General features: G+C 54.6%; 51 protein-coding genes, 1 tRNA gene and 1 other annotated feature (1 of these 53 running past the window's edge). Of the genes, 16 read left to right on the forward strand and 36 right to left on the reverse strand.

The window, feature by feature from the left end; genetic code table 11:
• Window positions 1-487: 487 nt before the first annotated feature.
• The 5 genes from MJ257_RS13825 to MJ257_RS13845 all read right to left on the reverse strand — a co-directional run bounded on the left by MJ257_RS13825 (window position 488) and on the right by MJ257_RS13845 (window position 6,368).
• Window positions 488-1,693: an anti-sigma factor family protein gene (locus MJ257_RS13825; RefSeq protein ID WP_240269790.1), complete on the reverse strand. Its 1,206-nt coding sequence runs from the start codon at window positions 1,691-1,693 to the stop codon at window positions 488-490.
• Between the two features lie 14 nt (window positions 1,694-1,707).
• Window positions 1,708-2,256 carry an RNA polymerase sigma factor gene (locus MJ257_RS13830; RefSeq protein WP_193416401.1) on the reverse strand — a complete coding sequence of 183 codons (549 nt, stop codon included), beginning with the start codon at window positions 2,254-2,256 and terminating at the stop codon, window positions 1,708-1,710.
• 206 nt (window positions 2,257-2,462) lie between these two features.
• Window positions 2,463-5,135, reverse strand: coding sequence for a ComEC/Rec2 family competence protein (locus MJ257_RS13835; RefSeq protein ID WP_240269791.1), 2,673 nt, complete (start codon window positions 5,133-5,135; stop codon window positions 2,463-2,465).
• 106 nt (window positions 5,136-5,241) lie between these two features.
• Window positions 5,242-5,760 carry a deoxycytidylate deaminase gene (locus tag MJ257_RS13840; RefSeq protein ID WP_240269792.1) on the reverse strand — a complete coding sequence of 173 codons (519 nt, stop codon included), beginning with the start codon at window positions 5,758-5,760 and terminating at the stop codon, window positions 5,242-5,244.
• 41 nt (window positions 5,761-5,801) lie between these two features.
• Window positions 5,802-6,368 (reverse strand): ComEA family DNA-binding protein, encoded by a 567-nt coding sequence (locus MJ257_RS13845; protein WP_240269837.1) that lies wholly within the window; start codon window positions 6,366-6,368, stop codon window positions 5,802-5,804.
• Between the two features lie 240 nt (window positions 6,369-6,608).
• Between MJ257_RS13845 and comER the strand changes: the two genes are divergently transcribed.
• Window positions 6,609-7,544, forward strand: coding sequence for a late competence protein ComER (comER, locus tag MJ257_RS13850; RefSeq protein WP_240269793.1), 936 nt, complete (start codon window positions 6,609-6,611; stop codon window positions 7,542-7,544).
• A 30-nt stretch (window positions 7,545-7,574) separates the two neighbouring features.
• Here the strand turns inward: comER and leuS are convergent, their stop codons facing one another.
• The gene (leuS, locus tag MJ257_RS13855) at window positions 7,575-10,016 is read right to left on the reverse strand and encodes a leucine--tRNA ligase (RefSeq protein WP_240269794.1); all 2,442 of its coding nucleotides are present in this window, start codon (window positions 10,014-10,016) and stop codon (window positions 7,575-7,577) included.
• 91 nt (window positions 10,017-10,107) lie between these two features.
• Window positions 10,108-10,324 (reverse strand) — a binding site (T-box leader).
• 164 nt (window positions 10,325-10,488) lie between these two features.
• On the opposite strand from leuS, the gene MJ257_RS13860 reads away from it, so the two are divergent.
• Window positions 10,489-10,562 (forward strand) — tRNA-Pro (locus tag MJ257_RS13860).
• 31 nt (window positions 10,563-10,593) lie between these two features.
• Here MJ257_RS13860 and MJ257_RS13865 read toward each other — a convergent pair.
• A complete protein-coding gene (locus tag MJ257_RS13865; protein ID WP_240269795.1) occupies window positions 10,594-11,031 on the reverse strand; it encodes a MerR family transcriptional regulator in 438 nt (145 codons plus the stop codon).
• 94 nt (window positions 11,032-11,125) lie between these two features.
• Here MJ257_RS13865 and MJ257_RS13870 point away from each other — a divergent pair, with 94 nt between their 5' ends.
• Window positions 11,126-11,971 carry an SDR family oxidoreductase gene (locus MJ257_RS13870; protein ID WP_240269796.1) on the forward strand — a complete coding sequence of 282 codons (846 nt, stop codon included), beginning with the start codon at window positions 11,126-11,128 and terminating at the stop codon, window positions 11,969-11,971.
• Between the two features lie 55 nt (window positions 11,972-12,026).
• Here MJ257_RS13870 and MJ257_RS13875 read toward each other — a convergent pair whose 3' ends face one another.
• The 3 genes from MJ257_RS13875 to MJ257_RS13885 form a co-directional block, all read right to left on the reverse strand.
• Window positions 12,027-12,818, reverse strand: coding sequence for an SDR family NAD(P)-dependent oxidoreductase (locus tag MJ257_RS13875; RefSeq protein WP_240269797.1), 792 nt, complete (start codon window positions 12,816-12,818; stop codon window positions 12,027-12,029).
• Window positions 12,819-12,969: 151 nt separating this feature from the next.
• Entirely contained in the window at window positions 12,970-13,977 is a 1,008-nt protein-coding gene (locus MJ257_RS13880) for an AraC family transcriptional regulator (RefSeq protein WP_240269798.1), read from the reverse strand.
• Between the two features lie 98 nt (window positions 13,978-14,075).
• The gene (locus MJ257_RS13885) at window positions 14,076-14,999 is read right to left on the reverse strand and encodes an FUSC family protein (protein WP_240269799.1); all 924 of its coding nucleotides are present in this window, start codon (window positions 14,997-14,999) and stop codon (window positions 14,076-14,078) included.
• 354 nt (window positions 15,000-15,353) lie between these two features.
• Here MJ257_RS13885 and MJ257_RS13890 point away from each other — a divergent pair, with 354 nt between their 5' ends.
• On the forward strand, window positions 15,354-15,728 hold the full coding sequence (locus tag MJ257_RS13890; protein ID WP_240269800.1) for a CBO0543 family protein: 375 nt from the start codon (window positions 15,354-15,356) through the stop codon (window positions 15,726-15,728).
• Window positions 15,729-15,747: 19 nt separating this feature from the next.
• Here MJ257_RS13890 and MJ257_RS13895 read toward each other — a convergent pair whose 3' ends face one another.
• From MJ257_RS13895 to MJ257_RS13910, 4 genes are all read right to left on the reverse strand, one after another.
• A complete protein-coding gene (locus MJ257_RS13895; protein WP_240269801.1) occupies window positions 15,748-16,914 on the reverse strand; it encodes an Acg family FMN-binding oxidoreductase in 1,167 nt (388 codons plus the stop codon).
• Window positions 16,915-16,943: 29 nt separating this feature from the next.
• Complete coding sequence (locus tag MJ257_RS13900) at window positions 16,944-17,612, reverse strand: TetR/AcrR family transcriptional regulator (RefSeq protein ID WP_240269802.1); 669 nt, start codon at window positions 17,610-17,612, stop codon at window positions 16,944-16,946.
• Between the two features lie 170 nt (window positions 17,613-17,782).
• Complete coding sequence (locus tag MJ257_RS13905) at window positions 17,783-18,571, reverse strand: helix-turn-helix transcriptional regulator (protein WP_240269803.1); 789 nt, start codon at window positions 18,569-18,571, stop codon at window positions 17,783-17,785.
• Between the two features lie 223 nt (window positions 18,572-18,794).
• Window positions 18,795-19,838: a YkvI family membrane protein gene (locus MJ257_RS13910; protein WP_155605639.1), complete on the reverse strand. Its 1,044-nt coding sequence runs from the start codon at window positions 19,836-19,838 to the stop codon at window positions 18,795-18,797.
• Between the two features lie 153 nt (window positions 19,839-19,991).
• Here MJ257_RS13910 and MJ257_RS13915 point away from each other — a divergent pair, with 153 nt between their 5' ends.
• The 4 genes from MJ257_RS13915 to MJ257_RS13930 all read left to right on the forward strand — a co-directional run bounded on the left by MJ257_RS13915 (window position 19,992) and on the right by MJ257_RS13930 (window position 24,398).
• A complete protein-coding gene (locus MJ257_RS13915; RefSeq protein WP_240269804.1) occupies window positions 19,992-20,819 on the forward strand; it encodes an AraC family transcriptional regulator in 828 nt (275 codons plus the stop codon).
• A gap of 137 nt (window positions 20,820-20,956) precedes the next feature.
• On the forward strand, window positions 20,957-22,117 hold the full coding sequence (locus MJ257_RS13920; RefSeq protein WP_240269805.1) for a Gfo/Idh/MocA family protein: 1,161 nt from the start codon (window positions 20,957-20,959) through the stop codon (window positions 22,115-22,117).
• A gap of 446 nt (window positions 22,118-22,563) precedes the next feature.
• Window positions 22,564-23,295: a ThuA domain-containing protein gene (locus tag MJ257_RS13925; protein ID WP_240269806.1), complete on the forward strand. Its 732-nt coding sequence runs from the start codon at window positions 22,564-22,566 to the stop codon at window positions 23,293-23,295.
• The gene (locus tag MJ257_RS13930; RefSeq protein WP_240269807.1) at window positions 23,295-24,398 is read left to right on the forward strand and encodes a Gfo/Idh/MocA family protein; all 1,104 of its coding nucleotides are present in this window, start codon (window positions 23,295-23,297) and stop codon (window positions 24,396-24,398) included. Before MJ257_RS13925 ends, MJ257_RS13930 begins: the two co-directional genes overlap by 1 nt.
• 156 nt (window positions 24,399-24,554) lie before the next feature.
• On the opposite strand, the gene MJ257_RS13935 is transcribed toward MJ257_RS13930, so the two are convergent.
• A complete protein-coding gene (locus tag MJ257_RS13935; RefSeq protein ID WP_240269808.1) occupies window positions 24,555-27,695 on the reverse strand; it encodes an ATP-binding protein in 3,141 nt (1,046 codons plus the stop codon).
• A 205-nt stretch (window positions 27,696-27,900) separates the two neighbouring features.
• Between MJ257_RS13935 and MJ257_RS13940 the strand changes: the two genes are divergently transcribed.
• A complete protein-coding gene (locus MJ257_RS13940) occupies window positions 27,901-28,131 on the forward strand; it encodes a hypothetical protein (RefSeq protein ID WP_240269809.1) in 231 nt (76 codons plus the stop codon).
• Between the two features lie 53 nt (window positions 28,132-28,184).
• On the opposite strand, the gene MJ257_RS13945 is transcribed toward MJ257_RS13940, so the two are convergent.
• The 3 genes from MJ257_RS13945 to MJ257_RS13955 are packed head-to-tail and all read right to left on the reverse strand — an operon-like array spanning window position 28,185 to window position 31,366.
• A complete protein-coding gene (locus tag MJ257_RS13945; RefSeq protein WP_240269810.1) occupies window positions 28,185-28,967 on the reverse strand; it encodes an SDR family NAD(P)-dependent oxidoreductase in 783 nt (260 codons plus the stop codon).
• A gap of 50 nt (window positions 28,968-29,017) precedes the next feature.
• Window positions 29,018-29,686, reverse strand: coding sequence for a bifunctional 2-keto-4-hydroxyglutarate aldolase/2-keto-3-deoxy-6-phosphogluconate aldolase (locus MJ257_RS13950; protein ID WP_240269811.1), 669 nt, complete (start codon window positions 29,684-29,686; stop codon window positions 29,018-29,020).
• Window positions 29,687-29,725: 39 nt separating this feature from the next.
• The gene (locus MJ257_RS13955) at window positions 29,726-31,366 is read right to left on the reverse strand and encodes a hypothetical protein (RefSeq protein WP_240269812.1); all 1,641 of its coding nucleotides are present in this window, start codon (window positions 31,364-31,366) and stop codon (window positions 29,726-29,728) included.
• A gap of 222 nt (window positions 31,367-31,588) precedes the next feature.
• Between MJ257_RS13955 and kduI the strand changes: the two genes are divergently transcribed.
• The 6 genes from kduI to MJ257_RS13985 all read left to right on the forward strand — a co-directional run bounded on the left by kduI (window position 31,589) and on the right by MJ257_RS13985 (window position 36,238).
• Window positions 31,589-32,422 carry a 5-dehydro-4-deoxy-D-glucuronate isomerase gene (gene kduI / locus MJ257_RS13960; protein WP_240269813.1) on the forward strand — a complete coding sequence of 278 codons (834 nt, stop codon included), beginning with the start codon at window positions 31,589-31,591 and terminating at the stop codon, window positions 32,420-32,422.
• Between the two features lie 18 nt (window positions 32,423-32,440).
• Window positions 32,441-33,202, forward strand: coding sequence for a DeoR/GlpR family DNA-binding transcription regulator (locus tag MJ257_RS13965; RefSeq protein ID WP_240269814.1), 762 nt, complete (start codon window positions 32,441-32,443; stop codon window positions 33,200-33,202).
• 37 nt (window positions 33,203-33,239) lie between these two features.
• Window positions 33,240-33,992 (forward strand): 2-dehydro-3-deoxy-D-gluconate 5-dehydrogenase KduD, encoded by a 753-nt coding sequence (gene kduD, locus MJ257_RS13970; RefSeq protein WP_240269815.1) that lies wholly within the window; start codon window positions 33,240-33,242, stop codon window positions 33,990-33,992.
• 238 nt (window positions 33,993-34,230) lie between these two features.
• Entirely contained in the window at window positions 34,231-34,818 is a 588-nt protein-coding gene (locus MJ257_RS13975) for a bifunctional transcriptional activator/DNA repair enzyme AdaA (protein ID WP_240269816.1), read from the forward strand.
• Between the two features lie 47 nt (window positions 34,819-34,865).
• Window positions 34,866-35,405: a methylated-DNA--[protein]-cysteine S-methyltransferase gene (locus MJ257_RS13980; protein ID WP_240269817.1), complete on the forward strand. Its 540-nt coding sequence runs from the start codon at window positions 34,866-34,868 to the stop codon at window positions 35,403-35,405.
• Window positions 35,399-36,238, forward strand: a complete 840-nt coding sequence (locus MJ257_RS13985) for an SPL family radical SAM protein (protein ID WP_240269818.1) — start codon at window positions 35,399-35,401, stop codon at window positions 36,236-36,238. The genes MJ257_RS13980 and MJ257_RS13985 overlap by 7 nt, the downstream gene beginning before the upstream one ends.
• Window positions 36,239-36,365: 127 nt before the next feature.
• Here MJ257_RS13985 and MJ257_RS13990 read toward each other — a convergent pair whose 3' ends face one another.
• The 6 genes from MJ257_RS13990 to MJ257_RS14015 form a co-directional block, all read right to left on the reverse strand.
• Window positions 36,366-37,322 (reverse strand): sugar kinase, encoded by a 957-nt coding sequence (locus tag MJ257_RS13990; protein WP_240269819.1) that lies wholly within the window; start codon window positions 37,320-37,322, stop codon window positions 36,366-36,368.
• A gap of 58 nt (window positions 37,323-37,380) precedes the next feature.
• On the reverse strand, window positions 37,381-38,754 hold the full coding sequence (locus MJ257_RS13995; protein ID WP_240269820.1) for a DUF4062 domain-containing protein: 1,374 nt from the start codon (window positions 38,752-38,754) through the stop codon (window positions 37,381-37,383).
• A 270-nt stretch (window positions 38,755-39,024) separates the two neighbouring features.
• Window positions 39,025-40,422, reverse strand: a complete 1,398-nt coding sequence (locus tag MJ257_RS14000; protein WP_240269821.1) for a helix-turn-helix domain-containing protein — start codon at window positions 40,420-40,422, stop codon at window positions 39,025-39,027.
• Between the two features lie 113 nt (window positions 40,423-40,535).
• Window positions 40,536-42,245: a ribonuclease J1 gene (rnjA, locus tag MJ257_RS14005; RefSeq protein ID WP_270406515.1), complete on the reverse strand. Its 1,710-nt coding sequence runs from the start codon at window positions 42,243-42,245 to the stop codon at window positions 40,536-40,538.
• Between the two features lie 514 nt (window positions 42,246-42,759).
• Complete coding sequence (locus MJ257_RS14010; RefSeq protein WP_240269822.1) at window positions 42,760-44,124, reverse strand: helix-turn-helix domain-containing protein; 1,365 nt, start codon at window positions 44,122-44,124, stop codon at window positions 42,760-42,762.
• 536 nt (window positions 44,125-44,660) lie between these two features.
• Window positions 44,661-46,052, reverse strand: coding sequence for a tetratricopeptide repeat protein (locus MJ257_RS14015; protein ID WP_240269823.1), 1,392 nt, complete (start codon window positions 46,050-46,052; stop codon window positions 44,661-44,663).
• Between the two features lie 237 nt (window positions 46,053-46,289).
• Here MJ257_RS14015 and MJ257_RS14020 point away from each other — a divergent pair, with 237 nt between their 5' ends.
• Window positions 46,290-46,619, forward strand: coding sequence for a helix-turn-helix domain-containing protein (locus MJ257_RS14020; protein WP_240269824.1), 330 nt, complete (start codon window positions 46,290-46,292; stop codon window positions 46,617-46,619).
• 49 nt (window positions 46,620-46,668) lie between these two features.
• Here MJ257_RS14020 and MJ257_RS14025 read toward each other — a convergent pair whose 3' ends face one another.
• From MJ257_RS14025 to MJ257_RS14080, 12 genes are all read right to left on the reverse strand, one after another.
• Window positions 46,669-47,319 carry an SGNH/GDSL hydrolase family protein gene (locus tag MJ257_RS14025; RefSeq protein WP_240269825.1) on the reverse strand — a complete coding sequence of 217 codons (651 nt, stop codon included), beginning with the start codon at window positions 47,317-47,319 and terminating at the stop codon, window positions 46,669-46,671.
• A 110-nt stretch (window positions 47,320-47,429) separates the two neighbouring features.
• Window positions 47,430-48,203, reverse strand: a complete 774-nt coding sequence (locus tag MJ257_RS14030; RefSeq protein ID WP_240269826.1) for a class I SAM-dependent DNA methyltransferase — start codon at window positions 48,201-48,203, stop codon at window positions 47,430-47,432.
• Window positions 48,204-48,249: 46 nt separating this feature from the next.
• Window positions 48,250-49,167, reverse strand: coding sequence for a CvfB family protein (locus MJ257_RS14035; protein WP_240269827.1), 918 nt, complete (start codon window positions 49,165-49,167; stop codon window positions 48,250-48,252).
• Window positions 49,164-49,511, reverse strand: a complete 348-nt coding sequence (gene rsfS / locus MJ257_RS14040; protein ID WP_178022006.1) for a ribosome silencing factor — start codon at window positions 49,509-49,511, stop codon at window positions 49,164-49,166. Before rsfS ends, MJ257_RS14035 begins: the two co-directional genes overlap by 4 nt.
• Window positions 49,512-50,099: a bis(5'-nucleosyl)-tetraphosphatase (symmetrical) YqeK gene (gene yqeK / locus MJ257_RS14045; protein ID WP_240269828.1), complete on the reverse strand. Its 588-nt coding sequence runs from the start codon at window positions 50,097-50,099 to the stop codon at window positions 49,512-49,514.
• The gene (locus MJ257_RS14050) at window positions 50,083-50,676 is read right to left on the reverse strand and encodes a nicotinate-nucleotide adenylyltransferase (RefSeq protein WP_240269829.1); all 594 of its coding nucleotides are present in this window, start codon (window positions 50,674-50,676) and stop codon (window positions 50,083-50,085) included. The genes yqeK and MJ257_RS14050 overlap by 17 nt, the downstream gene beginning before the upstream one ends.
• 463 nt (window positions 50,677-51,139) lie before the next feature.
• Window positions 51,140-51,430 carry a ribosome assembly RNA-binding protein YhbY gene (gene yhbY, locus MJ257_RS14055; RefSeq protein ID WP_178023436.1) on the reverse strand — a complete coding sequence of 97 codons (291 nt, stop codon included), beginning with the start codon at window positions 51,428-51,430 and terminating at the stop codon, window positions 51,140-51,142.
• Between the two features lie 44 nt (window positions 51,431-51,474).
• Complete coding sequence (gene aroE, locus MJ257_RS14060; RefSeq protein ID WP_240269830.1) at window positions 51,475-52,374, reverse strand: shikimate dehydrogenase; 900 nt, start codon at window positions 52,372-52,374, stop codon at window positions 51,475-51,477.
• Between the two features lie 264 nt (window positions 52,375-52,638).
• Window positions 52,639-53,766 carry a ribosome biogenesis GTPase YqeH gene (yqeH, locus tag MJ257_RS14065; RefSeq protein ID WP_240269831.1) on the reverse strand — a complete coding sequence of 376 codons (1,128 nt, stop codon included), beginning with the start codon at window positions 53,764-53,766 and terminating at the stop codon, window positions 52,639-52,641.
• Window positions 53,763-54,290, reverse strand: a complete 528-nt coding sequence (locus tag MJ257_RS14070; protein ID WP_240269832.1) for a YqeG family HAD IIIA-type phosphatase — start codon at window positions 54,288-54,290, stop codon at window positions 53,763-53,765. The genes yqeH and MJ257_RS14070 overlap by 4 nt, the downstream gene beginning before the upstream one ends.
• A 181-nt stretch (window positions 54,291-54,471) precedes the next feature.
• Window positions 54,472-56,730, reverse strand: a complete 2,259-nt coding sequence (locus MJ257_RS14075; RefSeq protein ID WP_240269833.1) for a DUF4129 domain-containing transglutaminase family protein — start codon at window positions 56,728-56,730, stop codon at window positions 54,472-54,474.
• Window positions 56,727-57,671: the 3' portion of a DUF58 domain-containing protein gene (locus tag MJ257_RS14080; RefSeq protein ID WP_240269834.1), read on the reverse strand. It continues 330 nt past the right edge of the window; only the last 945 of its 1,275 coding nucleotides appear in the window; its start codon lies beyond the right edge, outside the window — the gene reads right to left on this strand; its stop codon occupies window positions 56,727-56,729. Before MJ257_RS14080 ends, MJ257_RS14075 begins: the two co-directional genes overlap by 4 nt.

Raw genomic sequence — 57,671 nt, forward strand, 5'->3', positions numbered from 1 at the left:
CTGATAGTGAGCGGGCCGCAGCGGGTTGAAGCGGGTTGAAGCGGGCCGCAGCGGGTTGGGAGCACCGAGAAGGTTGGATGAAGCTTAGGGGCTGAGAAGCGGAGCGTAGCCGGAGGCTACGTGAGCCTCTGAAATGTTTCCGCAGGAAACATGCTTCGGAAGCTATCTTCTCAGACCTGGCGGAATTCAAGATTCGACGCCGAACCCTCTCCCCGAAGCCGCTTCGTGATCCAAAGCCGACTTTTTAAACTACCTAAATAAATGCAACAGAGGGACCTCTGCCTCTTGGCGAAAGATCCCTCTGTCCCGGAACATCTATATAAACGCGGGCCGAAAAGCTCTAGAAACTCTCCCGCCAGCGGTCATACGACGATCAGGGGTCCAAACCGCTATCTCTACTATACATATAACCTATTCCATATCTCCTGAAAAGGTGCCTGCCGCATGTTCAAAAAAACGCCCAATTTCGTCCGTCCGTGATTCGCGGTTAGGGCTGCGTTCCTTTTGCGGCGTCTTCGGCTGCCTTCTCGGCATCGATCGTACGAACCGCAGGGGTCCCATCGATTTCTGTCTGGTACGTAAATACATGGCCTTCCTCCGACCAAGCGCCATCGACCCAATTTCCGTCGATCGTCTGATCGCTCACCTGCTTCCGATCCTGGGCCTCGAGAAGGTATACGTACAGATGTCCATCCTTCAACTCGGCTTCAAACTTCCCGTCCGGCGAAGTCCAGGTGTTAAAGCTAGCGATGCCAAACTTCTCCCTTGGTTCATCAAGGGTCATTTGCCGGTTCACGATCTCGTCCTCCGGAACGTCCGGAACTTTCGTATCGGCCGCAGGGTCCGAATTTCCCGCCCCCGGCGAGGCCGAGTCCTGAACGGGAGCGCCACCGCCACCGCCGCCGTTCGCCGGTACCGAATGGTTACTGCTCGGAGCGTTCTTCCCGGTATCCTGCCCGTTTGGAGCCTTGGCGCCTCCCTCCGCGTTCCCCGGATTCGCCGCAGGAGTACCGGCATCCGGCGAACCTCCGGCATCGATCCGATCCGCAACGCCGCCGGAATTCAAACCTTCGGCCGGGGTACCTTCTTCTTTTGGCGTTGGAGCTTCCTGATCACCTGCTTCAAGTCCCCCCGCGTTGCCGCCATCCATGAACAACTGAGCGTTCCCCGCCGCATCGCCAGCCGAATCCGCGGCCGAGGAATCCTCGCTCACCGAATCCGACAACGCGGAGTTCATCGCGATTTCGGCATCCGATACGGTGCGCGGTTCATATTGATAAATGAACACGCCCAGAATCAAAGCCGCCGCCACGCCAAGCGACCCGTACCGGTAAATCCGGCTCCGGCGAACCCCTGAATCCGCATCCTGGCGACGCGTACTGCGGCGGCTCGGCAGCGTACTGCCATCACCGGAACCCGTATCGACATGCACCGCCGTCATCGGCAGAACCGTCTCCTCGGCTGCACTGCCTCCTTCAAGGCGAGCTCGGTCGATCTCATCAAGCTGCGGAAGGATCGCGTCCACGAGGCTGTAGTTCGGAACCACCTTCGGCAGTTCCTCCAACTGCGCAGACAGCTTGTTCAATAACGCAAACGTTTCGGCGCATTCCTCGCAACTACGAATATGCTCAAAGAGAAGAAAACTTTCCTCTTCGTTTAAGTCATGGTCTAGATAACGATGCATCCATTCCACCGCCTCCGGGCACTTCATCCTGATACACCACCCTTCTGATAATCTTGGAGTAAATGCTGAAGCTGCTGCCTAGCCCTGAATAAATAGGATTTCACCGTATTCAGCGGCAAATTCAAGCTGTCAGCGATTTCGTTATACGAAAAATCCTGCAAATACCTCAGCACAACCACCGACCGGTGATGTTCCGGCAATTGTTCGATCGCGCTGCGGATATCCTCGGCCAAATAGCCCGACATGACTTCCCGTTCTACGCTATCATTCCCCTGAAACACCATTTCGTGTTCCTCGATCGATACGGTCGGCTTATTCCTGCGAAATTTGTCGATACAAATGTTGGTCACGATCCGTTGGACCCAGGTTTTGAACTGTGCTTTTTCCTCATAGGAATCGATTTTGGTATAAATGCGAATGAGGGCTTCTTGAGCAGCGTCATGCGCATCCTGCTCATTGTTCAAAATATAATAGGCCGTCCGGTACACGTGTTGTTCAATTTCTCGCAATAGGGTGATTAGAGCGTCGCGATCGCCCGTTTGAGCGGCTCTGATGAGTCCCTGCTCTACCACTAAGGCTCCCCCTTCCTTGCATCCTTACAGACGCTAGCGTCCGACAAGATGTTGCAATGTTGTTACTATTTTTTAAAAATAATTTGGAGTCCATCATCCGGATAAAAAATCCAAGCTTTTCTCGTACGGAATCCTTTCAATCTCACCTAAGAATACCAAAAAAAACAGGCCCCGTCATCCTGCCGAAAACAGGTAAGGGCCTATTTTTACGGGGTTCCAGGCAGCTTGGATCTCACCTCGATCCTCCCTCCGCGCACTCGCATCTGGACTTCGCCTTGCTTGTCGGTTCGATAGATTCGAACGTTTTGCCCGTTCAACCGATCCACGACCGTGGGGTGCGGGTGTCCGTAAGTATTCGAAACCCCAACCGAGATCAGTGCTGCAGCCGGTTGCCAATAAACCAGCCATGCCGCGGAGGTAGAAGTCTTGCTCCCGTGGTGGGCGACTTTCATGACGTCGATCGAAGCTTTCCGCCGCCCCGGCGTGACGGAAGCGGCTGTCTTTTCCAGCCCAAGCATCTCCCGCTCCGCTTCCTCATCCATATCTCCCGTGAATAAAAAGGAAGCTCCGGCCAGGTCCAAACGAAATACGATGGAGCGGTGGTTTTGTTCTTTCACAAAAGGGATCCGGCCAAGCTTCTCCGTTTCCGTTAACGGGTAAAGCACCTCAAGGCGCGTAGCCCCGTCCGGTCGGAGCTCCATGCCGCGGCTCGCCGGATACACCGGAATTCGCCGGGTAAGCGCCGTTTCCATCAATTTCTTCATGGTCTTCGATTCCGCCAGGCTGCCGTTGATCAACAATGCTTCTACGGGAAACGAATCGAGCACCGCCTGCAAGCCGCCGACGTGATCCTGGTCCCCATGCGTTAAAATCACCGCGTCCAACCGGTGAATTCCCCGCTTCTTGAGCAGCGGAACGACCGTCTTGGCCCCGACCTCGAAAGGTTCGCGCCGTTCCCGCCAGGCGTCCTTCGCTTTGCGGAACGATACCGTCCCCCCGCCGTCCACCAGCAGATGCTTGCCGGAAGGCGTCGTGATCAAGGCGCAGTCGCCTTGGCCGACGTCGATGAACTCGATGTAGCCCGTACCTTTGCTGTAAACCGGCTGATAACCGGAGATGAGCAGCCACACCAGACCCGCGGCCACGGTCAAGCGCAGGAGGTCACCGCGCCTAGCCCATGCCCCCCGGCCGAGATCAGCGGCGAGCGCCCGATAGGATTTCAACCCCCGTATCCCGGCAGAACGCGGTCTGCGTTCTCTTTTGGAAAAGAAACCCGCATCTTTCAAGGGCTCCAGAGGAACCGTGTCATCATCCTTCCACGCCCCAGCCCCAGCCATCGCTTCAGCCGCGAGGCGTTCGCGCCTTTTCCCCCAAAAGAGCAGCAGGTAGCATCCGACATAAAAAGCCGCCACCCAAAGCAGCGAAGGCGATTTCCAATACGTCATGAAGCCGCTGCGCGCGCTCAGCCAGCTTGTGGCTTCGAACGTCGCTATATTCAGCCAACGTACCGGGAGGGCCAGCCATGAACCAACCCGGACCGACAGCAAACTAATTACCAGCGCTCCCGTTCCTAACGGAAGCGCCAGCATTCCGATCACCGGGACAAGCAATAGATTGGCCGGGATGGACAAAAGCGAAAACTGGTTGAAATAAACGGCCGTTAATGGAAAAGACACCAACTGGGCTGCCAGCGTGATCGCCGCGGCGCTCCCCGTTTTTCCCGGCAACCCGCGGAGGTACGGTGCCAGCAGCGGCACGAACATGATCAGCCCCGCCGTCACGGCAAAGGACAGCTGGAAGCTAACGTTCAGCAAATAGTACGGGTCCCAGATCAACATCAGCATCGCGGCGGCCGCCAATACGTTAAGGCTGTCCTTCAGCAGCCCGCGCCTGAGCAAATACAGCCCCAGCATCGTCATCAGACCGGACCGAATGACCGACGGGGAAAAACCGGTGAGCAGCATATACCCCGGAACGAAGAAGAACGCCACAGTGATCGCGGTCTCCCGGGTCACCCGGCAAATACGAAGCAATCCCAGAACGAGCGCCACGTTAATCGCCACATGGCTGCCGGAAATGGCTAAAATATGCGTGAGTCCAAGCTGCGTGAACTCCAAGTATTTATCCGGGTCCAGCTCATCCTGCAGACCGATCAGCAGCCCCTTCATATAACCGGCTTGCCAGCCCGGAAACAACCGCTCGATACGCTCACCGAGGCGGTCGCGCAGCGCATCGATATATCCCATGGCGGCGGCGGCCCCGAGGGTGGATTGTCCCATCTGCAGCGAGGATGCGCCCGGCACCTTGACCAACCAATGAATCCGCTGCAGATGTAAATACCGGCGGTAATCAAACGCGCCAAAATTGCGTGCGGGCTGCGGCGACTCCAGCGTCCCGCCAAGCGTAACCCGAAGTCCGCGCCGCCAGGTTGCCGCCGTACGCTGTTCGCTTGGAGACGCCAGCCGCAGCTGGACGGCTACCTTTTCTCCGCCGGGAATCTCCTGCATGGCGGGTGCTCTCCCCCCTGCAGGATTCAGCGATATGCGGTTCGCCTTGAGCGTAAAATCGGCCCGATCGCCATCCACCTTCACCGCCGACACGATCGTTCCCTCCAGACGGACGGCCTGGCCGTCCGCAGGCAACCCGATCCGGCTATGATTCCCCGCTTCGTTATAGAGCCAATAGCCCCCTCCAAGCGAAAAAGCCAACCATACCAAAATCAAACTCCGCCAAGACTGGCGTCGGATGAGAATGATAGCCGGGCAAACCAGCGACAAACCCAGCCAAAATAACCAAAACCGCCAGCCGGCATACCCTGCCGCCAAACCGCTGCCGGCCATCCAGCCGCAAGCGATTGCGATTAACGGTCTCCGGTTCATCGGAATCCCCTCCCTCCTTGGTGCGCTTAAGAAAAAAAAGCACCCCATCCGCCCTAAAGGCGAATGGGGTGCTTCCTCATTCGATGATTGATATCAATGGATGCGGTTATTCTTCTACTTGCGTGATCGTTTCCTGCGGCGGTTGATAGCCTTCCAGACGGCGGAAGGCGATTCCTTTTTGCGCCATCATGGCCGTCACTTTGCCGGTATCCTTCGGATATGACCGATGGAACACGATCTCCGTAATACCGCTGTTGGCTAGCATGTTCGCACAAGTCCAGCATGGCTCGTCCGTGACGTAAACGCTGGACCCTTCCCGGTCGATCCGGTCCGTGAACAACAGCAGGTTTTGCTCGGCATGAATGGTGCGGACGCAGCGCTGCTTCTTCACCATTTTTTCTTGGCCGTCCTCGATTACGAGCTCATACTCTTCCGCGATCATACAGCCGGCCTCCGAGCAGTCCGGAACGCCCGAAGGGGCTCCGTTATAGGCGGTGCCCAGCAGCTTCTTGCCCTGAACCAGCACGGCGCCGACATGACGGCGGTTGCAGCGCGACCGCGTCGATACCATATAAGCGATATCCATGAAATACGTATCCCAGTCTTTGCGTTTGTCCGGATTCATCCCATCATCACCCTCGCAAGTCATCTTTCGATCACACCGGCCTACAGCCCGATGTAAGGCTTCATCTTCTCCAGCATTTTATCCCCGATCCCTTTCACCTGGGTCAATTCGTCGATGGAGGCAAACGTGCCATGCGTTTTGCGGTATTCGAGGATCGCCTGCGCTTTCTTCTCGCCGATTCCCGGGATCTCCTGCAGCTCGGCCAACCCGGCCCGATTGATGCTGATCCTTCCGGTATCGGTGGAGCTGGCGGACTCGCCGATCCCGTCCGTTGAGTTCACGGTTCCGCCAGCCCCGGCGGCCGCGGCACCTGGCCCCGCGTCTCCTCCGGCTGTCGATGCCGTCGTTCCCGGGCTGCCGCCGGCCTCCCCAACCGAGCCGTTCCCGGCCTCATTCTCGCTAGGCTGGCCCACCGCAGCCTCCTGCTGCGTAACGCTATCGCTGCCGCCGCTCGCGGCAACGGGAGCCTTGCTTCCTGCTCCCGCGCTCTCTTGGCCCAACGCCGTACTCACTTCGGCGTTGACCGGCGTCCAGCCTTCGATCCCGGCAGGCGGGCGACCGCCCGTCGCCAACAGCATCAACCCGGCGCCGATCACAGCCGAAACCATTGCCGTCAAAACGAGTTCCCTCCGCATTTTTAACTCCACACCCCTATTAAACATCTTAAAGGAATCCGACGGTAGTCATGAAGTTCCAATCAAGCTGCATACATATTTATACAGGTGAAGTAGAAACGGCAGAAGTAGGTTCGCGTTGCATCAAACTAACCGTTTATTAAGCGTGAACGAATGCAATCCACCTTACGGTTTTAACAAGACAGTGCGTTAAGCACGGAAAGGGGAAGCCGGATGAAAGTCGCCTTCATCGGAACCGGATCCATGGGAAGCCTGCTCATCGACGCATTTTTGCGTTCCGGCGCGCTGCTCCCGCATAACATTTGTGCCAGCAACCGCTCTCCCTACAAGACCAAATGGCTGGTTCAGCGCCATCCCGGACTGCAGGCTTACGGCAGCAACGCCGAAGCTGTACAGGGAAGCAAAATCGTCTTCTTGTGCATCAGACCCCTGGATTACCCCGAAGTGATCGCGGAAATCCGGGACGTGCTCGACGATAAGCAGATCGTCGTGTCGATTACCAGCCCCGTTCAGGTCGAAACTTTAGAAGCGGCCATTCCTTCGAAAGTCGCCAAAATCATTCCCAGCATCACGCATTCCGTTCACAGCGGCGCTTCGCTCTGCATGTACGGCAAGCGGATTCGCCCCGAAGACCGGCTGCTGCTGGAGCAGCTGATGTCCTCGATCAGCAAGCCGGTCACCCTCAAAGAGAGCGAAACCCGAATCGCATCTGATCTGTCAAGCTGCGGTCCGGCTTTCGTTGCATATATGCTGCAGCTTTGGGCCGAGTCGGCCGCCGAGCTAACGGGAATCGGTTATGCCGAGGCGATTGAGCTTGGCTCGGAAATGCTGCTTGGCACCGGCAAACTGTTAACCGAAGGCAGCCTGAGCCCGGAGGAACTGATCGAGCGGGTTGCCGTTCCCGGCGGAGTTACCGCCGAAGGCATCGCCGTGCTCGAATCCGGTCTGCGCGGGGTATTTGCCCGCCTGATCGAAACGACGCACCGCAAATACGATGAAGATATCGGAAAGGTGCATGCGCGGTTTCACCCGAGGCTTCCGGACTCCTCACCGCCGTCAGCGGATCACGCAACGCCGTGTCCGGAAAGCGAAGGCCCCCTTGCCGGCATCAAACCGCCGGACGGATCGGGGGCGTCTTCCATCTCCTGACCGCATTGCGAACTTCGCGGGTGGAAAGTTTTATCCGACGACGATATTCACCAGCTTGCCCGGTACGGCAATTACTTTACGAATCGTTTTCCCGGCCACAGCCTGCTGCACATTTGGCAGGCTTAAGCTATGTTCCTGCATCGCCGCCTGATCCAAGTCCTTGGAAATTTTCGTACGGTCGACGATTTTCCCGTTCACCTGCACGACGATTTCCACCTCGGCTTCTACTGTCCAAGCCTCGTCATACGCCGGCCACGGTTCATACGTAATCGTACCGGCATGGCCAAGGCGTTCCCACAGCTCTTCTGCCAAATGCGGCGCCAGCGGGGACAGCAGCTGCACGAATTGCTCGGCTGCCGCTTTCGGTACGGCTTCCGTTTTGTAAGCCTCGTTGACGAAGATCATCAACTGGCTGATCGCCGTGTTAAAGCGCAGGTTTTCAAAATCTTCCGTAACTTTCTTGATCGTTTTATGCCAGGTGCGTTTAAATTCGTCGCTGCCGCCTTCCGCCGTAATCTTCGGATTCAGGCTGCCGTCTTCGGCAACGAACAAGCGCCATACGCGGGACAGGAAGCGGTGAATGCCTTCCACGCCGCTAGCGTTCCATGGTTTGGTCGCTTCCAGCGGTCCCATGAACATTTCATAGACGCGCAGCGTGTCCGCGCCGTATTCGTTTACGATCTCGTCCGGATTGATGACGTTGCCGCGGGATTTACTCATTTTCTCGTTGTTGGTGCCGAGAATCATCCCTTGGTTTACCAGCTTATGGAACGGTTCCTTGGTGGATACCACGCCGAGATCGTACAGCACTTTGTGCCAGAAGCGGGCGTAAAGCAGGTGAAGCACCGCATGCTCGGCCCCGCCGATGTACAGGTCGACCGGCAGCCATTCCTGCTGCTTCTCTTTCGAGCACAGTTCCTTGTCGTTATGCGGATCGATATAACGCAGGTAATACCAGCAGCTGCCGGCCCACTGCGGCATCGTATTCGTTTCGCGGCGCGCCGGCTTGCCCGTTTCCGGATCTACCGTGTTCACCCAGTCGGTTACGTTCGCCAGCGGCGACTCCCCGGTACCCGACGGTTTGATCGCGTCGACGTCCGGCAGGACAAGCGGCAACTGATCTTCCGGTACCGGCTTCATCGTGCCGTCTTCCAGATGCAGAATCGGGATCGGTTCCCCCCAATACCGTTGGCGGCTGAACAACCAGTCGCGCAAGCGGTAAGTGACTTTGCCGCGGCCTTTGCCGTTCTCCTCCAACCAGGAGATCATTTTCTTGATCCCTTCTTCTTTGCCCAATCCGTCCAAGAATCCGGAGTTCACATGCACTCCGTCGCCCGTATAAGCTTCTTTCGACAGATCGCCGCCTTCAACCACCTCGACGATCGGCAGATCAAACTGCTTCGCGAATTCGTAGTCGCGTTCATCATGCCCCGGTACGGCCATGATCGCGCCGGTTCCGTAACCCGCCAGCACGTAGTCGGCAATCCAGATCGGCAGCTTCGCGCCATTCACCGGATTGATCGCGTACGCGCCGGTGAACACCCCGGTTTTCTCCTTGGCCAGGTCGGTCCGCTCCAGATCGCTTTTGCGAGCAGCCTGATCTTGGTAGGCTTGAACCGCCTCGCGCTGAGCATCGGTCGTGATCGCCTTGACCAGTTCATGCTCCGGCGCAAGCACCGCATAGGTCGCCCCGAACAGCGTATCCGGGCGCGTCGTGAAGACGGTCAGCGAGGTGTCCTGGCCTTCGATGTCGAACACGACCTCGGCCCCTTCGGATTTCCCGATCCAGTTGCGCTGCATATCCTTGATGCTTTCCGACCAGTCCAGCTCCTCGAGGTCTTCCAACAGCCGTTCGGCGTATTCGGTAATCTTCAGCACCCATTGGCGCATCGGTTTGCGGATGACCGGATGGCCGCCGCGCTCGCTCTTGCCGTCGATGACCTCTTCGTTGGCCAACACCGTTCCCAGCGCCGGGCACCAGTTGACCGGAACTTCGGCCACATACGCCAGCCCTTTTTTATACAACTGGATAAAAATCCATTGCGTCCATTTGTAGTAATCCGGATCGGTCGTGCTGATCTCGCGGTCCCAGTCGTAGGAGAAACCCAGCGACTTGATTTGACGCCGGAAGTTGTTGATATTCTTGACCGTAATGTCGCGCGGATGTTCGCCCGTGTCGAGCGCATGCTGCTCTGCCGGCAATCCGAAGGCGTCCCAGCCCATCGGATGCAGCACGTTGTAACCGCGCATCCGTTTAAAGCGGGAGACGATATCCGTGGCCGTATAACCTTCCGGATGGCCTACGTGAAGGCCCGCCCCCGATGGATAAGGGAACATGTCGAGCGCATAAAACTTCGGTTTGCCCGACTCCTCCCGCGTTTTGAATGTGTGATGCTCATCCCAGTAAGCCTGCCATTTCGGTTCGATGGCCTGGGCCCGATAAACGTCATGGGGCACGTTGTGGTCCGCCATAATTCAAAATCCTCCTTGAACAACCAAATATTTTCTAGATCCATAAACAACCTTGTAAATAAAAAAACCTCCCGACCCGTAGCGTATGATCGCTAGGGACGAGAGGAAATTTCCCGTGGTACCACCCTAGTTAGCGTCGGACATGCTTTGTCCTAGCTCCCTTTGCACCCTTAACGCGGGCAAAACGATGATGATTTGCGCATCATAACTCCAAGGCGAGTTCATCTGCATTCCCCAACCGGCTTGCACCCTACGCCGGCTCTCTGGATGGCGGAATCCAAATTACTATTCCTCTTCAAAGTTCCACAATATAGAATTGGATTATCAATCATTATATAAATAATGCCACGGATCGTCAATGCCGGTTCGCGCTCCCTGCGTTCGCAAATTTTTCACCGACGAACCCCTTTACAGTTTCACTCAAAAGTGTATAATGTATTAATGTTTCCCCCAAATTTAATATTACTGATGACGAGACGTGGCTCAGCTTGGTAGAGCGCTTGCTTCGGGAGCAAGAGGTCGCAGGTTCAAATCCTGTCGTCTCGATATTTGGTAACACCAAAAACCCTTGATTGGATCAAGGGTTTTTTATTTTGTCTACACCACCGGAAGTACCGGCTTGCCAGCCTTTGAGCATCTCTTGGGCTTTTTGCGGATCAACCATGAGCAAAGCCCTATACTCCAGCATCTTGTTAAGAGTGTCCAGCATCTGGTCGTATTCTTCCTTTTTGCTTTCGATCTCCCTTATCTTGCCGCGAATCCAATCTATAATCTGCTCGTTCGTGCGCGCATTGGCGTCGTGGTCTTGCAGCACGTTCTTCAGTTCGGCCAGCGAACAGCCGATGGACTGAAACTTCTTGATCAGCTTCAACCGCTCGACGGCCTCTTCCGAATAGTTGCGGTAATTGTTGCTTTCCCGTCGGACATGTCGCTCATCCAGCAAGCCTTCCTTTTCATAATAGCGGATCGTATGGATCGTCAATCCCATCTTGTCGGCCAGTTCCTGAATTTTCATCCTCATTTCTCCTTTGGGCCGCTTGCCCTAGAGTTCACTTCATAGTTTATGCTTAACTTGTTTAAGCAGTCAACTTGTGAAGGAGGAACTCATGATGCATGTGTTTGTAACAGGAGCCACAGGGTATATCGGCTCCGCGGTCGTACAGGAACTGATCAGCGCGGGACATACTGTGACGGGTCTTTGCCGAACTGAAAAGAAAGCCGCGGGATTACAGGCGGCGGGCGCCGAAGCGCTTTACGGCACGCTGGATGATCTCGATACGCTGCGCGGCGCCGCCGCGGCTGCGGACGGCGTGATTCACCTGGCGTTCACCAACGATTTCTCCGACTTTGAAGGCGCGTTGGCTCTGGATTTGCGTGCCGTCGAAGTCATGGGCGCCGCGCTCGAAGGATCCGGGAAGCCGTTCATAACCACGGCTCACGCCAATGGGCATGCCGTGGATCAAGCGGTGCTCGCCATGACAGAGCGGAGCATTCGGGCATCCATCGTCTCGCTTGCTCCGTCCGTACACGGCGAAGGGGATCGGGGATTTGTGCCCATGATGATCAACATCGCCCGGGCAAAGGGCTTTGCCGCCTACATCGGCGACGGCACGAATCGTTGGCCGGCGGTTCATCGCCTGGATGCGGCGGTTCTGTACCGCCTTGCGCTGGAGTCCGCCCCGGCGGGTTCACGGCTGCTTGGCGCCGGCGACGAAGGCATTCCGCTCCGTGAGATCGCCGAGGCGATCGGACGGCAACTGAACGTGCCTGCGGTCAGCATAACCTCCGAAGAAGCTGCTGCCCATTTCGGTTTTCTTGGCGCCATTGCGGCATATGACATCACAAGCTTATACAACACGGCGCAAGCGGGTCCGGCAACCCGCGAGCTTCTTGGCTGGAAACCGGTGCAACCCGGATTGATCGCCGATCTCGAAGCAGGACACTATTTTGCATAAAATAAGGGGACGGCCCCAAAGCCTTTAAGGGCTCTGGGGACATCCCCTTTTTTCGTTAAAAGATCGTAGGTACCATACCTCCGTCCATGCGGACCGGGGAGCCTCTAAATGCCGAGGCATGGGGGCTGCATAAGAAAACAGCCAATCGGCCGATTTCGAACGGACGAATAAACCGCTGCAACTCGGAATGCGCCAGGTTTGCGGCCATGAATTTTTTCTCCTTCTCCGCAAATGCCAGGTCTTCCGGATACAGCTGTTCGATGATCCGTTGCACCTTTTCGGATAGCGTGGGTCCCGGCATGATCGTGTTCGAGGTGACATCCGTTCCGGCCGTCAGTTTGGAAAGGCTTTTGGAAAGCGACAATAACATGGATTTGGTCATGCCGTACTGAGGCATTTGTCCCGAGGGCATCACCGCTTCCTCGCTGGCCATGAACAGGATTCGGCCAAAGTTATTTTTCAGCATCTTGGACAGATAGAACTTCGTCAAAGCGTTCGCGGCAAGGACATTCGTCCGAATATAAGTTTCCCAGACCTCATCGTTCACGTCTTCATAAGACATGATTTCGTAGATCCCCATATTGTTAATCAAAATATCCACCTCGGGATACCGCTCCAACAAGGCGTTTCTTTGCTGCGGGTCCACCAAATCGGCTGAAGCGTTCTGCGGCGAAGTTGCCGGGAACTCCTGCTTCAACTCCCGTACGGTTCGCTCGACCTCTTCCGGATCCCGGCCATTGACCAGTATGTGAACGCCCTCTCGCGCAAGCTCGAAAGCGGTGGCTCTCCCTATCCCCTTCGTTGACCCGGTGACTAAAGCCGTTTTGTTGCCTAATCCCATATCCATGGATGTATGTCTCCTTTTGCTGTATTCGCGACAAGCCGGCGGGATGCCCAGATGGCAGCACTCCGGCGTCTGGATAGAGATTATGTTACCGGGTCGGGCTCGTTCGGTAACTAGCGTACAGCGACAAAATCCTTGGATCTGGCGCCATCTGTCAGGACGGTCTCCTCCCCAATAGAGCGGAGCGCCAGTTCGAAGGCGTATCTCCTTCCCAGAGACGGAAAGCGCGGTAAAACGAGTTCTGGTCCTCATATCCGACCAAGAAAGCGACTTCTTTGATGTTCAGCTCGGGATTCGCCAAATACGCCCGGGCCTGCTCGTGCCGAGCCTGGTTCAGCAGCTGCTTGAACGTAGTGCCTTCGTCTGCCAGCCGGCGCTGCAAGGTGCGGTCGCTCATGCCCAGCTCCTTCGCCACAAAGCGAATGTCCAAACGTCCTTCACCTAATCCGCGCTTCAGAGTCCGGCAAACCGCCTCCGCGATCGAACGCGATCGTTTCTCATCAAGTGACCGATCCAACACAGGGGACAGAATCTCCAGCAATTCCTGGTTATAAGAAACAAACGGCCGGTCCAAATCCCTTCGATCCAGCATCAGCCGGTTTCCGTTCGAACCGGTGGTGACCCGGCACCCGAAATAAGCTTCCAACGCCTTTACGTCGCCCACGGAGCCGGAAAATTCCACGGAACGGGCCTTGATGGGTTGTCCGGTCCCCCGACGTCCAAGCTCAAGGAGAAAGGCCATCGTCGTTCCGATCAGCACGGGAGGGCCGGTAAGCTCACTCGCCCCACCCTTCAACTCCAAGGTACAGTGCGATCCCGTTTCGTTGACCAGCAAGGTTTCCGGAGGACACATGGGTTTGTAACGCGCCATTCCGTACAACGCATCCCGGTAATTCCGGGCATGATAGGTCGCTAAAACGGTTGGCGGATAGAGATCCGATTCAAACGTAGCCGCCAGCTTCACAACGGCTTTGGCGGTATCGCCCATCAAGTCGGCATAGGTCTGCCATATCCGAAAATATTGCGCCGTGGTGACGGCCACCGGATCCGTCAAACGCGTGAGCGTCAGCCGTGCTTGTCTAGCCACCTCAAAAGGATCGATTTCCAATAGCTGCAGTCCCACCCAAAAACCAGGCGGAATGGTGATGCGGTCAGTATTCATCGGTTATGGATCTCCTTCGCTCTGCTACCTTATCGTTCATGGTTATGATAAGTAGTATATAACAAGAAAGCAGCCTCCGGGGAGGCTGCTTTCGTTCGTTACGATATTTTAAGCTCCGCTTTCGTCTGGAGACGGCTTCGCTCCTTAATCGGAAGCGGTAGTCCCAGCTTCTGCAGCTCGGCGTAGATCCAATCCGCGTGGTACGCATAAACGGTTTCGATTTTGTACCGCAGCTCTTCGCCGCTGGTTCCCGCCGTTGCCGAGTCGCTCCGCTCTTGATCGGTGTCGAGCAGCAACTGTCGATGCTCGCTCAGCAACTGCTGCAAAATCACCAAATGCTCATAGATATGGCGATACGATTCAATTTCTTTGCCGATGTGATCCATCGATTCGCTTAGATCTCGCGTCAAATGGAACTCCTCTTTGCATAGCTGATAATACTTCTCCAAGCCGTTTAACTCCGCGCGAAAGCTTTTCAAATCGACGGCTTCCCGGCATGTCGTGATTTGCCCGAACAAATCGGCCATCCGTTTGGCGACCGCTTTGCGCGCCTTTTCCAAATCGGCTTCATGTTTAGGCGGAAAAACGACCAAGTTGACGACGACGGCAACCGCAATCCCGATCAGCGTGTCCGTGATCCGGTTAATGCCATAGAAGATAGGGCTTTCGCCCGGCTGGAGATTAAGCATGATGGCTAAAAAAACGATACAACCGATCGATATCGACTTGTTCCATTTCAGCAAATTGCAGACATAAATCACGACGATGACGCCTATCGCGCAATACACCGCGTTTCCCGGTTCGATCATGGCGAAACCCGCACCGACGATCGCCCCGACGAATGTCCCCATCGTCCGGTGTTTCCCGGCTGTAAACGAGTTGGTGACCGAATTTTCCATGGAAATGATCGTTGCGATCGCTGCATAGAAAGGATATTCCAGGCGCATTAACGCGGCAATGATCACGCACAAACAGATGGCTAGGCCCGTCTTGAGATTGCGCAAACCGATCGTCCATTTCAATCTTATCAACCCCCAATTCAACTCAGCCCGTATTATATAAGAAGGGTTGATCCGGCCTCAACCCAATATGTACTAGCGGACGGCCGTTTTCGGGGAAGTTTGGTTATCTTTCATGAAATATTCAAATAATTTCAAAGAACTTACAGAGACGTCATGATCCCGGTTCCAACTTAAGGGGTTGGAGGAAAATTTGCCGATCCAGTTGAATAAACCAAAATCTGGATAAACTGTTACTGGGGTGATCATGTTGCTGATTAATATCATCGCCGGATTCCTGGTTCCCTGGATTGCCGGCGCTTTTCTGATATATCGGGACAAAAAAGCGATGCTGCTCGCCTTTCCTTCGGCGGGTTCATGTCGCTGCTGTTCAACGACTTCGGCGTTTATACCAAATGGTGGCAGTTACATCCGGATCACATGGAATCCGTAACCACCATACCGTTTAACCTTGGGATCTATCCGATCGTGGCGGGCTGGATGCTTCACTTCATTTTCCGTACCCGGTTCCGTTTCAATGCCGCCTTGATGATCGCTGGTTCTGCCGCTTTATTGACCGGTGCCGAGTTCGTATACGTCTGCCTGAAAAAGATTCAATACGGAAACGGTTGGAATATCGGCTGGACCTATTTGTCCTATTTTCTGGCACTAGGGGCTGTATACGGCTATTCCTTCTTGCATGCCCGATTATTCGTTCCCCGGAACGGGCAACAAGAACCTTCCGGACCTTAACCCCAAAGTCACGCAATGCCTATTTCCCCACCATCAGATCCATGACGTCCCGGCGCATACTTAACGGGGCTTCCCGGGTGGGACGACCCACCCGGACGAGCATCTGAATCGTGCCCCCGCCGGGGGCATAATCGCGATGGATGCCGTCGTACAGAGCCTTCATTTCCGGGTACTCTTCCAAGGCTTGGCTTAACGGCTGGACGGCCAGGCCCAATCGATGCGCTTCCAGGATCAAGCGACTGTATGCCATACCGCTTTGAACCTGGGAAGATCGGGTATTAGCGGAAGTTATGATCATGGCATAAGCCGACGTGCCTTCAACCGAAGTTACGGTTGACTTGACGAACGTATCGGCTGCAGCTTGGCCGGCGTTCAGGGACGGAAATAACGTAACCATTCCCTGCATCAGATGCCGCATGAGGCCCTGAGTTCCTTGTCCCTCGACGGAAAAGCCGTAACGGTATTTATTTTTCTCACGCTCGTTGGCTCGAAATATAAGCTCCGTTTCCTTCATCACCCGTCTTACGCCCGCCTCGATCTTAGCGGCTTGAATCGCGTACCCGCCAAGCCTCTGAACGTCGTTCTCATCCTGGTACAACGCAACCTGCACCCCGTACTCGTCGCCGATTCCTTCAAGCATTGCCGTGGCTTCGGAAGAAAGCTTGCCCGGTTTGTAGGCTCCCCGGTTCGTATCCGGCAAAAACAATAACGGATATAACGGCTCGGTTCGCGGCCCGGCTTGCGACAACGTAATGCGCGCCACTGGCTTCTTCTCCATGCTGGCCTTCAAATCCCGCTCGTCGTATTCTCCTTCCGGGAACAGCCGAATCTCCGCATCATCCCCCGCCTGAAGCCCGGCAATGCGCACGTACTCCAGAAACGTCCCCTGGGTCACCATCATTTGCCGGGCTAACGGATCCACCTCGGGCGTCAGTCGCCCGGAATCGGCATACAAATCAAATACGCTCGAATCCGCAGGGTCCAGCCGAATCTTCCAAGGCTGCATGTTATGCCCGCTCGCTGCGAGCAGGCCGCGTGCAACCAAGCGAATCCGCGGATCGTCTACCTGCTGCGCGTATTCGGGTTGCCACGGTTCAAGATATTTCGGCGATGTCCCTATCCCGCTGATCAGAAGCAGCGCCGTAAACGCCGCAACGATGAAAATGCCGGTTCCCGCTACGATCATCCTCACTCGACCTCTCCCTTTTTTCGGCCTCATCGGTCGCCCTCTCCTTGTCCGGACCGGATCGAACGAATCAGCAGCGCATAAGCTTCCGCCACAAATTCCTCTGGCGTCGTCTTGTAGTAGTTACGAATGTAGTTTCCTTTCTTTCCCGCAGTATTAAATACGCCAACGGTGCACGCCCATAACACGAGCGCGGTATTCTCCGGATGGATATCGGGACGCATGGATCCTTCCGCAATTCCTTTGTTCAAAATTCCGATGAGACTGCCCATGACCTGTTCGCCGAGTTCGTAGCAAGCTTCCCGGGACGGGTCCGGAACGTCATTCTTAAAATCAAGCTCCCCGTTTTCGTATTCCATGATCGCGCGAAAATAGTCGGGATACATAAGGCTGAACCGATGTAACGTCAAGGCCATCTGCTTGAGTTCTCCAATGGCATCGGAACGGTCCCCTTTCTCCTTGTCGTCTCTCAACATTTGGAGCAGTTGTTTGTACCCGCGGGTCATGATTTCGAAATAGATTTGTTCCTTGCTGCTAAAGTAGACGTATAGCGTCCTTTTGCTGAATTCTGCCGCTCTCGCGACGTCGTCCATCGTCGCTAGATCGTAGCCTTTATCAAAAAATACCTTTTCCGCCGCCTCAATAATATCCTGCCTGCGCTGTTCGCGGGCTTTTTCTTTGCGCTCCTGGCTTCCCAAAGGATTCCCCCCATAAAATGCACTATAGTGCATAAAAGTAAACTCGTAGTTTACTTTTATTATAGTTCCCTTTCATTTCCTGTCAACCCTGGTTCAACCGTTCCCGAAGGCCCCGGTTTCAACGCAAACAGCCCCCTTCAAGAGAAGGGGGCCGTAATTCTTGTTATGCGTTATCCGCGGAACATGGCAACGATCCATTCCGCCAGCGGTTTCCACATTTTTGGATATTCCTGGGCAATCAAAGTCTTCACCTGATCAGCGTGAATGCTGGCGAAGTCATCGTTTTGGATGGCCAGGGTATACGCGCCCCTGACGGCATCGCCGATGGCGATATGCCCGCTGGCATACCCCCCGATGGCAATCCTTGATGCAATAGCCAAGCCGCCGAATGCATAAACGCCTAAGGATAAACCGCCGAAAGCCAGTACGCCCACCGCAGCTCCGCCGGCAGCGACGAAGCCGGCCGCCAAAGCGCCCATAGCCAGGAGCAGGGCCAAGGCCAGCGCACCCAGGCTGATCAGACCCGCCGCCATCACTCCAAGGCTTATGCCGCCAAGCGCGAGGAGTCCTAACGACACGGCGCCAACGGCAATATTGCCGATCGCAATCACGCCTTTCGCGACGTAGAGGCCGCGTCCTATATTGATGTGAATAAGCGGAACGCCAAACCAGGTAACCTTGCTTTTATATTCGTAATGATAACGATACGGAGCGGCGGAAGAAGAGGTTCCTTTTAGCAACTTCTGATTCTCCTCCGGCATATTCCGGACCAAATGATCCATGCTAACCTGAAACAACTCGCATAAGGCAATCATTTTATCCGTTTCCGGGTACGATTGACCCGACTCCCACTTCGATACGGCCTGCCGCGATACGCCGATCGCTTCCGCCAGATTTTCCTGGGACATTCCTTTTTGTCTCCGATAGTTCTGCAGCTTTTCTGCAAAATCCATATTCATCACCCCGCCTCCATCATAGCCGCTCCTCCGTCCCCGAACCATCAAGCGAAGCTGGCAATCTGTCAACCCTAGGTTGCGATTGGCCAAATTTAAGGTTTATTGCTCGGGAAATGAACGGTTTCTCCCAGTATAAACCAGCCGGAAAAGAGGTTCCGTGATATTTTCAGCAGTGAATGGAAAGGAGGGGAAGGTATCCCGTAACCGCAAGGCAGCAAGCATGAAGTCAACGTTTCGGCAACCGCCGGAACGCCAGCAGAATGAGCAGCAGCATGCCAATATAGCCAAACAACGGATACAGATACGTTAATAAGGAAGCAAAGCCGGCCTGACTAATCAAGAAGCAAGCAAGCAAAACGGCGAACAGGGTTGCGTTTTTGGGCACCTTGTAGAGGCTCTGCAGCTGCCGCGTGACCCCAAATACGTTGCCGATCAGCGTCGTGAAGATTTCGCCGTAGATCACCAGCAAAAACAGTACGTGCAAAAACGGGCCCAGATCGCGCACGATTTCGGCCATCGGAATGTCATAGCCGAGCATCTCGGGCATCCGGGAATTCAAGGCAAAATGGTAGACCAGCAACATCGCCCCAAGTCCGACGCCTCCCCAAATCCCTCCCCATTTCAAGGTGCTCTCCTCCTGAACCTCGCTGCCTAGCGGAACCATCACCGCCTGAATAAAGGCAAAGTTCAAGGCAGCATAGACAAACGGACTAAGGACCCAGCGATACCCTTCCAACTGCTGCAGCTGCCAACCGTTCATCTCCAGAAGGCCCTCGGGTCGAATCGCCCGGAACGCAATCAAGCTCGTAAACAGAAGGATCATCGGAACGACAAGCGCGTTCACGATGACGATGCCGTTCATTTCCTTGGTCATGACCAGGTAGCTTAAACCGATACTGATCACGATGCCTAGTTGATAGGGAAGCTGGAGCTGCTCGGCAAAAATCGAACCGGTGCCGGACAACATCACGGCGGTAACCCCAAGCAGGATCAGCAAAGTCATGAAATTGGCAACCTTCCCGAACAGGCGGCCAAACAAATGATCGTTGAATTCCTGGTACGAAAAGGCCTGGATTCGATGGGCGTATATCATCATTTTCGTACCCAGCCACATGAAGAGCAAAGTCGAAACGATGATGCCTGCGGCGCCAACCGGACCGTAAATCGTAAAAAACTGCATGATCGATTGTCCCGACGCAAACCCGGCGCCCACTACCGTACCGATATAGGTCACGGCAATTTGAAATATTTTGACCCAGCGACCGTTCATATATCCTCCATAATTGCCATTTTTTATATCTATCGTACTTTCATCCTATGTCCAAGCTCTTCCTTCTATTCTCGAAATAAAAAAGAGGATTCTCCGGCCGAAATGCAGTACATTTAGGAGGTAAAACCATCTCAACGACGCGGAGTGAGTCACGTGAAATCGTTCTATCAAAACTGGAAACTGGATCCCGAGCTTCCGATGGATATCTATCAGAGCACCAACATCACGTTTTATCCCCATTTCCACGCCGAGATCGAGTTTATTTATGTCGCATCCGGCGAGATCCGGATCGGCGTTAACGAAGAAAGCCGCTTGCTCCGGCAAGGCGACATGGTGATTTGCGGCAGCAACGACATCCACACTTTCGACAGCCGGGGATTGGAATCGGAAATCGTCATTCTCATCTGCAAGCCCGAATGGATCACGATGTCCAAGAGCTGGCCGGTCGACTTTCGGTTCGCTTCCCCTTTTATTCCGGCGAACACCCCGGGTCTGGAGGCTGTAGACAAGCTGCTGGACGAGCTGATCCGGGAGAAAAACGAACGAGAACCCGGCTCGTTGCTGCTGCTGAAGGCCGGGATATTAAAGCTGTGCGGCAGTTTGCAAAGATACGCGGGCACCTTGCCGATGGACCGTTCGACCAAGGAGAAAACCGAATCCCGCCGGGAACGGATGCAGCAAATTTTGTCCTATATCGAGGACCATTACCACGAGGAACTAAATGTTGCGTTCATGGCGGAGCATTTTGCTATGGAACCTTCCCATTTCAGCCGGTCCTTCAAAGCCGCCATCGGCATGAACTTCAAAACTTACCTCAACACGGTACGGGTATTAAGCGCCGAGCACCAGCTGTTGACCAGCGATCTCAGCATCATGGAAGTTGCCCTGGAGTGCGGCTTCAACAGCATTCGTACGTTTAACCGCGTATTCAAGGAGATTCGGGGCTGCATCCCTTCCAGCCTGCGCCACTCGGAGAGTTGAACGATTTCCGCAAAAAGTGGAAAAACGCATATTTTGTCCAGGATTCCGCATAAACTGGCGAGAGAAATCGGGGGAATCTATTTATAATGATTCTTGAATAAAGAGCAATTCATCTACCCGCGAAACGGAGGAATTCGATGAACCCGCTGCGTGTCGGAATGATCGGTTACAAGTTTATGGGCAAAGCCCACAGCAACGCTTACCGGGCGCTGCCGATGTTTTTTCCCGGTGCCTTAAAGCCGGAGATGGCCGTATTATGCGGCCGCAATGAGGAAGCGGTGCAAGAGGCCGCGAATCACCTGGGCTGGCGCGAAATCGTCACGGATTGGCGGGAGCTCGTCGCCAGGGACGATATCGACCTGATCGACATCAATGCGCCCAGCGATGCCCACAAAGAAATTGCCCTTGCGGCGGCCCGGGCGGGCAAGCATATTTTTTGCGAGAAACCGTTAGCGCTTACATTAAAGGATGCCCGCGAGATGCTGGATGCGGCCGAAGCAGCCGGGGTCGCCCATATGGTCGGCTTCAACTACCGCTTCTCGCCGGCAGTCAAGCTGGCCAAGGAGCTGGTGCAGAGCGGCCGGTTGGGCCAGATCTACCATTTCCGGGCCTGGTTCCTGCAAGACTGGATCCTTGATCCGTCCTTCCCGCTCGTCTGGCGGCTGCAAAAAGACGTTGCCGGCTCGGGGTCCCACGGCGATTTGGGCGCCCATTTGATCGACCTCGCCCATTATTTGGTCGGGGATATTCGCGAAGTCATCGGCATGAGCGAGACGTTTATCAAGGAGCGGCCGCTGGCCGAAAATATGACGGGCCTCAGCGCCAAAAGCAGCGCGGATGCACCGAAAGGTCCGGTCACGGTCGACGACGCCACGTTATTCCTGGCCCGATTCGCAAACGGCGCATTGGGCAGCTTTGAAGCGACCCGGTTCGCCGCCGGCCACCGTTCGACGAATGCTTTCGAGATCAACGGCAGCCTGGGGAGCGTAAAATTCGATTTCGAGCGGATGAACGAGCTCGAGGTGTACTTCACCTCCGATGAAGCCGATGTTCAAGGCTTTCGGCGCGTGCTTGCGACCGATCCGGCGCACGCCTACGCCGAAGCATGGTGGCCGCCGGGGCACACGATCGGGTTCGAGCACACGTTCACGCACGAGATGCTTGAGCTGACTTCGGCGATCCGCGAACGCCGCCAGCCCGTGCCCAGCTTCCGCGAAGGCGTACAGTGCCAGGCGGTGCTGGAAGCGGTCGAGCGTTCGGTCGCGGAGCGGCGATGGGTCGACATCTCGGAAATGTAACCTCGAACCGATACAGCGGATCCGGCGACTTCGCCCGGAAATGTGGCCGGCTCGAGGGGCTAATACGGAGATCGGGCAGATTATGGGGCCTGGGGCACCGGAAATGCCGCCCCGGCCGGGAGCTAATACCGGAATACGGCTCGACCTGTGTGAACTAACATCGGAATGTTCGTCCGACTCGGAGACTTAACGGACCGTAGCGACCTTATTGGTCAATTTCCCGGGTATTTCCCGGTGTAACGGACTTCAGGGACCTTGTTAGGCTCTTATAGCGTACATTTGGACGCTTATCTCCGAAATAAGGGCTCCTCGGTCCGTTAATAACCGCGACTACACAAGTGGAGGTTAATAACGTCTCTGGTGTCCGTTAGCAAAACCAACAGCTAGGTGAGCAACCGAAATGTTTCCGGAGGAAACATACCTTATAGGAGAGAAGGATAAGTGAAATGAAAAAAGCATTAATCGTCTGGGGCGGCTGGGATGGACACGAGCCGGAACAGGTAGCCGGAATCTTCGCCGGCGCTCTGCGGGAGCATGCATTTGAGGTGGAGGTCTCCGATACCCTGGAGGCTTATGCCGATGCGGAAAAGCTGCTTGGTCTTGATTTGATCGTGCCGGTGTGGACGATGGGAACCATCGCCCAGGAGCTGGTGAATAACGTGTCGGCGGCGGTGCAGGCGGGAACTGGCCTGGCCGGCTGCCATGGCGGGATGTGCGATTCGTTCCGGAACAACGTCGATTGGCAATTTATGACCGGCGGACAATGGGTCGCCCACCCGGGCAACGACGGAGTCGATTACAAGGTCGAAATCATCGCCAATTCCAGTCCGCTTGTGGAAGGAATCGAAGACTTTCGCGTCCAGACGGAGCAGTATTACCTGCATGTCGATCCCGCGGTCGAGGTGCTGGCCACCACCCGTTTCCCGGTCGTTGACGGCCCTCACCGCCTGAACAAACCGGTTGATATGCCCGTCGTGTGGACGAAACGCTGGGGCCTCGGACGAGTGTACTATAATTCGCTGGGACATCATGCCGATATCGTCGACCTGCCGCCGGTGAAGGAAATGATGACCCGCGGGATGCTGTGGGCGGCGGAAGGCAAGCGGCTAGCCTTGGAGTCGCAAGGCGGAAGCACGCGGAGCCAGAACAACTATACGGGCATGGGGGATAGCCAATAATGGACAAGATCAAGGTGGGGATTATCGGTTGCGGCAAAATCAGCGGCATCTACATGGAAAATTGCGCGAAGTTCGAGGTGCTTGATCTTGTGGCCTGCGCCGATCTCGACGTGAACCGGGCGCGGGAGCAAGCCAAACAATATCACATCCCCCGGGCCAGCTCGGTTGACGAGCTGCTGCAGGATCCCGACATACAAATCGTGATCAACCTGACGATTCCGGCGGCACATGCCGAGGTTTGCCTGAAAGCGTTGGAAGCCGGCAAACATGTGTACGTGGAGAAGCCGCTCGCCGTGACCCGCGAAGAAGGGAAGGCCGTCCTCGAAGCGGCCCGTCAGCGCGGGCTCATGGTCGGCAGCGCACCGGAGACGTTCTTCGGCGCCGGAATCCAGACGGCGCTGAAGCTGATTCAAGACGGCGCGATCGGACGGCCCGTCTCGGCGGCGGCGTTCATGATGAGCCGCGGCCATGAATTTTGGCATCCGGACCCGGAATTTTATTATGCCAAGGGCGGCGGGCCCATGTTCGATATGGGCCCTTACTACCTAACGGCACTGATCCAACTGCTGGGTCCGATCAAGCGGATCGCCGGCATGACCGGCAAGGCGCTGGACCGGCGTACGATTACCAGCGAGAAAAAGTACGGGCAATCGATTGATGTCGAGATACCGACCCATGTCACGGGCACGCTGGAATTTGCGCAAGGCGCCATCGTGACGTTGACCACCAGCTTCGATATTTTCGGCGGCAGTACGCTGCCGCCGATCGAAATTCACGGGACCGAAGGCACCTTGCTCGTGCCCGATCCCAATTCCTTCGGCGGCCCGGTGAAGCTGCGCCGGATCGGCGAAGAAGCCTGGACCGAGGTGCCGCTGCTTCCCGGCTACGCCGAGAACAGCCGCGGCATCGGCCCGGCCGACATGGCCAGCGCCCTGCTGCACGAACGGCCGCACCGCGCCAGCGGCGAGCTGGCTTACCACGTGCTGGAGGCGATGTGGGGCTTCCACGATGCTTCTGATGCGGGTCGCTTCTATGAGATGCAGAGCACTTGCACGCCCCCGGCTGCATTGCCGACGAACCTTGCGCCGTTCACGCTGGATTAGGAAACAGCTGGTGTAGACAAATAAGGGCAGTTTATGCCCTTATTTGTGCTTCAAAGCGAAACTGGTGCATAGCAGGGCCTGGGCGATAGACGCTCGTTCCGATCCCGTCGTTCCCAGGTCGACCAGCATGCTTTTCCCTCCTGCTCCTTCGGATCCTCATTCCGTTTCCGCCGCGGCGGCGACAAAAAGGCTACCCGGTCCGCCTTTCGTATCCGTCTCTCGGATACGGAAGGATACCCTCGTCCCCCGTCCTTCCGCGCTTTCAATCACCAGTTCTTCTCCGTAAAGCAGCTTGATCCGCTGGCTGATATTCCAGAGGCCTACGCCTCTTTGGTTCGTGTCCCGGCTTCGCAACTCCTCCAATTTACGTTCGCTCATGCCGCATCCGTTATCCTCGACGGACAAATATGTCCCGGTCGGCGTGTCTTTTACGGTCAGCTTTACTTTACCGCCTTTGCGTTGGGTCATGAGGCCATGGCGGATGGCATTTTCCACCAGAGGCTGCAGCACCAAGGGAGGTAGCCGCAGCATCGTATCAGCGTCGACCTCGTATTCCACCTCTAAGCGCGGGCCGAACCGCGCCTTTTCGATATGAACGTAAGCGGAGACCAGCTCAAGCTCGCTTTCGAGCGTGGTTAAGGAATCCAACTGCTTGAAATCGAAGCTGCCGCGCAAATAACGGGACAACTCCAACGTCAATTCCTCCGCCTGCTCCGGATCGGCCAGGCACAACTGGGCGATCGAGTTCAGGGTATTGTACAGAAAATGCGGATTGATTTGAGAACGAAGGAAAGCAATCTCGGCATCCTTGGCATTGTTGACCGAAGCCTTCAAGTTGGTCAAGCTGCGGACGCGCGCCATCAGTTCCTCGGCCTCGAACGGCATGGCAACGAAATCGTTAGCCCCGTTCTCCACGGACCACTTCATGTCGTCCTCCCGGTTTCGGTCCGTCAACGTAAGCACAGGCAGCTCAAACGGAGAGAAGCGCTCACGAATGCCGTGCAACACTTCGATGCCGCTCATGTCGGGCAAAGCGATGTCAAGGATGACCAGGTAATACGGCGAGTTGGCCTTCCCCAGCTCCTCCAAAACCTGCCGGCCGCGATTCGCCAACACCACCGAGTAACCTTCAAGTAGAAGCAAATTACGTATCGATTGCTGGTTTACCAGTTCATGCTCCACGACCAAGACCGTCTTGCCTCCGTCCCCCTTTACATAAAGCGGGTAAGCCGAGCCGGCCCCCAGTACTTCTGCGGACGTCCCGGTCAAGCGGTCCTCCGCAGCCGTCGTCTTCTCCCGCCACGGCTCGTGCAGCGGCCCCCGCTCTGCCCGCGGCAACGTAAAAGTGAACGCCAAGCCTTCCTCCGGCTTTACGACGGCACGGATCGTCCCGCCATGAAGCTTGATCAGCTCTTGGGTCATGCTTAACCCTAGGTTGGCCCCGCCGTTCTCCAGGGCTTCGGCGTCGCCATACTGCTCGAAGGACCAAAACAACCGCTGCGGCATGTCCGACGGCAAATCTTTCGCTGTATTCCGGATCGTCACCCGCACTTGGTCAAGGACGGCTTCCGCGTCAACGACGACGTTCCCTTGCTCGGCATACTTGATCGCATAGCCGATCAAATGGTGCAAAATCTGATGAAGCCGATGGCTGTCCGCATCCACCGCGGGAAATTGCTCGGGCACCCGGTTGATCAGTTCGATTCGAGTACCGCTAAGGGAAAACCGATGCACCTGGACCACCGCAGCCACATGATCCCTTAAACTCAACGCCGTGCGGAACAAGCGGATATCGCCATGCTTCATTTTGGAGTAATCAAGCAGCTCGTTAACCAGATAGGTCAGCCTCCGGCCGCTGTTCATCACGATGTTCAAATTCCATGCCTGAGGCTCATTGACCGGACCTTCCACGCCTTTAAGCAGCGTATCAGTAATGTTCACGATGGCATTGAGCGGAGTTTTCAGCTCATGGGAGGTGCTGGCGAGGAAGTCGTCCTTGATCCGGTCCAATCGAATCAGCTGGTTTTTCATCCGGTCGACGGTTTGATAGGCCTCGAAAAACTTAAGCACAACCTGAACAACCATAATCAAGTTGAACAATACGAGATAGAACTGCTGGACCCATAACGTCTCTTTCCAGGAGAGGGCAAATAAGATCGTATCGAGCGAATACAGATTAATCGTGAGGATAGACATGAATAACAGCAAAGACTGGAGCGGTTTATCTTGCCGACCGCTTAAGTAGAATGCAGCCGACTTGTACAACAGCCAGAGGCTCATTAGCTCGTAGATAAAAACGACATATGCCTGATACGGATTGTACATTCGAATGGGCAAGACGGCGACGGAGACGGAGAAAAGAACCAATACGCCGATGATGCCCTGCAGCGCTCGCAGCGGAATGATGCGGCTTTGCAGTTTGTAGAAGAAGAGCGCCACGAAAATATAGCATCCCATGGTAACGATGTCTTTGATTTTGTACAGCGTCTCGAACGAAAGATCGGGGAGGAGCAAAGTAAGCGTCCTTTCGCCGGACAAACCATGATAAATGGAAAACAGCAGGCAGACGAACGCCGCCAGAAGCAAAGAGCTATCCCTCTTCCGGTATTTCGCCGCGACCGCGTAACTAATAAAGGATATGAGCGCCAATACGGCAAGCACGGCCAATGTGCTGAATTCCCTTGCTAAGCTGATTTTTAGGATCCGATCCATGGGTGCTTGTTGGCCGAAGTAGAGTGGAAACGGGATGCCGGAATTAATATAATCGAAGTTCGCAACCTGAACGACGATTTCAACCTCGCCCCGCTCGATCGGAATCAGTGCGCTTTGCGGGATATTCCCCGCTTCGTACGATTTGGCGCTCAAGGCGGGCTTACCGTCTTCGATCAGCTTGCGGCCGTTGACGTAAATCGTGCTGGCGAAACGTATATTGGTCTTCTTCAACGTATAAATTCCGCTAACCGGCAGATTCTTCATGACGAGCCGGTATGTCGCCGCACCGTAGGCCGGGAGATCGTGATTGCCGATCGCCTTGCCGTTCCATGACGCCGGCACCGGCAAATAAGCATCCGGCAATCGCTCGGGCGCCTGGCGAAAATCATCCGGAACCAACAGTTGGTTCCAATAAAATTCCCAGTCGCCGTCCAGCTTGATTCTTGCTTGCCGGTCCGGGTCCCAGCCCGAAAGATCCAGAACCCCTTGGCGGGCGCTCATCGCTTGTGTCCGCGTTTCGCGGCCAAGCAGCATCGACAAAGGGATTACCGCCGAGAATACTAAGCCAAGCAATATGATGATCATGATCCTCTTTAGCACGGGGGCAGCTCCTTCTCTTTACCAAAAACCCTCAAGTGTCTACCATTTTATAGGCTTTTGATGCGAGATGACAACGATAATATTTGGAAGAAGAGCTTCGGTAATCTGGAAAACCGCGAATAGTCCAAACTCAGCGCGCCATATAGATGAACAGCGAATGACGGAGAGGAATGGAGAACCAATGGCCGAAATGAAACAACGTCCCTTTATTTTTGTGACGATCAAGGCGTCTACGATCCGAAACATCCTAATTCTGGATCTCATCGCCGGGACCGGGCTTTACTACCTGATCAAGCTGGCGACCGCCAGCGTGCTGTTGGGCACGATGGGCAGCGCCTTGGGGACGGAGGCGATGAAGCGAATTCCCGTAACGCGGTTGATCCAAATGAATCGGGGCATATCCCCAGTAAAAAAAGGCTGATCGTCCGCTTGCCAACGATCAGCCTTTTCAAAAGGCGGTCTGCCCGCCGCGCGTTACAACACCGCCGACGTGCCGCCGTCGATGTTGACCGCCGTGCCCGTCACATATGAGGCGGCTTCGGATACCAAGAAGGCGATGACCTTCGCCGCCTCCTCGGTGTGACCGATCCGGCCCAGCGGAATACCGTGCCGCGGGTCGGTCGCGAATTGCTCCCACGTGAGGTCGGGTGCCGCTTGCCGCCATTTCCGCTCAATCTGGTCGCTGCGGACAAGCCCGATGCACACCGCGTTCACGCGGATGCGGTCGGCAGCCAGATCCTTGCTCATCGCCTTCGTCAGGGCAAGGCCGGCCGCCCGGCTGACCGATGTCGGCAGCGAGGAAGGCCCCGGCGCTTTGCCGCTGATCGCGGTCACGTTAAGAATGGCGCCGCCCCCTGCTTTTCGCAGGTGAGGAACCGCAGCGCGGGAGAAATTCACCGCCCCGAGTACCTTGAGATCCAGGTCGGCTCCCCAGGTCTCGGCCTCGACTTGCTCGAAAGGCCCCGCCGCCGACGTGCCGGCATTGTTCACAAGTATATCGAGACCGCCAAAATGCTCGGCCGCCTGCTCCACCGCCCGGCGCGCCTCCTCGCCCGAAGCGACGTCGGCGACGAGGACGAGCGGGTCAACCCCCGTCTTCGCACGGATAGCCGCGGCGGCTTCCCGCAACGGCCCTTCCCCCCGCGCGACGATGGCCACCTGGGCTCCTTCCGCAGCTAACGCGAGGGCGGTTGCCAGGCCAATCCCCTTGCTCCCGCCGGTAATGATCGCGCGTTTTCCTTGCAATCCCAGATCCATGTGAATCCCTCCTCGACTTTTTTCACCTATTAATTAGTTCAAGCTAAGTTTTAGGATAACCCTTTGGCTTTCATGAACTCCGCTTTATAGGCAGCGGCCTTCTGGGCGATCAACGACAGATCGTTCCGCTTCACCGCTTCGTTCGTCAAATCCGAGCCGATGCCGACAGCCACCGCGCCGGCTTGGATCCATTCGCCGAGATTCGTGAGCGAAACCCCGCCGGTCGGCATGATATTCGCTTGGGGCAGCGGCCCTTTGATCGCTTTGATCATCGACGGATCGTACAGATTGCCCGGGAACAGCTTCACGATGTCCGCCCCGAGCTCCAGCGCCTCCTGGATTTCCTTAATCGTCATGCACCCGGGCATCACCGGGATACGGTATCGATTACACAATCTCACCGTATCCGGATTCAAAGACGGCCCCACCACGAACTGGGCGCCGCTAAGGATCGCAGCCCGTGCCGTTTCGGGATCAAGCACCGTGCCCACGCCGATAATGGCATAACGGGATTCGTCCGAAGTGTCCCAGGTATATTTGCGGGCCAATTCCTCGATCGCCCGCAGAGCAAACGGAATCGTCATCGTCACTTCGATGACTTTGATACCGCCGGCAATGGCCTGCTCGGCCATTTGCACGACTTCCTCCGGGGTTTCTCCGCGCAGGACGGCGACAACGCCCTCTTGCATGATTTTTTGTACAAGCTGTAGCTTTTTCATTCCCTAACCCTCTTTCCCATAAACGTTGTTCTTTACCCCTTACAATGAAAAAGAATAGGACTCCAACTCAACACGCTCGCCATTCACCCGCCGTTCCCCCGGACGTCCGGGGCCTTCTACGCTGAGGTAAAGCTCGGCTTCCTCTGCATAAGAGGTATACGACGCTTCAATCCTTCTCGCCAGGCCGCCGGCCTCGAAACGGGGCGCACGGGGCATCATTTCCGCAACAAAGTCGTCAAGACCGGCGATTCCCCGCTCGTTTGCTTCCGGCAGACCGATCGCTTCCACCACGACGCCGACGCTGCGGCCTTCCGCCTCGACCTGAAGATAACCGTCCCGCTCCCGCACCCGATACGCACCTGATACATACACGGCAAAATACGCCTCTTCGACCTTTCCGCATATACCATTCGCTGCAAAACGCCATTCTCCTTCCGGAAGTACGCCGATGACCTGTCCGGGCACGTCCTCCGGCAGCGGGTAAACCGCCATGACGACGTTCTTATGATACAGCACATCCGTCCATCCGCTTTGATGGCGCGGGTCGGTGCCCGCAGGATCATACCCCTTGCCGGGATGGAAGAAATACAGCTGATTGCCCTTCTCGCCGCGGACCGGCAGGCTGAACCGCCAACGCAGCTGCTCGTTGTCGAATTCCTCGACTCTCTCCCACAGCCCCCCGACCGCGATTTGTCCGGTCACATAGGCATAGGAATGAAGCCGTTGCTTCACGCCGCCGATCTCCTTCAGAATGGCAACCCTGGTCTCGGTCGGCATATTCCGCTTCAACGCTCGGAACCGGGCTTGTGCAGGAGCTTCATAGAAAAGAAGCCCAGCATATTCCGTACGCGGCATCGCTCCCGGCAGCTCGAAGTCGCCGAATTGCACGTAATCGTGCAGGACGTTAGCGTCCCGCGGCGCATCATGCGGCCAACCGCGGGCGTGGGCTCCAACCCACGCACCCTTGAAATAATAAACCGCCCGGACCTCCCATAGATGATCTAGCATCTCGGAGAGCTCCGCCTGTACCTTTACGTCATCCACCAGCGTCCAAGCGCAGGTGAACGCTTGAATCCAATGCCAGAACCACGGCAAGGCACCGTATTCAGCCATCCCCTCAAGCCGAATGCGGGTTAGCGTTTGCCGCAGGCTCTCCCTTCCGTCGGCGAACAACGCCGCATCTCCGTACCGCTGCCCGAAGATCAGCTTCGCAGCCGTGTATTTAGCCTCATGATGGTTGTAATCCCGCAAGGGCTTGCGATAGAAGCCGCTGCGGTACACATGGGACAATGCGTCCTCGAAGCATGCGGCCAGCTCCGGGTTCAGCTCATCCCCATAGCTATTTACGAAATACGCCATCAAGCTGCCCATCAGCTCCACCGGGAGAACATGCGGCGCGGCGAACTCCGGCGCCGGATCCAACCCCAGCGGCCAATGGCCGTATGTCGGACTGGACGCCTCCCCATCCTGCAGTCGAAGCACGCGCAGCAGTACCTGCTCGGCCAGCCGCCGGCCTTCCGTACGATCGATCGACGGCGATTCGTCCGGATCGACGGCGGCGGCAAATAAGTAAGAGGCGTAATAAAAGTTGTCCCGGATATCGCCATGAAACCACAGCCCGCTGTCCAGGAGCGGCCGCTGCCACGCAATAACAGCGGCTTTGCGGACGATTTCCCTCATTCTAGCCCGATAAAGATTCATCAAAAGCGCCCCTTCCCCCACATCCTACCATGGTTTCCACGGCCGCTAAAGCCGAGGGATCCACGATTTCATACAGTAAAACTTCTGATTTCCGTCATCTAATCCTTATTCGTAACCCCTTGCCAAATGAACCAAAATGGATTAATGTGAACCTATATGAACATTATACACCAAAACGAACGTGAAAAGGAGAGATTTTACATGGAACGTCGTTTCGCCTCGCATCCCAATGAGGTTAAGCAATTCGATACGGATCGGCTGCGCAAGGAATTCCACATTCCCACCTTGTTTACGCCGAATCGGCTGGAGCTGGTGCTTACGCACGAGGACCGGCTGATTATCGGCGGCGCGGCTCCGGTACGGCAGGAGGTCAAGCTGGAAACGGATCTGAAGGAGCTGGGCGTCTCCTACTTCCTCGAACGGCGAGAGCTGGGAGCCATTAATGTCGGCGGGCCGGGTTCAATCGTCGTCGACGGGACGGAATACGAACTGAACAACAAGGATTGCTTGTACGTCGGCAAGGGGACGCGCGAAGTGACTTTCCGAAGCAAGGATGCGGCAAAACCGGCGAAATTCTACCTGAATTCGGCTCCCGCGCATAAAGAGTTCCCTACGGCTAAAACGACGCTGGCGGAAGCCGAATCCGGAGCGCTGGGCTCGATCGAAAATTCCAACGAACGGACGATCCACCGGTTCATTCATGAGAACGGCATTCAAAGCTCCCAGCTCGTGATGGGGATGACCCAGCTCAAGACCGGCAACATGTGGAACACGATGCCAGCCCATGTCCATCCGCGCCGCATGGAAGCTTATATGTATTTTGATTTGGCAGAGGATGCCGTCGTTTTCCATCTCATGGGCGAGCCAAACGAAACCCGGCATATCATCATGCGCAACGAGCAGGCTGTCATCTCGCCGAGTTGGTCGATCCATAGCGGGGTCGGTACCAGCAATTATACGTTTATTTGGGGAATGGCCGGCGACAACAAAGCTTACGCGGACATGGACGCGGTTTCGATGAAAGACTTGAAATAAGAAAGAGTGAAACCTAGCATGAATCCAATTCGACGTTATGAAAAAATCATGGAGGTTCTGCTGACGCACAAGGAAGTGACGGTGGCGGAATTAAGCGACAGCCTGGGCGTGACCGGTAAGACGATCCGGGAGGATCTCGCCAAGCTCGAGGAGCAGGGGCTCCTGGTGCGCGTGCACGGCGGAGCCATGCTCGCCCAGAGCGACCAATACGGCATCCTGCCGTCCAAGGAGCCGCTGGCCAAACACGCCGAGGAGAAAAGCGAAATCGCCCGCCTCGCCTTAAACCACATCCAGGAGGGCGATATTATCGCGTTGGACGGAGGCAGCACCACGCTGGAGATGGCCCGGCGGCTGGAGAACCGTTCGCTGACCGTCGTCACGAACGATGTATACATCATCAGCGAGTTGGCGGCTAAAGACCAGATCCGCCTCGTCGTACCAGGAGGCTACCGCGTCCGCAACATGCTGGCCGGTCCGGAGTCGGCGGCATACGTGCGTCAGTTGAACATCCAAAAAGCCTTTATCTCTGCGACCGGCATTCACCCGGAACATGGGCTGTCGATCTATACCGGCGATTTGATCGACTTCAAGCGGGCCCTGATCGAAACCTCCCGCGAGGCGATCGCCGTCATGAACCATCAGAAGTTTGGTCAGACGGCCCTTCGCACCTTTGCCGCACTTAGCGAAATCTCGCGGATCATCACCGATCGAGGCCTCTCCCCCGAGGCCGCAGAGCCCTATGAACGCGCCGGCGTAATGATCGAATTCACGGACAAATAAACGAAGCGAACGTGATCTTAAGGAGGAACATGTATTTATGAAACTGTTTGATTTAACGGGGAAAACCGCCCTGGTCACCGGAGCCGCCGGCGGACTGGGCCAAGGGATCGCGATTGGACTGGCCGAAGCCGGTGCTGACGTCGTTTGCGCGTCCCTCAGCAGCAGTGCCGAAACCGTGGGCAAAATCACGGCTTTGGGCCGGGAAGCTTCGGAAATCATCGTCGATCTCAGCGATCATTCCAAGCTGCAGGACACCTTCGACGAAGCGCTCACGTTGACGGGACATATCGATATCCTGGTTAACAATGCAGGCATCATCCGCCGGACGCCGGCGAAAGACCACAGCGAGAAAGACTGGTTCGACGTCATCAATCTCAATCTGAGCACGGTTTTTCTGTTGTCGCAAATCGCCGGACGCCATATGATCGAGCGCGGCAGCGGCAAGATGATTAATATCTGCTCCATGCTCTCCTACCAAGGAGGGATCAACGTGCCCGGCTATACCGCCAGTAAGCACGGCGTCGCCGGCTTGACCAAGGCGTTCGCCAACGAATGGGCTTCGTCCGGCCTGCAGGTCAATGCGATCGCTCCCGGCTACATGGCGACGGACAACACGGCGCCGATCCGGGCAGACGAGAACCGGAAAGCTTCGATCACGGACCGGATTCCCGCCGGACGGTGGGGAACGCCGGAGGACGTGAAAGGCCCCGCCGTCTTCCTCGCCTCCGCCGCCTCGGATTATCTGAACGGCCATATCCTCTGCGTCGATGGAGGATGGATGGCGCGATAATGGAAGCCTTCCGGACGTTTTTGTCCATGCAGCTTGTTCCTGCCGTATTGGCGAACGCTTCGCACCCGTTCTACGGCCGGATCCCGCATATTCCGCCATCTCCGCTTATCGGGAATTTTCGCCTGCCACGTCGGCAGGCTTTTTTCCGTGAACGAGGAATTTCGTTATCTTGCTTTTCCTTTCGCTCCCCATGGCGCCGTTCCCCCGACCAAGGTATACTAAGGCTGGAGGTGAGCCCATGACCAACAGCGGCGTGGATCAGACCTATAAGGCCGCAAACGATGCACAGTGGCAAGCGATTCTCGCCAACGACGCCGCGCAGGACGGCCGTTTCTACTACGCGGTGGCCAGCACGGGCATCTTCTGCCGGCCTTCCTGCAAATCGCGGCCGCCCAAGCGGGAGAACGTCCTTGTTTTCGCCAGTGCCGAACTGGCCAAAGCCGCCCGTTTTCGCCCCTGCAAACGCTGCAGACCGGAAGGGCAGCGGCTGCCGGACCGGGAATGGGTCGATCAGATCGCAGATTATATCGATCGCCACTACCGGGACAAGCTCACGCTGGAGACGTTGGCCGAGGGGTGCCACGGCAGCCCGTACCATCTGCAGCGAACGTTTAAACGGGTCATGCGGATGACGCCGACGGAATACCTGGGGCGGCGGCGAATCGAGGAGGCGCAGCGGGCTTTGGCCGAATCGCAGCGGACCGTTGCGGAGATCGCCCGGGAAGTGGGCATCGGCAGTTCAGCCTATATGATCACCCTGTTCAAGAAAATAACCGGCGTCACGCCGAACGAATATCGCAAAATGCAAACGGATGGGCGCCTCTGAGCTTGCCCATGCCAGTAATTACAATCTTACCCGGAGGTGTATGCTCCATGACAACCACCCAGCCCCTGCCGTTATATTGGTCACGGCTTCAGGAACCAACCTGGAGCCTGTATTTCGCCGCTACGGGCAAAGGCCTGGCTTTCGTCGGATCGTCCGGCGGCTCGCTTGACGAACTGAGCGCCTGGGCGAGCCGACGTTTCCCCGGCAGCCCGCTTACGCAGGATGACCGCCGGTTGGCTCCTTATACCGCCGAGCTGGCGGAATATTTTCGCGGCGAACGCCATCGCTTTACCGTCCCTTTCGACCTGCAAGGGACTCCGTTCCAGCAGGCCGTATGGCAGTCGCTATGCGCGATTCCCTTTGGGCAAACCCGCTCCTACTCGGATATCGCCGAATCCATCCGCAAGCCGGCTGCCGTCCGTGCCGTCGGCACGGCGATCGGAGCCAACCCGTTGCTCGTCACCGTTCCGTGCCATCGCGTGATCGGCAAGAACGGGGCACTCACCGGCTACCGCGGCGGACTGGAGATGAAAACCCGGCTGCTTGAGCTAGAACGAGCGGCTATAGGCGGCGGAGGCGGATGTTGAATTCAGACGATCGACCGCGCGTGTCCACCGTCTATACCTCGCCCAAGAAGCTGCTTAACAAGGGGACCGGCTTCCTGTCCCCCTATTCCCATTCCCTCAACCCCTACGCCGGTTGCGCCTTTGCCTGTTCGTATTGCTATGTGCGCCAACTGCCGGTTGCCTTGTTCCGCAAGCCGGAGTGGGGTTCTTGGGTGGACATCAAGCAAAATGCGGCGGATCTTCTCCGCAAAGAGCTGGGCAAAGCCAAAGCCAAGGGACCGGTTACGATCTTTATGTCGTCAAGCACCGATCCGTATCAACCCGCCGAATATAAGGAGCGGATCACCCGTTCATTGCTGGAAGCAATGGTAAACGATCCGCCCGACTTTCTGCTGGTTCAAACTCGCAGTCCCTTGGTCACCCGCGATATCGACCTGTTGCTGCAGTTGAAGGATCGGGTCCGCGTCAGCTTGACCATCGAGACGGATCGGGAGGAGATCCGCCGGGCGTTTACGCCCTACGCTCCGCCGATTGCGGCACGCCTGCGTGCCGGGCGGCTGTTGGCCGAGGCCGGCGTGCCGGTTCAGGCAACGATCGCTCCGGTGCTCCCCAGCAGCGAGCGGTTCCCGGACCAGCTGCTTCCCTGGGCGGATCGCGTCTGTCTTGACGATTACTTTATGGGCGACGGCAGCGGAGGAACTCGCACCGCCAAACTGGGCATTCGCTCGCGATATGAACAGCTCGGACTCGAATCCTGGTATACGCCGGAAACCTACCGGCTGGTTCAGGAACGCCTGCTGCAGGTGTTTCCCGATCACCGGGTGTTTCTCAGCCAGGACGGATTCGCCCCCTAAACAAAGCCAACCCGCCGGAGCCGAAGCTCCCGCGGGTTGGCTTTGTGATGCAATGCCGGATTTGCTATAAATGATCACGTTAACATTTTTGCGCGACATCCGCCCTCAGAAGAAGAAGGCTTGATCTCTAACGCTCCACATGCCCTTTACCGGACAATAAACGTTCGATCTCTGCCGCGGTGGGTAAACCTTCCCAATCGCCGACGGCCTGTATGACCTGGGCGCCAACGAGATTGCCTAGGCGGACCGCCTCGACCATGTTGTATCCGCGCACCACGCCGGCCAGAAATCCGGCGCAAAATCCGTCGCCCGCTCCCACCGTATCGATGACTTGCTCGACTTTAAAATACGGCACCGACGTCAATTGGCCTTGTTCCAGCACGAAGGTGCAATCGTCTCCGCCCTTGATAATGCTGACGGCCGACAGCTCCTGCAGCTTGCCGATGATCGCATCCACCGAATCGGTCTCGTATAACAGCTTCAACTCATCGAGTCCCGGCAGGAAATAATCCGCTTTCATCGCAAGCGGCAACAATACCTTGCGCGCGTCCTCGACGCTCCATAACTTCAAGCGCAGGTTCGGATCGAAGCTGACTTTCACCCCATGCCTTTTGGCGATATCGACCGCCGCATGGGCGGTTTCCACGCAAGAGGCGCTAAGCGCCGGCGTAATGCCGGTTAAGTGCAGCACCTGGGCGCCGGCGATGTACGACTCGTCCAGATGCTCCGGACGCATGAAGCTGGCCGCAGATAACTTGCGGTAGTAATAGACCGAGCTTTTGCCCGCCACGTTCTCCCGCACCATCATCCCCGTTGGCGCTTCGTCCGTCAGCCTAGCGCGGGACACGTCCACGCCTTCGCCGCGGATCGCCTTCAAGATCCGCCGGCCAAACGGATCATCGCCCAAGCGCCCGCACCATCCGGACGTTTGTCCAAGCCGGGCCAATCCGATGGCGACATTCGATTCGGCTCCCCCAAACGACGGCGCCAGGGAGTTGGTATACTCCAGCCCTTTGCCCCCTTCCGCTATGAGCAGGGCCATGCTTTCGCCGAACGTGACCACTTCGGGGCTTCTCGGTTTCATTGAACTAGAATCTTTCATTCACTTCATCCCCTCATACTAATTTATCAAACATAATATCTCAACCACCTTTGGTAAAAGGAATATCTAGTTTAAAAAAGGTATTTGAGGTACTTGAGTATAGCTTATGTCCTAGTAATGATTTTACAACATTAGCGGGAACTCCATTTTCCATCATGTTTTTAATAAAGGTGTTTCTGAAGGTGGATAAACTAACACCTTTATTAATAGATGTTCGTGCGAGAATAACAGAGATTTCTCTTTGTATCCCCCTATTGCTGAGGGGACGATATGGTTTTCGTTCAGTAATAAACAAATAATTAGACTCATCAGATCTAGATTTAACATATTCACTTAAATACTTCTTTGCATCATTTTGCAACATTACTATTCTACTTCCATATCTAGAACTATTAACATTGATTATTTCTTGATTCCAGTTCAGATCCCCAAGTTTCATAGCGCTTATCTCGCTAAGTCTACATCCAGTAGACAATATTAGTTCAACCAACGCTCTTTCCCTTGGCAAAACACATGCGTTTCTAATTTCTTCAATTTCTGATTTTTCTAGAACTACAAGCTTGGCTTCTTCCTTACCTAAAGGCTTTATTGAGTCAACTGGATTACTTTCAATTATTCTTTGGTCCTTTAGCCACTCAAAAAACAATTTCAATATAACTCTTATTGCATCCAAAGAAGTCTTTGCATTTATATTATATGCTTTTTCTCTGTAAGCCAAAAAATTAACAATTTCTTTTGTATTTATTTCAGATAACATTTTATCTTTAAAATATGAACTAAATATATTGAGTTGTAATTCGTAATTCTTAATAGTCAAGTCTTTTAAACCAGAAAGTTTTTTCTCATAAAGAAAACTATCAATATTAGGCTGTATTCGAGTATCCTTAGGTTTCTTACCATAATTTACAGAGTCTGCCCGGACCCAACCAATGCCTGGATTATTAACAAACTCTTTCATCAAAGAAATAGAGACCCTTCTCGCAAGATCATCTTCATTGATCCAAAAGTCGCATATTTTGCCTTTCATAACCCGTGCAATAAATTCATTAAGTTTTGATTGTAGATACGGGTCGCTCTCCCGCTCAGAAGGTGTTGTGGGAGTATTTCTATCTTGTATAAACGCAAGTATAGGAAGACCTATTTCTTGAGCAAACTCGTATTCCTTTTCGGTATAACTAATGCCATCTGAAGACAAACTTCCATATCTTTGCCCTACAACTAACAAATAATAATCACACAGTCTTAAGTTGTTTTTTATTAAAGACCATTGATCATTATTTCCTGCACTAAACATTTCCATCCCTAATGGAATTTGATTCATTGAAAGGATAGATTCTATTACCTTGCTTCTAGCGTTAATTAAATCTGTATATGTAGAGCTAATAAACACCATATATTTTTTGGTAAAGTCCATTTGGTCCCCCTGAAAAAATGGAAGAGAGATCTTCCCTCTCTTTTGATATATATATCTAAAGCATATCATCAGAAATCAGTAAATGCATATAATAATATTTGCTGAAGGGTAAAAATAAAAAGCCGATGTATAAAGGTGGTTGCCCTTCTTACATCGACTTTTAGGTTAGAAAAGTTGGGTATATCTTTTCCTTATTAACCCCCGACCCCATTCTCATAGGCTGTGAGTTGGCCGTCATGACCGATGTTGCCGAATCCCCCCGTGCCGAAACTAATGATCAGCGTCAGCGCCAAGATCCATTTCCGCACCCTTCAACACCTCCCCCATCAAGGTTTCATACTCTTGCAGCTGCTCGGGCAAAGCAAAGCTTCGATACTGCTCAAATAATGGGACCATTTTCATGAAAAACTCCTTATTATGGAGCGAAACGGCATACTTGAGCGCGAATATCAATTTCTCCAACCCTTCCGAAACTTCCCGTTTTCGCAGCAAATAAATGGCCAGCTGATAGTTTAAATCCAGGTATCGGTCCTTATTGACGGCAGAAACATAGTAATTCGGAAATTGGTTATATAAATCCGTATTCACCGGAAACTCTTTTAAGACGTCGTCGATCAAAAAACCGTTGAGGTTGGCGGCTTCGACAATGATCCTCAAGCTGGGAAGAACCTCATAGGGGTGCTCCTTGAGCAGATCGATATATTCCGGCAGGATGGCTTCATTTCCATTCAGAATCTCCAGATTATACCGGTTCGCTTTCGCCCAAACCTTAAATTTCCCAACCTCTTTCAATCCGGTTTCGTCAAGGCCTTCAAACCAGCTTAAATCCGCGTATTCAGCCACGCAGTCCAACGCTTCGCCGTACTTGCCCTGATGCTCCAATGCCGAGCCTTTCAGCAAATAACCTTGGCCGTAATATACCACCAGGTGCCGCTCGCAGCGCAGCTCGTGATAAGGATTCGCGGAGGAGGTTTTCCGGCTTGTTTCATAGATGCGCTGGGCCAGCGTTTTCAACTCCTCGGCAAATCTCTCGACATATGTCCACTTTTGCAGCGTATAATAGGCGTTTGCCAATTGCAGTAGCCCGTCGAGCTGAAGATCTTCGGGAAGCCGGTTGCGGTACGGCTCGAACCAGGTTGCCGACCTGAGATTAGATTCCGCGTCGTCTCCCAGGTTCATCCGGAACAAGCGGAATTGGCTGATCGCCAACCGCTCCGAATGCTGATATTTCTCGTATTCGCATACCGATTGATAGAATAACCTCGCCGCTTCGCTCCGTCCTTCCTCATAGAGCTCCTCGCCAATGGCAAAAATCATCGGAAGATAGGACAGATCCTCGGCCAAGCGGGACAACACTTGTTCAATGCAGCCCAACTCGCCGATTTCCGCGCAGCGGAGCAAAAATGCCTTTAGCCGCCGCCGGTTCGGGTGCCGGGAATCGATACATTCGTCAATATACAAGGGATAATATGATCCGATCGGCTGTTCAAGCGCTTCGGTCATCAAGTCCAGTTGCCCGATGGAGATCGGTTTGGGGGGATTTCCGTTTAAAATGGCGCTGAGCGTCCCCCGATTGATTCCCGAACGGTGGGAAAAGCTGTGCAAGGAATATCCTTTCCTTTCCAGCTGGCGGCTGATCACGGAACGAATCGCGGGTTCATTCGTCATTCGATCTCCCTCCTTCGGAATCTCCTATATTTTTACACATTATACGAAAATATGTACAAGCGGTCAATTAAAAAAGGGAACCTCCCAATAACTTGAGAAGCTCCCTACCGGCGCTAGACTTCCAGGATGGACGGCATGATATGCGGGGTTCGGCCCACTTCTTTGGAAAAATATCGCCGCAGCTGTTGCTGGGTCGCCCGCAGCCAAACGTTTTGATCGTAAGACTCTTTCTCGCCGAGCCGGTTCAGGCTCCGCTTCAGCATCGCTTCGGCCCGGCGCAGCAGCGGCCTGGCGTCCTGCATGTAGACGAAGCCGCGCGAGACGATGTCCGGTCCGGCCAGGATTTGCCGCGTTTTGCGATCCACCGTCATCACGACGATGACGATGCCTTCCTGAGCCAACTCCATCCGTTCCACCAACAGCGTATCTTCATAGGTCGGGCGCATCTCCCCGTTGCTGATCAGCACCTGTCCGGAAGGAATCGTACGCCCCCGCTTCGCCCGGTTCCGGTACACCGATAACGTGTCCCCGATGTTCATGACGAATACATGATCTTCAGGAATGCCCGTTTGCAGCGCCAAGTTGCGATGACTGAGCAGCATCCGGTATTCGCCGTGGATCGGGATGAAGTATTTGGGACGAATGAAGCTAAGCATCAGCTTCAGGTCCTCCCGGCAGCCGTGCCCGGACGTATGGATATCGAAAATCGAGCCGTAAATGACGTTCGCGCCTGCCCGCAGCAGCAAGTCGATACTGCGGTTGATGTTCTGTGCGTTGCCGGGAATCGGCGAGGACGAGTAAATGACCGTATCTCCCGGATAAACCTGCACATTCCGGTGCGCGCCTGATGCGATCCGGCTCAGCGCCGCGTTGGGTTCGCCTTGGCTGCCGGTGCAGACGATGAGCACCTGCTCCTCGGGATAACGATCGATGTGCTTCACGTCGATCAGCATGCCTTCCGGTACGCGGATATATCCCAGGTCTTGGCCGATGGCGAACACTTTCTCCATGCTGCGTCCGATCACGGCGATTTTGCGATTCACGAGGGTCGCCGCTTCCACGACTTGCTGCAGCCGGTGTACGTTCGAGGCGAAGGTGGCGAACAAGATCCGCCCATGACAGCCACGGAACGAATCCAAGATCGCGTCACCGACCCGACGTTCGGAAGGAGTAAACCCTTCCTTCTCACTGTTCGTGCTGTCGGCGAGCAGCGCCAATACGCCATCGCCGCCGACGCTAGCCATTTTAAACAAGTCGGCCGGACGATCCTCCGGCGTGAAATCGAATTTGAAATCTCCCGTATGCACGATCGACCCGTACGGAGTATCAACGACAATTCCGAAGGCATCAGGGATACTGTGGGTTGTCCGGAAGAAATGCACGGCCAGATGCTTAAACGCGTACCGGTCGTTCTCGTGGAACACGTGCAACTCCGCTTGCCCCAGCAGCCGATGCTCCTCTAGCTTGGCTTTAACCAACCCGATGGTCAGCGGCCCGCCGTAGATCGGCAGTTGCAGTTGGCGTAGCACGTACGGAATGGCCCCGATATGATCCTCGTGACCATGGGTAAGGAACAAGCCTTTCATTTTATGCTTGTTCTCAATCAAATAGCGGATATCCGGGATGATGCAATCAATGCCCGTCAAGCGGGAATCCGGGAATTTCAGACCCGCGTCAATCAGAATGATCTCATCTCTATATTCGATGCCGTACATATTTTTGCCGATCTCCCCGATCCCGCCAAGCGAGAAAATCCGTACAGGCGGAGGAGACGACTTAGAACGTCGATTCGTCTTTGCTGGTTTAGTTGCTGCTACATTCATTAGGTAGATAATCCTCTCTGAAGGGTTCGTTCAATAGGGTATAAGAGAATTATACTGAATTATCGGCATAATAACTATTTAATTTTTACGGATATTCGGCAAAGACGGAGGAATTTATCTAAAGATATGAGGCTCTACATTCAAATCGAGGCTTGAGGTGCGGCAACAGGAACAAGGCTTAATCTAACGCTTAAGAGCAACGTTATTGGGCCCAAAATGAGAATGCGCAGGTTGTAACGCTTGCAGGAGAGCTTATTTTCCGGTTTCTCGTCCAAAAAACGGCGTTTTCGCCCCCATAAGCTCGCTGACCAGCGTTAGAAATATTCCCCCCCACTTTTCGCTTAAATAAGCGTTCCTGTAAGCGTTAGGGCTATTCATGAGGACCAAAAAAATCGTCGTCAACTGCGGCGGCATCATCGAGATTTCTTACAACGGCCAGCTTTTTTAAATCGAAATTGCGCTGTTTAAGATCCGCCGCCAGAAGCCGCAGGGATGAAGCCAATCGAATCCAACGCTATTTTAAATTGCCGATCAATTGCTGATAGGCATCTATAACTTGCGGTGAAGCATAGTTTTTATAACGTTCGAATAATTCCACATATTTGATAATCAAGGATCGATTATGAATGTTTAAATAACAGTATTGTTCCAGGCTCTCTATAAAATAGTTAAAGCCCTCCGAATATTTGCCTTTGCGCAAATAGTAAATTGCTAGTTCATTGAGAAGTTTGGAAATGCGATCATGAATTATTTGCTGAGTGTACGCTCCTCTTGCAGCAGGTTGTTTTGTTGAAGCAACACTTTCCACTTCAAAGCGCCTAATTATATCGTCGACATCAATGTCAAACCGATTGGCAGCTTCCATTATATTTAATAGGGCAAGAACAGTGTCGTCTTTTTTGGAGACGATACTAGCCACATAATCGGGAAAGACACTCACATCTCCAGAAGATAGTCTGGTCAGAAGGGTATTTGCCTGGGCCCACTCTTGAAACAGCTTCTTCCAATGCAGAGTCTCCGGATCGTTTTCCTTCACCCAGCTTAATTCAGCATACATCTGAATATATCGCAGCGCCTCTTCATATTCTCCCTGCATATCATTAATATTTCCAAGAAGAAGATAAGAATAAGCCAGGTAAAAAAACAAAGGTCTGTTCGTCTTTCTTTGGAGAACGGTTCTCTCCCTTTCCGAGAAGTAATAAATTTGGGCTTTTTGCTCCATTTTTCGAACAATAGTCTCTACCTTATCCCAACGATTTAACGCACGATAGGCATTCGCTAAATCCCTCAACGCATCAAGTTGACTTTCTTCGTCCAGTCGCTCGACAAAAGGTTCAAACTGGATAGCGGCCTGGTAATTTTTATCTTGGTCCGTGCCCTGACCAATTAGGAATAAACGGTACTGGCAGAGCGCAAGCCGTTCGGAATGCTGCCTGCGTTCGGTCATGGCCACGTTCTCATACAAAATCCCCGCCGCTTCAAATAAATCTGCTTCAAAAAATTCTTCGGCCAGATCAAACAAGAGATGTGCATATAACGAATTGTCCAGCAATAAACCAACGATCTCCCGAATAAGATCCGGCATATCCAGCTCGGCGCAATTTTGCAGTAAAGGTTTAACCCTGCGCCAATCGGGGTTAGCTTCATGTAAGTACTCTCCAATATAAGTCTTGTAGAAATAACCCCGGGGAAGCTCCATTACCGCCGTGATCCTTTCCAATTGTTCTACCGCGAGCGGACGGTTGCCGTTCAAGATCGAGCTGACCGTCCCGGGGTTCAGTTCCCATTGCTTGGCCAATTGCGTAAGGCTTAACCCGTTCCGCTCCATATATTTATGGACTGCCTCAATAATCGTAGTCCGATATTTCAAGTGATTCAAGTGAATCCCCCCTCAATCATGCAAATGAAACTATACACATTACTTTAGGGGATTATGTCTAGATTTGGAAAAACAAAAATTAAAAAGCAAAAATCTGACATAGGAAGGGGCTGTCCCAAAAACCATAAATAATGGTTAAAGGAGCAGCCCTTAACGAATTGAAACCAAAAAATGTGTGATAACGATCAGGGAACAAGCGAAAAATAGTAATATAAAGTCTTTATTGCTGAAAGAAATTATACATTTGACTGCTTTGCTATATTTAAGTGTAAAAAGAACCCGTTAACCAACAAGGTCAGCGGGTTTTTCTACGGCTTCACTGATTTGAGACGATACTTAGCGTCGCCAGTAAGCCAATATTTTTTCATTAAATGAGTAATCTATTAAGTAAGTAAATTTAATTTTGGGACAGCCCCTTTGCAAAAAGCTGTTTTGAAATTTTAAATTAACCGCCCCCATGGTGGGAATTCAAGAAAAATTGTTGATTTCCTGCATCTACCGGAGTTAGGACAGGATTAATCAGAACAAGCAAAAGACTACTTAACAAGAGGAGTGACGCCCATTTTCTTTTCATCTTCGTACACCTCACTAATCAATTTTTTGTAGGCCGAATTAGTTTCGATGGAAGCATGCTCTCTAAAAAGTTCAAACAACCCTACACACTTGATTATACATGCTTTATTATTAATTTTTGAACATTTTTCCAAACTATCAAGTAAATATTTAAATCCTTCTGAATAATCACCCTTATGTAAATAATAACTTGATAACTCGTTCAAAAGCCGAGATATACTATCCGTGATCATTTGTTGAGTATAGACACCAAGTGATGTTGTTTTTTTCGTTATGGATCCAACTTCTCCTTCGAATCGTTGTAGGATATCATCAACATTAATTTCAAATCGGTTGGCTGCTTCCATAATGTTTAATAGAGATAGAACAATTTCATCTTTTTTGGGTTCAATGTAAGCCACATACTCTGAGAGCATACTTTCATCCCCGGAAGATAGCCTGGTCAATAAAAAATTCGCATGAGACCATTCCTCAAAAAGACTCTTCCAATGTAGCGTTTCCTGATCGTTTTCTTCCACCCAGCTTAAATCCGCATAAAGCTGAATATAATGCAAAGCTTGCTCATAATCTCCACGTAAATCACAAATATTTCCGCGTAGCAGATAAGAATAAGCCAAATAAAAAAACAAAGGTCTGTTTGGTCTTTTCGAAAAAAGCTCCCTTCGATCCCTTTCCGAGAAATAGAAGACTTTGGTTTTATGCTCGAGCCTTTCAACGATTTTCTCAACTTTATCCCAGCGGTTCAAGGCGCGATACGCATTAGCCAAATCTTTTAACGCATCCAGTTGCTCCATTTCATCCAACCGCTCCACAAAGGGCTCGAACTGAATGGCCGCCCGATAATTCAACTCTTGGTCATTGCCTTGTATGATCATAAACAACCGATATTGGCAAACCGCCAACCGCTCCGAATGCTGCTTCTGCTCACTTTCAGCGATGACTTCATAGAGAAGTGCAGCTGCATCATGCTTATTGCTCCTAAAAAAATCCTCCGCCACCTCAAACAACGGGCTGGAATACGCCAAATTATCCATCAAAAAATTTACGGTTTGTTGGATGCAATCCAATTTTCCGAGTTCAGCACAACGGTAAAGGAAGGGTCTGATCCGCCGCCAATTGGGGGAAGCCTCCATCAAATAATCTCTTACATACTCCTCGTAAAAGAAACCTTCGGCAAGCCCCATCGATACAGTCAGCCGATCCAATTGCTCAACGCTCATCACCTTCCTTCCGTTAATCATGGAACTTACGGTACCGGAATTCAGCCCCGCCAGTCTGCTCAATTGGCTGATGTTTAAGCTTTCCCGGTTCATGAAGTTGCTCAATTCCGTTAAAATCGTGGTTGTTTGATGCATTCGATAACCACTCCTAACAACCTTACAATTCCTCAATTACCCCGTAGCTTAATCTTAAATAGGAGTCTTCGCCAGTTAATGGGTAATATTGCTATCTCAAATCTAATATGTCTGTCCTTTTTTGTCAATAATATGCAATAAGAAACTTTTGAGTTCTTTTCTAGACGATATGCAACTTCTAATACTCTGCAGTTCACCCCTCCCCATCGACTAAACTTATTACGAGAGGTGGCTTTCATGGAAGTAGCAAAGCAAGTCGGCAAGAATGTCAGGTATTATCGCAAACTCAAAGGGCTTACTCAGGAACAGTTGGCCGAGTCGACGGAAACTTACGGTTCCTATATCGGAAGGTTGGAACGCGGGGAGCAAAACGTGCAGCTCGAAACGCTGCATAAAATCGCCGACGCCCTGCAGATTAGCGTATATGCGTTATTCCGGAATCCGGGGTACGACGAGCTTCAGGACCAGACGTGGATTTGGCAAATCGTGCAGTTGCTGCAGGAGCAGCCGGCCGAGGAACAAGCGCGTGCCTATCGCGTATTGAAAGAAATGTTCCGACCAAAATAAAAGGGTTTAAAACGGACTCCCTCCGCTTTAAACCCTTTATTTATGTTCCTTAGTCCCACAATCCGCTGCGTCCCGCAACTTCCAACCAACGTTCGGCCAGCAAATCATGACCCGCCACCGTCGGATGGACGCCGTCCCAGAGCCAGTATGCGGCCTCCGCCTTTTCGGTCGCCGCATCAAAAGCGTCCTGCAACGGGACATGCACCGCCCCAAACTCTTCGGCCAACTGGCGCACGGTGTCCTGGTACCGTTTGATCAAGCGCTCCCATTCGGTCCATTTTTCCGCCGTGGCCCCGGTCTTCAAGATGAATGGCTCGCATAACACCAGTCTGGTGCTTGGCAGCACCTCCCGCGTCTCCTCCAACAAATGGCGGTAAGCCCGTTCGAAACGGTCCGTCGCCCCGCTGGGCTCGCCGCTCATTTGCCGCCAGGCGTCGTTCACGCCTACTAGCAAGCTGAGCACGTCCGGCTTCAGGCTGATCGCATCCTCGTTCCATCTTGCGTAGAGGTCGGAGACCCGGTCGCCGCTGACCCCCCGGTTAATGAAGGCAGGTTGCAAATGGGCAAATTGGTGTCCTAACTTCGCAGCGATGATGTAGGCATAACCATGCCCCAAAATATGATTCAGGTCGTAGTCGCGCCCCCGGTTCCCATCCGTGATGGAATCCCCTTGGAATAACACCGTGCATTGCGTCTTCATGCGTTTTCCCCACTTTCTATTGGACTCTGTTTCCCATTATAACTTTGGAATCCATCGCCCCTCCATGAAGAAATTAGTGCAAATCGGCGGGTTCTCATATCCGAATCCGTCTATTTTACCGCCACAAAAAAGAGCCGGGCCGCATCCTCCACCGCCTCTACCCATTCAAAATCGGCATAGAGGGTGACGTCGCGGAATCCGCAGCGCAGCAGCTCGCTTCTCATCCATGCCGGGTCGTAGGCCCGCTGGATATGCGTCTCTTCGAACCGGCGGTACAGCCCGGGACCTTGTTCTTCCTCGCGGGCGAAGATCGTCAGATGATGCTCGATCTCGTTGCGATAGGCATCCCTTTCGCACGTCCAGATATAGGACACGCTGGGCTCATCCCAAATAAAAGGCTGCTCCTCCTCGTACCGGATCAAGGTGTTAGGATGGTGCACGTCGAACAAGAACGTCCCTCCGGGCTTCAAGCCTTCGTATGTACGGCGGAAGGTCCGGACGATATCGTCCTCTTCCAGCAAGTAGTTCAGGCAATCGCAAAAAGAAATGACGGCATCGACCGGCTCGGGCACGGACCACTCCGTCATATCCTGCTGCACCCAGCGAACGCTGCCCTCGCGGAACAGCCGGGCGCCCTGGGGCGTCGTTTCCATTTTGCGGCGGGCTACCGCCAGCATGTCGGCGGACAAGTCGATGCCCGTTACCTCGAACCCGGCATTGACCAGCGGGATGGTGATGCTGCCGGTTCCGCAGCCGAGATCGACGACCGTCCTCGGCATTCCGTGCTGTTCCCAAGCCGTGCGGGCAAACCGGATCCAGTCCGGGTAAGGCATGTCCTCCATCAGTTCGTCGTACACATAAGCAAATTTCCGATAAGATGCCATGGCTTGCTCGTCACCGCTTTCTGTCTGGATGCGCTATTTCCGTAATCTAGGCTTCCGGCTGGTTCGGGTCGTTCCCGCCGGTGGCCGGCTTCTCGGCTAAATAGGTCCAATTTTCTTTCTGAACGACTTTGCCTTCCTTCATCAGCTTACCGATCGCTCGTTTGAACGCGGATTTGCTGATGGCAAACCGCTGCTTGATTAGATCCGGCGGCGTTGCGTCGGAATACGGCATGCCGCCGCCCGGGCGGCTCTCCAGATACGCCAGGATCCGTTCCGCGTCCTGGCCCATGCCGATTTCCTTGCGCGGAGCCATCGCCAGGTTCACGCGCCCGTCCTCGCGGATATGGGCCACGCGTACCTGTACCCGCTCGCCCAAGCGCAACAGCCGGTTACGCTCGGTCGCATGAATCATCCCGATCGCGCCAAATCCCAGCACGCCGCCTTGAACGACGACAAACGTCCCCATTTGCAGAGGTTTGTAGACGACGGCGTCCAGCCATTGGTTTTTCCAGGATTCCGGGGCATGGAAGGCGTGAGGGGCCAGCTCCTGCTCGCCCGCCAGCTTCGCTTTGAGCCGCCCCTGCTTGTCGTGTTCCATGATGACGTACACTTGGTCGCCAACCTGCGGATGCAGCTCCTTCAGCTCAGGCAGCTCACGGATCGGCAGCAGCAGCTGACGGCCAAGCCCCATCTCCAGGAAGCAGCCCAGCCGCGGATGCACGTCCGCCACCTCGAGCAGCGCCAGCTCGCCAAGCGTCAAATACGGCTTTTTCATCGTGGCCGCCAGACGGTCCTCCGTATCGTAGAACAGGAACACTTCCACCGTTTCTCCCGGCTTGACCTGGCGAGTCAGCTCGGAGTAATGAAGCAGGACGTCCTGCCCGCCTGCGCTCAGAAAATATCCGTACGGCGATACCTCGCGATCGATCGGCAAAGATACGATGGTTCCCGCGACCAGGCTCATACCGTCTCCACGACTTTGGCATCCGACCAAAGACGCTCGATATTGTAATATTCGCGCTCATCGCGATGGAACACATGAACGACCACGTCGCCAAGATCCATCAGCACCCACCGGGCGGAATCCATGCCTTCGATGCCGCGGACCTGCGCGCCGGCCTCATGCGCTCTTTTTCGGACCTCGGTGGCGATCGCCTGCACCTGCGTATCCGAGTTGCCGTGGCAGATCACGAAATAGTCCGCGATCAGGGAAATTCCCTTCAAATCCAGCGCCACGATGTTCATTGCTTTCTTATCGTCTGCGGCTTGCACCGCCATGTTCAATAATTCGTTCGAACTTACCGCCATTCACTCAGCCTCCCTTGATTTGGTTCGGTTTACTATCAGATCATTCCGCGCCAACACCGTCAGCGGGAAGATCGGTTTTCCTTTCTCCAGCAAAAAAGAGATCGTCGAATCGAACCCCGCAACCAGCGCGTCTTCCAAACTCGTTTCTGCCAGCTCACGAATCTTCTCCACACCCGGAAACTCGCGCCCCGGCTCGATATAATCGGCCAGACAGACGATTTTGTCCAGCAGGGTCATTCCCTCCCGGCCGGAGGTATGGTAGCGGACCGCGTCCAGCACTTCCTCGTCTTCCACGCCGTAATCCCGCCGGGAGACGAAAGCCCCGACTTCTGCATGCAGCAATTGCTTGTCATGCCGGAGCAGCTCGGCGTTTAAGCCGTTCTCGCGGATGATCGCCTCCTGCTCTTCGATCGGCCAAAACTTCGCCAAGTCATGCAGCAGCGCGGCTAAATCGGCTTTGACCGGATCGGCTCCGTACCGTTTGGCCAGAATCACCGCGCTCTCCATCACGCCTTCGACATGCTTCCAGCGTTTGGCCGGCATCCCCGCCGAAACGGCGGCGATCAGTTCTTCACGGCTGTAACCCATACAATCCGCTCCTTGTCATATATTCATACACGGCGTCCGGAACCATGTACCTGACCGAACGGCCGGCGGATAAGCGGCTGCGTATCAGGCTGGAGGAAATATCGACAAGCGGCATTTCCGCAAGCTGCACCGCATCCTGAATAAACGGAGGCAGAGCATCCAGCTCCAGGAAGCTTCCGGGACGCTGCAGACCGATAAACGAGAGCATCCCGGCCAAATCCTCGATCCCTTCCCATTTGGGCAGATAGTTGACCATGTCGGCCCCGATAATGAAGTAGAATTCCAAATCGGGATGCAACGAGCGGATCTCCCGGATCGTGTCCACCGTATAGGATACCCCGCCGCGACGCAGCTCAATGTCAAGTGGCTTAAAAGCGGGATGGCTGGCGATCGCCGCCTCCACCATCTCCAGCCGCTGCTGGCCGCTGACGCCGGCCTGATGCTTGTGCGGAGGGATATGGGAGGGCATGAACCAGACCTCTTCCAGATGATATTGTTCTCTGGCGGCTTCCGCCGCCAGGAGATGGCCGAGGTGAATCGGATCAAACGCCCCGCCCATAATTCCGACTTTTTTCATTTCACATTTCCTCCACGAACCCTTTTAAGATTCGATATCGAATCCCCTTCTTGGTCCTGCTTCGTGATCAAAAGCTCACTTTTTGAATTTCCACTTCAATCAAGGTTCAAAAAGTTGGCTTTTCAGCACCGAGAAGGTTGGATAAACCTAGGGACTGAGTAGCGCAGCGTACGTTTTGGGTACGTGAGCAACGGAAGGCCCGGCTGAATTCAAGATTCGACGTCGAATCCCCTTCTTGGTCCTGCTTCGTGATCAAAAGCTCACTTTTTGAATTTCCACTTCAATCAAGGTTCAAAAAGTTGGCTTTTCAGCACCGAGAAGGTTGGATAAAGCTAGGGACTGAGTAGCGCAGCGTACGTTTTGGGTACGTGAGCAACGGAAGGCCCGGCTGAATTCAAGATTCGATGTCGAATCCCCTTCTTGGTCCTGCTTCGTGATCAAAAGATAACTTTTTGAACTTCCTCTACGGCAGCTCGATTTGCTTGTATTCGCGGGACTCCTTGTAGAGAATAATCGTCCGGCCAATGAGCTGAACCAGCTCCGCGCCGGCACCTTCCGCCAGCTCCTCGGCAATTTCCTTCGGATCGTCCAGGTTATTGTTCAGGACGGAAATCTTGATCAGCTCCCGGCGCTCCAGCGCTTCCGAAATTTGCTTGATCATATGTTCGTTGGTGCCGCCCTTGCCCACTTGAAAAATCGGCTGCAGCCCATGCGCCATGCTGCGCAGATGACGTTTTTGTTTTCCCGTTAACATTTCGTTTCATGACTCCTTAATATTCAATTATGCGACAACATGCTTTATGGATGCATGCTCTCCAATACCGCGGCACGCATCGCTTCGACCGGTGCGGTCCGGCCGGTCCAATGCTCAAATGCGTAAGCTCCCTGGTAGACAAACATCCCGAGCCCGCTGTGGACCGTACACCCTCGAACCTCAGCTTGCTGCAAGAGCTCCGTCTTCAGCGGATTGTAGATCAGATCGCTCACGACGATCCCCTCCGGAATCTGCCGTGAATCCAGCGGGCAGTCACCGACGTGCGGATGCATGCCAACGGAGGTCGTGTTGATGATGAGGTCCACCTCCGGCAGCACCGCATCCAGCTCCTCCATCCCGCGGCCGGACAAACTGCCGAGATGGGCCCATTCGGCAGCCAGCTCCCGCGCTTTCCCAGCCGTGCGATTGGCGATTGTCACCAGGCCCGGACGCTCCTGCAGCAGCGCATAGACGATGCCGCGAGCCGCGCCGCCGGAGCCTAACACCAGCACACGCTTGCCTTCCAGCGCCGGAGCCGCCTCCTCCTTCAGCGAGCGGATATACCCGATGCCGTCGGTGTTATATCCGGTGAGCACGCCATCGTCGTTGACGATCGTGTTCACCGCCCCGATCAGCCGGGCTCCTTCGTCGATCCGGTCCAAGTAGTTCATCACTTCCACCTTATGCGGAACCGTGACGTTGATGCCTCGGAAGCCAAGCGCGCGGATGCCGCGAATCGCTTCCTCCAAGCGCTTCCCTTTGACGTGGAACGGCAGGTAGGCGCCTGTGAGCCCGCAGGCCTCAAGGGCAGCGGTATGCATCGCGGGCGATTTGGAATGCTGGATCGGATCGCCGATGACGCCGAGCAGCAGCGGCTGCCCGCCGCGACCGCCTTCCCGCACATGTTCCCCTTCCCGTTTCTCGTGATTCGCTTGCTCTCCCATCGGTTCTCCTCCCGCTCGCCGACTCATGAAAAATAAAGGCATAAATGGGCCTTATTTTTTCTTAAGTCCTCTTCTTACCGAGAATAGCGGTACTTTATGGCCTTATTCCGCCTGAAGCTTCGTCAAACCGGCTAATCTCCAGGCTTTTTCCCAAAATAACGCCTAAAATTACCGCTATTCCGCTCAAAACTCGCCTTTTCCCTAAAATAGCGCCCTTTTATACCCTTATCCGGGTTTGAGCCGCCATCGTATATCGCCCTGCCCTTAAATCAACGACGGCCGAACGAGCACTTTCACGCCCTTAGGCACATGCGCCGCAACGACCGCGCCGAAATCGTTGTTGATCTTGATCCAACCCAGGCCGGAAATGAACAGGTCGCTTCGGCTTCCCTTCGGAATCCGGAACTCGTGCCGCGTCCATTCCGGCAAGGCTTCGAGATGCTCCTTGCTCGGCGGCGCCAGCATTTCCCCGGCATGCTCCGCGAACAGCTCGTCCGCCCGCTCCAGCTTCGTGCGGTGAATCGGCACCCGGCCGCTGACGAAACAAGTGAACGACTGGCGCTCCCCCTGAATGAAATCAAACCGGCCAAAGCCCCCAAAAAAGAGCGTTTGCCCCTCATTCAGCTGGTACACCGCCGGCTTCAACGCTTTGTCCGGCATTATGACGCCCAAATCGGAAGGGGCCACCAGCTCGCTGTAACGGGACGGATACATGATCCCCGGCGTATCGATAATCGCTCGGCCGTCATCCAGCGGGATGTGCACCATGTCGAGCGTCGTGCCCGGATAACGCGAAACGGTCAATTCCTGCTCCAGATCGCTGTAATCTCGGATCAACCGGTTGATCAGCGTCGATTTGCCGACGTTCGTCGCGCCGACGACATACACGTCGCGATCGCCGCGCCGTGCCGCCACTGCTTCAAGCAGCCGGTCGAAGCCGCTGTTTTGCTTGGCGCTGCACAGGACGACGTCCTCGATCTTCAGCCCCAAGTCCTTCGCTTCCTTCTGCACCCAGTTCCGGACTTTGTTCCAATTGGTCACCTTCGGCAGCAAGTCCGTTTTGTTGACGGCCAACAGCACCGGATTGTTCCTGACGAACCGCTGCAGTCCGGAAATGACGCTGCCCTGGAAATCGAACAGGTCCACGATATGGATGACCAGCGCTTCCTTTCCGCCGATCTGCGACAGCAGCCGCAGGAACTCGTCCTGCTCCACCGTAACCGAAGAGGATTCATTGTAGTTCTTGATCCGGAAACAGCGCTGGCAAATGACCGGTTCTTTCGATAAAGCTTGCTCCGGGACGAACCCCGGTTTACTCGAATCTTGCGTTTGCAGCATGACGCCGCACCCGCTGCAACGAAGAGCGCCTTCCGCGCTCCGTACTTCCGTCATCGCTTCTTTTCCTCCTCGAGCCATAATCCAACCTTGCCCAGCCGCCGCTTCACGATGCGCTCCAGCCGGCGGTTAATCCTCGTGCCGATCCCTTCGTCCTGGACGGAAATCGGGAGCACGAGCACGGTATATAGCCCTTGCCGGTTACCGCCAAACACGTCGGTCATCATTTGGTCGCCAACGACGATCGTCTCCTGCGGGCCGAGGCCCATCATTTCCATGGCTCGGTGGAAAGCCGCGCCGGACGGTTTTCTGGCTGCGTGCACAAACTCAATATTCAAAGGGTTTGCGAATACCGACACCCTGTCCAAATTATTGTTTGACACAATCACGAGTTTAAACCCGCATTTCTTTACTTTCTCAAACCAACCGATCAGTTCGGGAGTGGCCAGCGGTGCTTTGGCTCCGACCAGCGTGTTGTCCAGGTCGGTGATGATGCCGCGGTAGCCTTGGGCATAGAGTCCTTCCAGATCGATATCGAATACGCTGTCCACGCGTAGATTCGGCATAAACTTCTCAAACAAATACGTTCACCTCGGTTTCATACGACAAACTATACCATATTCTTCCCCCGACATGCTTCTATTTTAAAAAAGAAAACGCCTCCCGCGCAAGCGCGGGGGCGTTCATGAAGCGTTCAACCCGGATGGCCGTTCTCACGGCGGATGAGCGGACTTGGTTTTCCGGTCGCGGCCATCCGGCGGATCACCGGCCGAGGAACCGTTTGCCGCCGACCGGCAGCGCTTGACGGAGCCCGTTCCCGCCGGCCAGTTTGACCGCTTTCCGCGTCATTTCCCGAGCGGCGCGCCAATCCGACGCGGCCGGGTTCCGGCCGTAGTTCGCTTGTTCATAAAGGAGAAGCAGCGGATCCAAGGCCTCGGCAAGCTGCGGCCGCTCCAGCTTCCACCGCCCGAACGCCTCCCGCAGCGTCTCCTGCTCGCCGCGGGCAAAACCTCTGCGGCGAAGCCGCTTTACAAGCCGCAGCGTTTCGTAAATCGTCTTCTCCCCCGGCGTCAGCGGCCGCCCTAAACGCAGCCGGAGCCAGAGGAAATACAGCTCCGAGCGCAGCTGATACAGGGTCCAAAGCAACAAAACGCTCACGGCTGACACGAAAATCCGCTGCATGACCACCGGATCCAGCTTGGAGAAGAAGCTCTCTTCGGAAGAAGAAACATCCGTATCCGTGTCCGTGTCTAACGCGAAAGCCTCCTCGCTCTCCTCCGGGGCGATCATGATCGGCGATGCGAAGCCCGGCGTCGGTTCAAACGGAATCCAGCCGTAATCGCCGAAATACAACTCCGCCCAGGAGTGGGCGTCGGCGTTGCTCACGTTGTATGCCCGGCTCATCTCCGGGCTGCGCATCATCATCTCGTCGCTCAGCTGGCTGCCGGGGGCGTAGCCTTTGACCCATCGCGCCGGAATCCCTAGCGAACGGGCCATCACGACCATCGCCGTCGAATAATAGTCGCAATATCCCTGCCGAATTTCGAACAGGAAGCTGTCGACGAAATCGTCGCTGCGCTTCCGGGTCAAATCCGGTTTATTCGTATATTCGTAATTCTGTCGGAGATATTGCTGCAGCAAATCCATTTTCGCGTAGGGTGTTTCGCCTTCCGCGGTAATCTCCTCTGCCAGGTCTTTAACCCGTTGCGGAAGATTGTCCGGCAGTTGCAGATATTCCTCCGGTGCTCCTCCCGGATATAACGTTTCGTAATCGGCTTGCTCCAGCTCCTCGAGCGGAATCAGCGGAATATTAGCGACAACCTTGTACTTCCTAGGATAATCCGGCAAATCGCCGGGATTGCGGTATCCATTCCAGAACAGCTCCGCTTGTTTGACGGACCACCGCATATCCGCCTGCTGGCGGTCGTCAAGCAATTCGACGCTTTCGATGGCGTAACCGCCGAACAACACCGGGTACACTTTGTCGGTATTCATCGTTACCGTCTGCTCCACCCGCATCGTTTCCACTTTACCCGGCTGCTCGTGCACAAGCGGGTCCGCGTTCGGCGCGCCGCGATAACGTTCCGTATCCCGGCCCTCCTGCTCCAGATCGGCCCATCCCTTGCCGGAATAGAGGCGACGAGTTTCACCGCGCCAATAAGACCTTACCGGCGTATCGATCGACATGACCGGGCTATAGCTGAATTCGAACCCGTCGCCCAGGGTTTTGTCATCGCGGCTGTAACCGGAAACGACTTCCTCTTGGACGATGGAGGGACCATCCCCCAGCGAGCCGGACAATGCCGAGGGCCCGCCGCCCCCGCTCCCGCTTCGCTTGATCCAAGCCGTGTACGGATCGGTCAGCGTCGGCGAAACCGGCGGCATACTGACCCCGATCAACAGCACGCAGGCAAACACGATGCCGATATTCACGGCGATCTTGAACGGGCTCTGCCGCAAACGCTGCCAGCCCTGCGGATATTTCCTGCGGTATTCGTAGAAATGCATGCTCACCAGCCAGCCGAGACCCGCAAACACGATCCAGGCTACGTTTTGCCATAAATGATAACGCGTAAAAGAGTCCAAAATCGCAAACGCTACCAGGTGGACTGCCAAAAATACCAGGATTCTCGGACGATTGACGACCAAACGCAGCACCGCCTCCAGCAGCGCCCAGGCTACTAAGGAGAACCAGATATACGGCGTAAAGGTCAACGCCATGCCGCGGATCTGATCGGGAAAAAACGGGCCATACGGAACGTAAACTCCGTAACTGGTCAGGATAAAGCGCCATACGGTCAGGAGCACGAAGATTTTGATCGTCCATTTCCATGCGGCCTGCACCGGGAGCAGCCATTCCACCAACGCCATCATGATAATCGTCACGGTCACCAGGGTGGTCGTCACCGAGAACCAGAGCGGCTCCGTAAAATCGATCCACTGCATGGCGATGATCACGACCCATAGCAGGGTCAATGTTTGATAAGACTTCGGATATTGAGATTTGGCCGGCGGTTTCACAGCTTCGCACCCCCCATCGCCGCGGGAAGCTCGCGGAGGGAGGAGACGTAAACGCCGCGCAGCCCCCGCTCCTGCAGGGTTCCCTGCCAAGCGGAACGCTTGCCGGCCCGATAGGCGTTCGGTACGCCGGCAACCGCGGACTCTTCTCCGATCTGGATATGATAAGGGATCATCTGCCGCGATTTGGCTAACCTTAGCATCGATAGCACCTTATCGTCCGCCAGCGGACTGATGAGGATAAAGAACGCGCCCGGCTGAAACATCTCCTGTTGCGCTTCTAAGCGATCCTTATAGTTGCCGAACCCGTCGGCATTGATATCGACGAGCTGGTGCAGCATTTGCTGCCGCTCCAGATAACTTTCCGCCGGCGGAAAGTAACGGATCGTCTTGCCCAAGGTGCAGAGTCCCATGCTGATGCGTTCTCTAGCCCCGTAGTCCAGCAGCGACGCGGCCGTAGATACGGCCAATTCGAACTGCGCGGGGCGAAGATAACCGCTGGTATGAGCGTCCAGTACCAGAAGCATTTTGGGCAGCGATTCATGTTCAAATTCCTTGGATTTCCATGTTCCGGTCTTCGCGGTGGCGCTCCAGTGAATACGGGAAATCCGATCCCCGTACACATAGTCGCGCACCCCGTTAATCTGGGTCGATTCCCGACGCGACAGCGCAACGGCTGTCTCCGGGCCAGCCAGACGCGAGTTGCGGCTGTACAGCTCCCAGTGAGGGATGAACACCGTCCGAGGAAGGATGCGGAATTCCCCGCCGGTCTGAAAGACGCTGGTATGCTCGACTAGGCCGAAAATATCCTCGGCACTGCAGCCCGTACCGGTAAAAGCGTATTTGCCGCGCTCGAGCGGTGGCGTTTTGTACACCAGTTCGGATCGGGAACTGAAATAGGGCACCACGCTGTCCTCGAATACCCAGGTATCTCCGTTATGGCG

The organism is Paenibacillus timonensis (assembly GCF_022427145.1).
In the GTDB taxonomy this organism is placed as follows: Bacteria; Bacillota; Bacilli; order Paenibacillales; family Paenibacillaceae; genus Fontibacillus; species Fontibacillus timonensis.

What these genes read in the sequence shown, in the direction of transcription:
- MJ257_RS13835 (WP_240269791.1), bottom strand. Translation starts at nt 5,135, where the DNA reads ATGAACCGGAGACCGTTAATCGCAATCGCTTGCGGCTGGATGGCCGGC.
- MJ257_RS13840 (WP_240269792.1), bottom strand. Translation starts at nt 5,760, where the DNA reads ATGAATCCGGACAAACGCAAAGACTGGGATACGTATTTCATGGATATC.
- MJ257_RS13845 (WP_240269837.1), bottom strand. Translation starts at nt 6,368, where the DNA reads ATGGTTTCGGCTGTGATCGGCGCCGGGTTGATGCTGTTGGCGACGGGC.
- comER (WP_240269793.1), top strand. Translation starts at nt 6,609, where the DNA reads ATGAAAGTCGCCTTCATCGGAACCGGATCCATGGGAAGCCTGCTCATC.
- leuS (WP_240269794.1), bottom strand. Translation starts at nt 10,016, where the DNA reads ATGGCGGACCACAACGTGCCCCATGACGTTTATCGGGCCCAGGCCATC.
- MJ257_RS13865 (WP_240269795.1), bottom strand. Translation starts at nt 11,031, where the DNA reads ATGAAAATTCAGGAACTGGCCGACAAGATGGGATTGACGATCCATACG.
- MJ257_RS13870 (WP_240269796.1), top strand. Translation starts at nt 11,126, where the DNA reads ATGCATGTGTTTGTAACAGGAGCCACAGGGTATATCGGCTCCGCGGTC.
- MJ257_RS13875 (WP_240269797.1), bottom strand. Translation starts at nt 12,818, where the DNA reads ATGGATATGGGATTAGGCAACAAAACGGCTTTAGTCACCGGGTCAACG.
- MJ257_RS13880 (WP_240269798.1), bottom strand. Translation starts at nt 13,977, where the DNA reads ATGAATACTGACCGCATCACCATTCCGCCTGGTTTTTGGGTGGGACTG.
- MJ257_RS13890 (WP_240269800.1), top strand. Translation starts at nt 15,354, where the DNA reads ATGTCGCTGCTGTTCAACGACTTCGGCGTTTATACCAAATGGTGGCAG.
- MJ257_RS13895 (WP_240269801.1), bottom strand. Translation starts at nt 16,914, where the DNA reads ATGATCGTAGCGGGAACCGGCATTTTCATCGTTGCGGCGTTTACGGCG.
- MJ257_RS13905 (WP_240269803.1), bottom strand. Translation starts at nt 18,571, where the DNA reads ATGAATATGGATTTTGCAGAAAAGCTGCAGAACTATCGGAGACAAAAA.
- MJ257_RS13910 (WP_155605639.1), bottom strand. Translation starts at nt 19,838, where the DNA reads ATGAACGGTCGCTGGGTCAAAATATTTCAAATTGCCGTGACCTATATC.
- MJ257_RS13920 (WP_240269805.1), top strand. Translation starts at nt 20,957, where the DNA reads ATGAACCCGCTGCGTGTCGGAATGATCGGTTACAAGTTTATGGGCAAA.
- MJ257_RS13925 (WP_240269806.1), top strand. Translation starts at nt 22,564, where the DNA reads ATGAAAAAAGCATTAATCGTCTGGGGCGGCTGGGATGGACACGAGCCG.
- MJ257_RS13930 (WP_240269807.1), top strand. Translation starts at nt 23,295, where the DNA reads ATGGACAAGATCAAGGTGGGGATTATCGGTTGCGGCAAAATCAGCGGC.
- MJ257_RS13935 (WP_240269808.1), bottom strand. Translation starts at nt 27,695, where the DNA reads ATGATCATCATATTGCTTGGCTTAGTATTCTCGGCGGTAATCCCTTTG.
- MJ257_RS13940 (WP_240269809.1), top strand. Translation starts at nt 27,901, where the DNA reads ATGAAACAACGTCCCTTTATTTTTGTGACGATCAAGGCGTCTACGATC.
- MJ257_RS13945 (WP_240269810.1), bottom strand. Translation starts at nt 28,967, where the DNA reads ATGGATCTGGGATTGCAAGGAAAACGCGCGATCATTACCGGCGGGAGC.
- MJ257_RS13950 (WP_240269811.1), bottom strand. Translation starts at nt 29,686, where the DNA reads ATGAAAAAGCTACAGCTTGTACAAAAAATCATGCAAGAGGGCGTTGTC.
- MJ257_RS13955 (WP_240269812.1), bottom strand. Translation starts at nt 31,366, where the DNA reads ATGAGGGAAATCGTCCGCAAAGCCGCTGTTATTGCGTGGCAGCGGCCG.
- kduI (WP_240269813.1), top strand. Translation starts at nt 31,589, where the DNA reads ATGGAACGTCGTTTCGCCTCGCATCCCAATGAGGTTAAGCAATTCGAT.
- MJ257_RS13965 (WP_240269814.1), top strand. Translation starts at nt 32,441, where the DNA reads ATGAATCCAATTCGACGTTATGAAAAAATCATGGAGGTTCTGCTGACG.
- kduD (WP_240269815.1), top strand. Translation starts at nt 33,240, where the DNA reads ATGAAACTGTTTGATTTAACGGGGAAAACCGCCCTGGTCACCGGAGCC.
- MJ257_RS13975 (WP_240269816.1), top strand. Translation starts at nt 34,231, where the DNA reads ATGACCAACAGCGGCGTGGATCAGACCTATAAGGCCGCAAACGATGCA.
- MJ257_RS13980 (WP_240269817.1), top strand. Translation starts at nt 34,866, where the DNA reads ATGACAACCACCCAGCCCCTGCCGTTATATTGGTCACGGCTTCAGGAA.
- MJ257_RS13985 (WP_240269818.1), top strand. Translation starts at nt 35,399, where the DNA reads ATGTTGAATTCAGACGATCGACCGCGCGTGTCCACCGTCTATACCTCG.
- MJ257_RS13990 (WP_240269819.1), bottom strand. Translation starts at nt 37,322, where the DNA reads ATGAAACCGAGAAGCCCCGAAGTGGTCACGTTCGGCGAAAGCATGGCC.
- MJ257_RS13995 (WP_240269820.1), bottom strand. Translation starts at nt 38,754, where the DNA reads ATGGACTTTACCAAAAAATATATGGTGTTTATTAGCTCTACATATACA.
- MJ257_RS14000 (WP_240269821.1), bottom strand. Translation starts at nt 40,422, where the DNA reads ATGACGAATGAACCCGCGATTCGTTCCGTGATCAGCCGCCAGCTGGAA.
- rnjA (WP_270406515.1), bottom strand. Translation starts at nt 42,245, where the DNA reads ATGAATGTAGCAGCAACTAAACCAGCAAAGACGAATCGACGTTCTAAG.
- MJ257_RS14015 (WP_240269823.1), bottom strand. Translation starts at nt 46,052, where the DNA reads ATGCATCAAACAACCACGATTTTAACGGAATTGAGCAACTTCATGAAC.
- MJ257_RS14020 (WP_240269824.1), top strand. Translation starts at nt 46,290, where the DNA reads ATGGAAGTAGCAAAGCAAGTCGGCAAGAATGTCAGGTATTATCGCAAA.
- MJ257_RS14025 (WP_240269825.1), bottom strand. Translation starts at nt 47,319, where the DNA reads ATGAAGACGCAATGCACGGTGTTATTCCAAGGGGATTCCATCACGGAT.
- MJ257_RS14030 (WP_240269826.1), bottom strand. Translation starts at nt 48,203, where the DNA reads ATGGCATCTTATCGGAAATTTGCTTATGTGTACGACGAACTGATGGAG.
- MJ257_RS14035 (WP_240269827.1), bottom strand. Translation starts at nt 49,167, where the DNA reads ATGAGCCTGGTCGCGGGAACCATCGTATCTTTGCCGATCGATCGCGAG.
- rsfS (WP_178022006.1), bottom strand. Translation starts at nt 49,511, where the DNA reads ATGGCGGTAAGTTCGAACGAATTATTGAACATGGCGGTGCAAGCCGCA.
- yqeK (WP_240269828.1), bottom strand. Translation starts at nt 50,099, where the DNA reads ATGGGTTACAGCCGTGAAGAACTGATCGCCGCCGTTTCGGCGGGGATG.
- MJ257_RS14050 (WP_240269829.1), bottom strand. Translation starts at nt 50,676, where the DNA reads ATGAAAAAAGTCGGAATTATGGGCGGGGCGTTTGATCCGATTCACCTC.
- yhbY (WP_178023436.1), bottom strand. Translation starts at nt 51,430, where the DNA reads ATGTTAACGGGAAAACAAAAACGTCATCTGCGCAGCATGGCGCATGGG.
- aroE (WP_240269830.1), bottom strand. Translation starts at nt 52,374, where the DNA reads ATGGGAGAGCAAGCGAATCACGAGAAACGGGAAGGGGAACATGTGCGG.
- yqeH (WP_240269831.1), bottom strand. Translation starts at nt 53,766, where the DNA reads ATGACGGAAGTACGGAGCGCGGAAGGCGCTCTTCGTTGCAGCGGGTGC.